The following is a 52,500-nucleotide window of genomic DNA, read 5'->3' on the forward strand; positions in this document are numbered from 1 at the left end:
TGTTTATGGAACTCTGTTTATTATTTACATTCTGGTTGGACTTATCCTTAATCAACTGCTTAAAGGTGAAAGCCCAGAGATATTCCTTGAAATTCCCCCATACCGAATTCCACACCTCAAAACTTTGCTTACAAAGACAGGAAATCGAGTTAAAAGCTTTTTGATTGAGGCAGTCCCTTTTGTGTTCCTCGGTATCCTCGTCATAAATCTTATGTACATATTTGGAATTATGAATGCTTTAATAGCTCTCCTGGCACCCGTATTGTCCAATCTATTCGGACTTCCAAATGATGCAATAGGAGCACTTATTATGGGCTTACTACGGAAGGATATTGCAACTGCAATGCTTGCACCTTTACATCTTGGGGTGAATCAGCTTGTTGTAGCATCAACAGTTCTTGCTGTGAGTTTCCCATGTATAGCAACCTTAGTAATTCTTATAAAAGAATTAAGAATCAAAGATACACTAAAAACACTTTCATTAATGCTTATAATGGCCCTTATTGTTGGAACAATTTTGCATTTAATATTGGGGTAAACAAATTTGAACATAACTAAAATTAAATGATTAAATATTACTATATTACTTAAGATCGTAAATCTTAAACGAAAGGTAAGATAGAAAATCTGAACAGATTAAAATCATTAATTGGCCAGGACATGGATAAAGATAATTAAATAATACAGTAACAAGTTATAATATAGGGGTTACAAATGAAAATTTTAAATTCCTTCAAAAATTCCTTCAAAAAAATGTTTACTCATGACTGCACAAGCTGCGGTATGTGCATGCAGAATTCAGTTAAAATAAAATGGGTAGCTAAAGAAGATGGGGAAAAACTAAAAAAGAGAGAAGATGATTGAATGGAAAGCTCCTTAAAACTTACAAAAAGTGTTGAGGATTATTTGGAAGTCATGTACAATCTATATAATGAAAAAAAAGTTATAAAAGTAAAGGATATTGCGTCTAATCTTAATGTTAAACCACCTAGTGTTGTTGAGGCTATTAAAAAACTTGCAGAACTTGATCTTGTTTCATATGAGAAGTACGGTGATATCACTTTAAATAAAAAAGGTTTGGAAATAGCAGAAGGCATAACCCATAAACACGACATATTAAAAAACTTTTTAAACATTCTTGGTGTTGATATGAGGACTGCAAATGACGATGCATGTGCAATGGAACATATACTGGATTCTGCAACTATAAACAAACTTAAAAAATTTGCCGAATTCACGGATGTGTACCCTCAAGCTGAAGATTTCCTGAATTCATTCCGATACTATGAAACACACGGCAAACTACCAGCAAAAGATGAGTAAAATCTCACATTTGAAAGATAGAAAAATTCTTAGTTATATGGGATTAAACTTATTTGAAGAAGTTTATAAAAGTTTAACCCTTTATTTTAAAGAATTGATACTTGTTTTAAAGAATTGATAAATCGGAGTATGTTTAGATTTATTTAAATATGATACCAGCTCAAGTATCTAATTAATAACAATCTAATAACAACTTCAAATTAAATTAGGACTTCAATGTTATTTTAATATCATTAATAATAAATGGGTGAGATTTGTGGGATTTTTAAACGGTTTTTTTAAAACGGATGTCGGACAACTTGAAAGGGACAAGAATGTTAAAGGACTTATAAAAGCCCTGAAAAATAAAGATAAAGATATAAGGTGGAATTCAGCAAGGGCACTTGGTAAAATAGGGGATAAAAAAGCTTTAAAACCATTGATCGAAGCTTTAAAAGATGATTACGTTAATGTACGCTGTAATGCAGCACGATCCATAGGGATGATAAATGATGATGAAGCTGTAGAACCCCTCATAAAAACCTTAAAAGACGAGAACTGGCATGTTAAAGCACGTGCAGCAGAATCCTTAGGTGAAATTGGAAGCGGAAAAGCTGTAGAACCTCTGATTGAAGTTTTAAAGGATAAAGAAATCCGTAAAGATGTTGCAATAGCTCTGGGTAAAATAGGTGACAAAAGGGCTTTAAAACCTTTAATTAAAGCTTTAAAAATCAATGATTTCACGTTTCAAAACGCCTCAATTGAAGCACTTGGAATGATAGGTGATGATGATGCGGTTGAGCCCCTAGTAAATGCACTCCAAGACGAAGATATGAGTGTCAGGAGGCATGCGGCAGCTGCTCTTGGCAAAATTGGCGATGAAAAAGCTTTAAAACCTCTTCTTGAAACTTTAAATGGTGAAAAATGGCACGTCAGATTGCAGATGGAAGAGGCAGTTAAGGATATCCAGAAAAAAACAATTGCCCATGAAATTGCCAGTTCAGATTGATTTTGCTTATTTTTAGATCCGTTACATGAACTTTCAAGTATTTAATTTTTTTTATTCTCAAACTACAATAAACTATTTAAGACTTTAAAACATAATAATATACTATAATAAGTCCACAAATACGAAAATAAACCCGCGTTAAGTTACATTATATAAATGCCTATGTAAATTGATTCAGTGGGAAGGTGGATAATTTGAAAATAAAACCCATCTCTTCTCATTTAATTCTTTTATTTACTATAATGGAGGGTTCATGAAAATGGGAGAATTAAAAGGAAAGGTTAAAGAGAAGGAAGGAGAAGCTAAAGGTAAAGCAAAAGAGTTGAAGGGAGAACTGAAAGGGAAAGCCAAGGAGAAAGAGGGAGAAATAAAAGGTAAAATTAAAGAATTAAAGAAAAAAACTGAGGATTAAAACATAACTTTTATATAATTTGTATTATGAATAATGTGATTGTTAAGCATTTGTTTTAACAGTTGAAAAAGGGGATTAATGTTCCATCCCATTTCATCATCGTTCAAACCAGAATTCAAGAATTTCTTCTTCATTCCCAGCATTACCCCAACTCCGATTATTCAATATTTACAAATCGTTTGTGTTAGAGAGTCTATGAAAAATTAAAAAGTTTCCACAGGATAAAGTTCTGATAAAAAATTTTCAATTGCTTCTCTGGCATTTTCAATTTCATTAATGCCCAGATGTCCAAGCTGAGACTTATATAAGAATAATTCTGAATTTTCTATAGACTTAGAAAGTGGAATGGCATCTACTTCTGGTGGGAAGAATTGATCCCCTTCAATCCCAATAATAAGGGCTTTTGCTTTGATTTTAGGTAACTCCTTTTGTACATCATAAAAAATAGAAGCCTCATTTCTCCACACCACATCGTTGGCATCCATTTTCCTGCCTTCCTGTCCCTGTTCTTCAAAAGCCCGGAACAGTTCATCGTTGTTTGCAAATTCTTTATGGTAATATCCCGGTGAAAAGGCAAATAAAAATTGGAGTTTATTGGCATTTTCAAGTGCATCATGAGGATTTTCTACGTATCTGCCCTGTTTATAATCAGGATCTTTTTGAATTAGGGAGTTCATCAATTTAGAGTTGGCCAGATTTCTGCCCTGTACTGCCGAACTCGTTACTATAGGAATTATGAAATCCATGAAATCAGGATAGTTTACTGCCCATTGCAGGCTCTGGAAACCGCCCATCGAAGTACCGACTACACCGTTTAAATGTTTGACTTTCAATTTTTCATTTAAAAGAAGATACTGTGCATTAACCATGTCACTTACTGTGTATTTTGGAAAATCAGCACCTAAACTGGAGTTTGAGGGTGAAGCTGATCCGCGAGATCCCAAAGATGTGGTGCAAATTATAAAGTATTTGTCTGTATCAATGGTCTTTCCAGGACCCATAATAGGTTTAAAACGTCTGACTGAAGAGTAATTGCCTGACCATCCGTGGATGAAAAGTATTCCATTTATGATGTTGCCTTCAGAATCAGTTTTAGCTTTTCCAAATGTTGCATATTCAAGCTTCAATTCTTCCAGAACTGCTCCTGATTCGAATTTGAAATTTTTGAGGGTGTAGTATGTTGGGTTTAACATAGAAAATCACTGTTTTAATCTAAATTTTTATAATGACTCATTAATAATTAAAATACTTAAAAATTATCTCTTATTTTGGTTATGATCTTTTTTTTTGTCTGATCTGATAATGTTTTAGCTGGACGTGGTCTCATATAACCAAAAAATGGATCTTCAAAGGTTAAATCTTCGAATTTCACTTTATGGTTGTAGCGGGGTATGAAGTGCCAGTGAAGATGGGGTTCTGGTGTATCTTGAAGATAAGATGCGTTCATCAGACAGCCCCAGTTAAACATGGTGGCATTGAATGCACTTTTTAAAGCATGCTCTAATTTTTTCACAATCTGGGCGAAATCGTCCCACTCCTCTTTTTCAAGGCTGGACAAATCCTCTAAATGTCTGTTTAATGCCACAACACAGGTTCCAAGTTGGCTCTGATTGGGGGCTAAAAAAATAATCCAGTGATCAGTTTTTAGAATGAAGTCCCCAAAATCTTGATCCTCCAAATATTTACAGTAACGACATTCCATGTTAATAGTATGTGGAGTGATATAAATAAGTTAACGTCATTTAACTCAACGCACTAAAGTCCCAATCAAACCCATTAGCCTTAAACTGGAGGCATACGGTCCATACAAGTATCCTGAGTATTTAATCAGAAACATTGAATTTAAGATGTATGAATTCAATAATATTTTTTTAGATAAAATGGATCTTGATAGAACTGACGATAAAACGGTGAGAAATTCTGCCCTGCTTGTGGTGGCCCTTGGATCCTTTCTAATACCATTTATGGGTTCCTCTCTAAACATTGCCCTTCCTCTTATTCAAAACGATCTTAACGTTAACATAATCCTGCTCAGCTGGATACCCACAGTATTTGTTTTAGCAAGCGCCGCATTTTTACTCACATTTGGAAGATTAGCCGATATACACGGTAAAAAAAAGATTTTCAGCTATGGTGTGGTTGTATACACTTTTGCTTCGTTAATGGCCGCTTTATCACCCTCTGGAGCGTTTTTAATTATATTCAGCTTCCTTCAGGGTATAGGATGTTCGCTGATGTTTGCCACGGGTGTGGCCCTCCTAAGTTCGGTCTATCCCTCAAATCGCAGGGGCGAAGCACTGGGAATTTACATAACTGCTGTATATCTTGGACTGTTTTTAGGACCTCTACTTGGAGGTTTTTTAGCCCAAAATCTAGGATGGAGAAGTATATTCCTATTTAACGTACCTTTTGGGTTATTTTTATTCAGTTTAATCACTTTAAGGCTCAAGGGTGAGTGGAAAGGTTCCGAATGTGAAAAATTTGACTTTAAGGGTTCTGCATTGTATACCTTATCCATAGTATTGTTCATGTACGGTTTTTCCACGTTACAAAGTGCTTTCGGGTGGATTATATTTCTTGCAGGTATCTTTGGTCTTTTTCTATTTATAAAGGAGGAAAGAGAGTCCCAATTCCCTATTTTGCGTCTGGAAATTTTCATGAGGAGGTCGTCATCATTTTCTGCCGTGGCATTGCTGCTGATGAACATTGCCACAACTGCCATGTGGGCTCTTTTAAGTCTTTACTTCCAGGATCTGCGGGCATTTGGACCTCAAATGACTGCTTTGATACTGTCAGTGCAACCGTTGATGGTGGCGCTTCTGTCCTCCCCTATCGGTCGTATGGCAGACCATGGGGATAACAGGGTTTTTTCAGCTTCAGGAATGGCAGTCACCACTCTTGGGCTGGTAATATTATCTTTAATTGGTCAAAATACAAATCTGCTGGTTATCATAGTGGGTCTGATCCTGGTTGGTGTGGGGTTAGCTGTCTTCTCTTCCCCAACCACGAATATTTTCATGGGCAGTGTGGGGCGCAAAAATTATGGCATGGCTTCAGCAACCCTTTCCACCATGATCTACACCGGCCAAACCCTCAGTTTGGGGATAATGCTTTTCATATTTACCAGTTATCTGGGAAATGTGCAGGTAACCGCTTCAAATTTTGCAACATTCCTTTTAAGTTTAAAAACAGCTTTTACAGTTTTTGCAGTCATTGGTGGGGTTGGAATAATTGTTTCAATATTAATGGGCAAGAAAGCAGGGAAAACAAGATCAGATGATTAAGGATAAACTGTTGTTGTTTTAAATAATTTATAATAATTTATTTCATGGTAAATAACATGTTACTCTAACTGTTCAATACAAAAAAATAAAAATATCATTCTGCTCATTCTGATTCACTTTGATTCAATTTAAAATCAATTTGCATTCACAATTTAAAAATTAATCTGGACTCAGTTTAAATCTGGACTCGTTTGCACTCAGTTTGCACTCAGTTTGCACTCAGTTTGCACTCAGTTTGCACTCAGTTTGCACTCAGTTTGCACTCAGTTTGCACTCAGTTTGCACTCAGTTTGCACTCAGTTTGCACTCAGTTTGCACTCAGTTTGCACTCAGTTTGCACTCAGTTTGCACTCAGTTTGCACTCAGTTTGCACTCAGTTTGCACTCAGTTACAGTTAACCTTCTTCACCCAGAATTTCTCTTACTTTGTACTCCACTTCATCTTTCATTCCATTCAAGACTTCCTCAAGAGGTTCGTCTTCCCACGGCTCTGATATACTGAAATATCTCTGGAAATAAAGATTATTGTCCTTGGGAGTTATTTTATAATCTTCCACTTCATTTATTAGCTCATGTTTAAACTTTGAAAATTCTTCAGGATTTAATTCAACTTCAATGCACAAATTCCATCCTTCAGTAACCTTTTCGAGATTTTTTATTTTTATATCCATTTCAAGCCATCCAATAAACCTTGAGATCCACAAAATAATCGTAAGTTCGTGAATTAGATCTTTTAAAGATCTCTTTAAGAACTAAATCCATCTATTTAAGAATTAAATCTCTAACATTTCAGTCCAGATTTTGCTTTTTTTCATAAATCCTATACAAATCATCCAAATTTTGATAGAATGAACGAAAGTATAAATCCTAAAACAGTTACCATGCCTGCAAGGTTGTGTGTTTCTGAAAAAGCTTCGGGAATCATCGTATCAACGAGCATTGCAAGGATTCCACCAGCTGCAAGGGCCAAAACAGCAGCTATAATACCCGGGCTGAAGTGGCTGAAAATTGTGTAACCTGCAAGGGATGATACTCCTGTGCATAGGGTTATAACCGTCCACAAAACAAATATAGGTACTGCTCTCCAGCCCATGGTTTTCATTCCCGTGGAACTTGAAAGACCTTCAGGTATGTTGGATAAGAATATTGCAACAACTGTTGCCGTACTCACGATTCCACCTTCGATCATTGTGAGACCTATGGCTATTGATTCAGGGATACCGTCCAGAACAGAACCCACCGCAATTGCAGGGCCGCTGCTTTCAAACCCATTTTCTGATAAGATGGCTTTGCCTGAGCGTTTACGGTGTTTTGCACCTTTACGTGCCAGGTAGACGTTTGCAAGTGTGAATATGGTTGCTCCAATAAGGAACCCTGCAACCACATGATATGCTCCACCAAGAGCGTAAGCCTCATCCAGAAGTTCAAATGAGATTGCAGACATTAAAACTCCTGCACCAAAGGCCATGATAGATGCAACGATGCGCTGAGGAATTTTAAAGAAATATCCAAAGATAGCTCCAACTAACAGGGCCGAACCTGCCAGCAGTCCCCACAGTCCTGACATTATCCAAGTTGCGATCATTATAAAACCTTATTTTAATTAAAGTTATTTTATAACATTATATGTGGTCGGGAAATTGTATAAACTTAATTATTTTAATTAACCAAATTCCAAATTGTATTTTTTATCAGGTCCCCGCATATCTTCCTTTTAGAAGGCCTTTAGAATATCTTTAGAATATCTTTAGGATATCATAGACAATTTATAAAATAATCTAAATTATTTTAAAATTATTACTATTAATTTCTACAGAAATCAACAAAATTATGGTGGATTCAGTTGCCATGGGGCTCATTACTATCATCTATTTCCATTTATCAACCATGTACTATTTACTTTAAGATTCAATTCATTAAAATATTAGATCAAAAATTTCCTTTCAAATAATTTTACTTAAAACAAATTTAATCAATGAATATATTTTTTTAAAAATATTCTTTTTCTAACCTACAGATTGTCAATAATTCTGAACTATTGATCAACTTTGAGTTTATATTAGTTTAAAACGCTCTTTTTTATTATTAATTTGGTTAATGGTATTATATGGGTGAATTATTTGTGTTAGTTCTGTTAAAATGACTTTATGAAATTTTTATCAGAAAAAAATCCAGATATCAAACGTACATATGAAATTATAAATGAAGGAATCTCTAAAAGGGCTGTTATTGTTATTATGGCATGTTGTAGTGTTTTATATGAAGGTAGGGCTAGAAGCAGGCTTGCAGATGGGGATCGAATGGTTATGATTAAGACTGATGGATCCTTTCTTGTGCACCAGGACCGGAATTTAGAGCCTGTGAACTGGCAGCCGCCTAAATCTCAGTGCAAAGCAAGTTTAAAAGAAGGTTTGCTCCATATTGAGGGTGCAAGAAGAAATCCTCCCGAAAGATTGGAGGTGGAAATTCACAGCACATACATGGCTTCATACTTCATTGGTGAAGACTCAAAAGACCTGGAACTGGCAGGTTATGAAGCAGATATGGTTGACATGGCTTTTGAAAGTCCAGAACTCATTGAAAAAGGGTTCAGACCTACAAGCAGAGAATATTCCACAGAAAACGGTTTTATCGATATCTTAGGGAAGGATCAGGATGGAAATTTAATGGTTCTGGAGTTTAAAAGTAGACGTGCAGGGATCAACGCTGTAAAACAGTTGAAAAGATATCTTGATTGTTTTGCAGACCACAAACAATTTGTAAGAGGACTTTTGGTAGCTCCATCTGTCACAGATGATGCATCGGATCTCCTGAAAGAATATAAACTGGAATTTAAAGAGTTGGAACCGCCTATGGAATTTGATGGGGATAAAAATCTTACATTAGATTTTTTCAACAACATTGAATGATCTTTTTTTATTTTTTTGTTATTGCAATTTATAGTTATTACTAATACCAAAAAAGCACAGATCATTATCTATGCTGGGGTATAATGGAAAACTTGTAGAATTACCTAAAAAAGGCTTTGCACTTATTGTAACAGATATACATGGTAACTTAGAAGATTTCAACAAATTCATGGGCATATGGGAAAAATTTGACGATAAAGATAACCATTTTATTCTTGCAGGTGATTTCATACATTCAATGGATGGTAAGGATGGTTCAATAGAAATTTTGGAGTCATTAAAGTCCAGATGGGAGAATTCACAGAACTTTCATCTGCTCCTTGGAAACCATGAGTGGGCAACGCTTGCAGGGGTTTCAGTTTACAAGGGTGGTTTTAACCAGACAATAAGTTTTGAATCTCTTCTGAGAGAAAAATTTAGGATGGATGGATGATAAAAATGGAAGAGTACGTTGAATTTTTTAAAAAATTACCTATTGCAGTTAGAACCCGAAACAAAGTTTTTATAAGTCATGCTGGACCGCCTCGTGGAATAAGAAGCATTGATGAAATTGTGCATATTACAGATGAGGGTTATACTGGAAACACAGATTGTCAGAGATACTGTGGAACCGATACGGGCCATCCTATACAGAACAGGACATAGAACATTTCTTAAAAGCTGTCAAGTGTAAAACTATGATTGTGGGTCACACCCCTGTCGATGGAGTTGAATTGATAGGTGAAAACCAGTTAATAGTTTCATCCAGTTACAGCAGTGGTAAAAAAGCTTATGTTGAATTGGATCTCCAAAAAGAAATTAAAAATGGCAAAGATATTCTTAAAATGGTCCGATACATATAATGACTGTTTTCACAGTTTATCTATTTTTTTTACATTTAATTTAAATTTTAAAATCAACTGAATTTTGAGGATATATCTTTAAATACATTATGTAATAAAGGGTGTTTGAGAATTAGGTGTCAAAGGTTGCTGCAGCTGTGAAACATTCGTAACAGTAACCATCTGTTCCTTCATCAATATCACAGAAGCACCTGCTACAGATAATGCATCTCCCTACTGCGGGTCTGCCACAAAAATCACATTTTTCACACATGAAATCACCTTAACGTAATCTTTTTTTTAATTGAAACATTGTATTATTAAATTAGTTAAAAACCTTTAAATTATTAATTTAGTTTAATTAATTCTAAAAAAATCTATTTATTAATCTAAATTTGAAAATTAAATCTTAAATCGTTTTAGAAATTTTTTTTTAATTGAAACGTTTTTGTAATTCAAGAGCCAACTTCTTATTTTTTTCCTCATCATGAAGCCAGATTTTAACATCTTTCCAGACATCATTGCACTTGTCTTCGGGGTTTTTACCAATTACTGCCCTTATTGCAAGGTCAACATCCTTTCTGTCTTCTTTTGACTCCGGATTTATCCCACTATCTCCTAAAAAACTTTTCATGTGCCGAATGTAACAGCTCATAACTTCCCCTTCTAATGGTTATAGATTCCTATTATGGGATCAGTCAATTGAACAGCTGCCCTCACCTTTATACTCTTCATCAGGGATACTGCTTCGTATTGCATCAACTATGCACGGTGCGTTCCAGCCTACAACTTCATCAGCGACATCTTCAATGTTTCCAGGAACATTTTCCATCCCCCACGGCCTGATAACAACGATTGGTTTTCCAAGTTCCTTTGCAGTTTTGATATAATCCTCAATAAGGTCCTTATTTTTAGAGTAAAGACCTGAGAGAATTATCACCACATCCACGGTTTCAATAATCTTTGTAGTTTCATCTTTGAAACTTTTACCAGTTACTGATTTGTTTTCCCATTCAAAATCATGGTAAGTTTCTAATTTATCAACAAAACGTGTATATTCTTTATTTTCCCCTTCACCATGGCTTATAAAGAGTTTATAAACCCTTTTATCAGGATTTAAATCCTTCAGAAGGTCTTTATCCATATCTATACTTCCTTTGACACGATTTAATCAATGAATTTAATCAATTGATATGTTCAGACGATTTCTTCCCCATTTTCATAAACATGGATGCACATTACAGGACAGACTTCTGCAGCATCCACACTGCAACTAGCATCTTCAATCTCAAGTTCTTCAACATCCTCCACATTTGCACCCTTTATATGGGAGAATCCATCATCAATTAATTCAAAAATTTCAGGGCATGTGTCTTCACAGGTTCCACAGGATGTGCACTTTTTTCTTTCAAGAACTATTTTAAACATTTAGATGCCTCCATTTTGTTCATTAAATTTAGTTGTAGCTTAAATTATTTATATTTAATACATTTTCCATTTAAAACAAATAACATTTTTAAAAACACAAAATAAAAAGTCAATGAACAGTATATCAACTAAATAAGTATCTTAAAAAGCATTTCTTAAAACTTGTTGAATAAGAAAAATGTACATCAACAATGAATGATCTTATTTGGAATTTAATGAAAAATTGGAGAGTTTAAATGAAAAACCATTTTAAACTTGCAGTATGCCAGATGAATGTGGTGGACAACAAAGATCTGAATTTGAATAAAGCTGTAAACATGATAGAATCTGCTGCTCGAAATAAAGCTGATATGGTTTTATTACCTGAAATGTTCAACTGTCCCTACGATAACAGTAAATTCGTTGAGTATGCAGAATCGAGGAAAAACAGCAGGACACTTAAAAGCATATCAAGTGCGGCTGAAAGAGCGGGCATCTACGTTATTGCAGGTTCAATTCCGGAACTTGAGAATGGGAAATTGTACAATTCCAGTTTCATATTCGGCAGAATGGGTAAGATAATTGGGGTTCACAGGAAGATGCACCTTTTTGATATTGATGTTTCTGGAGAAATAACATTTAAAGAATCTGAAACTCTAACGGCAGGAAATGAGATAACAGTGGTTGATACAGAGCTCTGCAAAATCGGTGTGGCAATATGTTATGACATAAGGTTTCCAGAGCTTTTAAGACTAATGGCAGATAAAGGTGCTGAATTAATAGCAGTCCCCGGTGCTTTTAATATGACAACAGGTCCAGCCCATTGGGAACCTTTGATGAAGGTCAGAGCAGCGGATAATCAGGTTTATGTTGCAGCTGCATCTCCTGCAAGGAATGAAAGTCTCTCATATGTGGCCTACGGCAATTCAATGATTGTTGATCCCTGGGGAGATATAATAAGCCGGGCTGATGCAGATGAAAAGATAATCTATGCAGATATAAATTTATCAAAGGTTGAAAGTGTTCGAAATGAACTTCCTCTCCTTAAAAACAGGCGTAAAGACATTTATGAAGTGTGTGAAAAATAGGGTAAGAAGTTGAATCTTAGTTTTAAATTTTATCCTAAGTTTAACTCTTAAAATAGAGTTAATTAAATCTTAAGATCTAACTTCTAAAATGAAATAAGGTTAATGAATGACTAAATCAACTATTTGATCTTCTTCAAAGCCTTATTTGCAGCCTTTTTAAATTCTTTATCCCCAGTTGCAGCTCTTCTGGCTTTTTTAATTGGATCAACAGCTTTTTCATCCCCAATATTTCCAAGGGCGTTGATTGCAGTAACCCTTACACCCCAATCCTCATCATTCAGTATATGAATAAGTGGATCCACAGCTTTTTTATCCTTTATTTCACCGAGAGCTTTAACTGCAGCCTTCCTGACACTCCAATTTTCGTCTTTTAATGCTTCTATGAGATGTTCAACCACGCTGTTATCTCCAATATCTTTAAGAGCAAATGCAGCATATTTTTGGACGTTGGCTTCATCTGATTTTAAAGCTTCAATAAGTGGTTCAACTGCAGGTTTCCCTATTTTAACTATGGATTTAGAGGCCTGGAATCTAACCTCTGGTTTTTTATCATTTAAAGCTCCAATTAACACGTCCAAGACTTTTTCGTCTTCAATGTTACCTAAGCTTTCTGCTGCTTCCTTTCTAACATCAGCATCTTCATCGTTTAATTTTTTGATAAGGGTTTCATAATCATTATCTACCATAATTTTCACCATTTAGTTTTATACCTATTTTTATACCATCTTTTGAAAAATATAATTTTTGAATGGTAAAAGTTCAAGTTAATTTATAATTAAGTTGTAGGTTAAATAATATTTTATACTACCTTAAAAAGAATTCCTTCAATATTACCTTAACATTTTACTCGAAATAGGTTAAGTAGTTTGAAAATTTAGTTTAATAAAGAGAGGCTAGCTCTAAAGATAGAGAGAGGCTAGCTCAAAATAGAAAGAGGAAAATCACACATGAAAGGCTACAACTTCAAAATTTCTTTAATTGCAGGCGTTTGTGTAGGTAGCATATTGCTCATGATCTTCAGGTTGCTTTCAATGCCCATAACAGGATTAATTCTTTCATTTGTTGTGGCAGGATTCGTTACATCCTTTCTGTTTTTACCTGAAGATAAATCAGATAGCAAGCGTAAAGGGAGCGCCGGTGCAGCAGCAGCTGTTATAATCGGTATTCTGGTTTCTGCGGTCTTCATACTTTACTACATGTTTTATTTGAAGGCAAATCTCATTCCATCAGCATCTTCAGACATTAATTCCGCTATTTACATAATTGCCATGTTGATTATAACTTATTTGGGCGGTTTTATACTTGGAAACATTGGTGGGGCCATAGGAGCAATTGTTGGAGATACAATAGACAAAATTTCCAAAAAATAAGTAAAAATAAGGTTGGATAAGAGGTATTTATCAAGCGGTTGAGCAGTAGATCAGTTTGAAATAATCCTTAAGTTTGAAGTAACCATAACGTCTACTCATAACTTTTCTTACCCTAATCCTTAAATAATCTTATTGAAATAGCGTTTCTTAATTGGAATAACTTATTTTACATGGAAACTATTTATTAATAGATTAAAATTCTTTTTCTCTGAATTGAAGCTGTCAGTCAGGGTCTGGCATGCAATACCATAGAATTTACCATTTTTTTCAAACCATACATCGTAATATATATGTGTTTCGTCCCCATAAAGGAATTCGTAAGCGGTAACTCCATCCACGGTGGTAACATTTTGGGATATGAACTGGTAACCCGGAGTTTTCTCGATGAGAGGGTAATTTTCATTCAGTTTATAAGCGTTCTCAAGTGTTATACCTGCAGTTAATGAGCTTCTTTTGCTTATGGTTACAGTTAACATTGTTGGATTGGCAATATCTGGAGCACTGTTATTATTTTGATTCATGGAGGAAGATGAAGTATTCTGGGAGATTGTATCATGACGGTTTATGGTCAGATTATCAGGTTCTGATAAAAACAAGGTTTCAACTGGGTTTTCGTAATCAGAAATAACCCAATTTTGGGGAAAATCAAATGATATTTCAGAATCATTGTAATGCTTCACATTCTCTCCGTAGGTTACATATTCTGGTGCCAAAACAACGTACGTTAAAATCGAAAGAACAGTAACAGCTATCAATATGGGAATCATAAGATGCTTTATTTTTAATTTTATCATTTTTAATTTCCTATTCTACAAAACTACTGGATTATGGAGATTTTAAAATTATTTTAATTGTATGATAGTTATGTATTTAAGTTAAATATTTGTAACTAAGTATAATATTTCTCATTATTTTTAACATTTTTTAACATTTTTTTGAAAACATTTGTTATGATGAATTTAGTTGATTGGCTTTATAACGAACTGAATTTTTATAAAAACATGAGACAGAAAATAACGTAAACAAACATTGAGATCCACATTAAAGAGAATTAAAAAATGAAAAACAACGAGATATATGGGGCAGAAATCGTTGATTTGGCTCTTGTTATCAGGAATAACTTGATTATATCTGATCTGCACCTTGGATACGAGGAAGCTTTAAATGCAGAGGGCATCATGGTTCCGAAATTCCAGTACCAGAAGATCATTGCAAGACTTGAAAAAATCATATCCCAAACAGACTGCAGCAGAGTGATAGTAACCGGTGATTTGAAGCACGAATTTGGAAAGATCACCCGACAGGAGTGGGGCGAAACTCTAAACTTCATAGAATTCCTTAAAAAACACTTTGAAGAAGTGGTACTGATCAAGGGCAATCACGACAACTTCACCAAATTCATAGCAAAAAAAACTGGTTTAGCAGTGTATGACAGTTTTTCAACCGGAGATTTTCTTTTACTGCACGGGGACAAGGTTCCAGTGAATGTTGAAAAAATCAGTGAAAACACGATTATAATAGGGCACGAACATCCATGTATTGGCATTAGAAGTGGGGAACGTCTTGAAAAAATAAAATGTTTCCTTAACGGAGGATTTAAGGGAAAAAATCTCGTGGTTATGCCGTCATTCAACTTCATAACCGAAGGATCGGATGTTTTACATGAAAAACCTCTCTCTCCTTTCTTAAAAAATAATATAATAAATGATTTTGAAGTTTTTGGGGTAGAAAACTTTGAAATATTATATTTTGGGAAAATAAAGGATATAATCCGGGTTAAAGAAAAGTTTTATTGATAGATGATTATTGATGGATAAATAAATCCACATAAATTAGAAATTTAAATTAAAATTAGAAATTAAGATGGAAATGATAGAAAAACAGAATAAAATCTACAAGGATAGTGAAATTTACAGTATTTTACACCCCTGGGTTAAAAAATGGTTTAAAAATAAATTTAAGACCTTTTCAGAGGCCCAACGATATGCTATAATGGACATACACTGTGGGGAAAATGTTCTGGTCTCGTCTCCCACAGGTTCCGGTAAAACCCTCACAGCTTTCTTATCCATTATAAGTGAGCTAACAAACCTTGCAGATAAAGGGGAACTTGAAGATAAGGTTTATTGTATTTACATTTCACCTTTAAAGGCATTGGACAATGATATTGAGAAAAACCTCGAAGAACCGCTTTTAGAGATTGAAAAAATCGCAGGCAGAGAACTTGGGGTTCGCAAAGCCGTGAGAACGGGTGATACTAATCAATATCAGCGCTCTAAAATGCTTAAGGTACCTCCGCACATACTCATAACCACCCCTGAAACATTATCAATTCTCCTTTGCGCTCCAAAGTTCAGGGAGAAACTTAAAGATGTTAAATACATTGTGGTTGATGAAATACATTCCCTGGCAGATAACAAAAGGGGGATTCACCTCAGCTTGACTCTGGAAAGGCTGCAAAACCTCGCAGGTCGCTTTACAAGGATAGGGTTAAGCGCAACGGTCCATCCCCTTGAGAAGGTTGCAAGTTTTCTTGTGGGATACGAGTACGGTGAGGTCCGAAACTGTAAAGTTGTGGATGTTAACTACATGAAACAGTTGGATATGAAGGTGTTGTGTCCTGTGGAAGATATAGTGGAATCTGATCCTGAAGATATAAACAAGGCACTTTACAACTTACTTCACGAACTTATAAGTGCCCATAAAACAACTTTGATATTCACAAACACCAGGAGCGGAACAGAAAGTGTAGTTTTTAACCTCAAAAAGAAATTTGAGGATAAATATAATGATGATAATATAATGGCCCATCATTCATCACTTTCAAAGGAGCTGCGTCTGGAAGCAGAGAACAAACTAAAAGAAGGAGAGCTAAAAGTTGTTGTATCATCAACATCCTTGGAGTTAGGAATAGATATAGGCTACATAGACCTTGTAATACTTGTAAGCTCTCCAAAATCTGTTTCAAGAGCACTTCAACGTATAGGAAGAAGCGGTCACAAGCTGCATGATAAAGCCAAGGGAAGGATACTGGTTGTGGAAAGAGACGACCTTGTGGAATGTTCTTTGATCCTAAAAAATGCTTTGGAAGGAAATATAGACGAAATACATATCCCTGAAAACTGTCTGGATGTGCTCTCCCAGCAAATCTATGGAATGGCCATAGAACATAAATGGGATATAAATGATGCTTATCGGCTCATTAAAGGGAGTTATCCCTACAGAAACCTCTCACAGAACGATTTTGTAAGTGTTTTAAGTTACCTTGCAGGTGAATATACGCGTTTAGAGGAGAGGTATGTTTATGCCAAAATATGGGTTGATTACGACACTAAAATGTTTGGAAAACGTGGGAAGCTGGCTAGAATGCTTTATTCAACAAACATAGGCACAATACCGGACAGATCCGCGGCCAGGGTCAAGTGCAACGGCCAGATTGTTGGACGTATCGAGGAAGACTTCATGGAAAAACTCAGAAAGGGCGATACATTCGTTCTTGGGGGGAAAATATATCGTTTTAATTATGCTAGGGGTATGATGGTTAACGTAACTCCATCATCGGGTCCACCAACTATTCCTTCATGGTTTTCGGAACAGTTGCCCCTATCATTTGACCTTGCAATGTCAATCCAGAATTTCAGGGCCATAATGGAAAACAAGTTTCTTCATGAAAAAACCAGAGAAGAAATAATTGAGTTCATCCACGAATATCTTTATGTGGATTACAACGCTGCAAACTCCATTTACAGCTACTTCCAGGAGCAGTACCTTTATGCTCAGATTCCAAGTGCCAGAAAACTCCTTATAGAATTTTATAAGGGTTACGGAGGTCGAAAATTCGTTGTTTTCCACACACTCTTTGGAAGGAGGGTTAACGATGCACTCTCAAGGGCTGTGGCCTATCTGCTTGCAAAGAAATACAAAAGGGATGTAATGATCTCAGTTTCAGACAATGGGTTTTACCTCAGTTCAGACGGTAAAATTGGAGGTTTTGAGGCATTTAAAGAGTTAAAATCGGATAATATTGAGGAAATTCTGGTCAAAGCCATTGATAAAACTGAAACTCTTGCAGGAAGGTTCAGGCACTGCGCAGGCAGATCCCTGATGATACTGCGCCGTTACAAAGGAAAGGAAAAAAGCGTCTCCAGACAGCAGGTTAAAGGTAAAATACTCCTGAAATTTGTTAAAGAACTTGATGAAAACTTTTCAATACTTAAAGAAGCTCGACGTGAAGTTATGGAAGATTTTATGGATGTAACAAATGCTAAAAAAGTTTTAGAAATTCTAGAAGAAGGTAGAATGGAAATAAAACAGATAAACACGACTATTCCATCACCTTTTGCATTCAACCTTGTTGCCCAGAGTTATTTGGACGTTTTAAAGTATGAAGAAAGGATAGAATTCATAAGAAGGATGCACCAGGCGATAATTAAGGAAATTGGTGGTTAAATGTTTGATATCTTTTCTTTATTTCTTTGACAGTAAATCCTTCATTCTTTGATACTAAATCATTTTACTTAAGGTTTTTAGTGAAATGCTTTTTTTTAAATATTTTTTTAACTAATGGAAATTTTTCAATTTCATCTACTAATTATATCACTTTATCAGTTAAATGAATAATTTTTTAATCAAACAATTCATTTTTGTTTAGATCGTTTTGTTAGAATGTTTTTAAACATAATTTTAGATTTTAGGAAGTTATCTGAACGATCTATTATATGATTTGATAATTAGTTTTACACTTGCAATTGATGTCCGTTATTTTTTGTAATGATCATCTATGATAAATAATGAAAATTTTCATAATTTTATCTGTATATTTCGTTCATTTATTCATTACCTTCGTTCATTCATTACATTCTTTTTTGGAATATGTTTACCACGTGTTATTTTAGCGGAAACTGTTGTTCTTTGTGGAATATTCTCATCATCTCATTACCTCCCTCTCGGAACTCGTAATCCACTTTAACTATTTCCACATCTGCTGTTTCTTTAAGGTCTGCCATGATCTGACTTACGAATGATGATTTTTCATTTTTATGTTTAACCAGAGGATATATCCTGACTTCATTGGATACCCTTAACATTTCTTCAATGGATTTAAGATGGAACTCGTAGTCTAATCGGTGATCGTATATAAAAAGGAGGTGTGAACATAAAGCAAGATTAAAACTGTGGTCATTAAATGGAATATGGGTTAAATCTGCTTTAACGTAGTTTTTACGGTTTATTTTGTAATCTTTACCGAATTCACGGCAAGCGATCATGCGCTGGTCTTGTAAATCTTTCAGATTCCTGAAAAAATCCCAAATGAAATGGTTATCAACATCGCTTAGAGCATTAACCAAAATTTTCAGGTGTTTTTGACATTTTTTCTGGAGAATATCAGCTTCTTGGTCGTATAGGATGTCCACAGCAGTTACATTACATCCCTCACCGTTCATATGGGCTGTAAATGAGCTTGCGCCGGCAGCACAGTCTAGTAATATTTTCTTATCTAAATCGTTTTTCTTTAAATTGAACATTTTCATATATTCTGCGTGGCTGCGACCTATGAATATGGGCCCATTTATTTTGAATTTGTTTTTCATTTTATCCTCCTTTTATTTGTTGTAAATTCATCGGTAGTTATACCTCATGTTCTGGAAAATATTTTCTTATTAAAATAATCATTTTTTGCGATGTTTTATTTACAAATATTCCTATTTAGTTAGGCATATGTATACATAAAACTTCCCAGATGCTCTCATACTTTTGTTTTATATATACATGCCTGTAGAACTTTAAAATAAGTAAAGGTGTGTTGTATGGATAAAAAAGATGAAAAAAAACTTAAAAAAGGTTTTGTAAGAGGGAATTATAGTGAAACGACAAGATAAGTTATAAACAAGCCCTAAAACAGTATTGTTGTCTTCTAAATAAAACGATTACTGAACTAATTTATGAAGCTGATGCTGAAGAGGAAGCTCATATCAGGCTTAAAAATAGAGAATATCCGGATTATATAATTCAATTCAAAGAACACAATAAGAACATATCTTTCAGCAGTTATTTCTCTTTATGATACAAATGACATATTTCCACCTAGAATAACTCTTCCTAAAGGAGATATTGGTCTTGAAAAGAATTATGGACACCTTTTAACGAAAAAAGAAATTAAAAAACTTATAGATGTTTCAAATTCAAGGGACACAGCAATAATTTACACAATGGCCCTTACAGGTATGAGTCAAAATGAGATTAAAAATTTAACAATAATAAAATTCTTAGAATCGGCCTCAGATGCAATTAAAAAGAGGATAAACAGTTTAGATGATTTATTTAATTATGAAGATGAACTAACCAAGGACACAATTATAACCCTTGAAATAACAAGACAGAAGATTAATTATCGTTATCATACATTCTTACCACCTGAAGCCACCAAAGCAATAATCACTTATCTTCATGAACGTTGTAGCCATCCTGATAAACGGATACATCCTCAAGGAGTTAATGGACCTTTATTTGTAGTGAATAAAGGTATGTACATTGGTAAAAAAATAACCAGATCTGCAATTAGTGGAATATATCAAACCAGAGGTGTAAAATCAGGATTTGAACATAGAGAAGGTTCTTACAGAGCTTGGAGAAGTCATGGGATGCGAAAATATTTCATGTCAACAATTATTAACAAAACACATAATCATGACCTTGCAAATTACCTTGTAGGACATACTATATCTGCAACTGAGAGAGCCTACTGGTTTGCAGATCCCAAGGAACTTAAAAAGGAATATCTAAAAGTTTTACCTTACCTTTCCCTGGATGGTGCAGAAGTTAAGGATGTTAAAACTGAAGAATTGAAAAAATATGAAACTGCTATGGATGAGTTTGAAGATATAAAACGAGAAATGGAAGATTATAAAGAGTTTGCACCATTAATAAAGGTTTTCATGGAAGATGAGGAGATTCAGAAGCGTGTTGAGGAACTTTTGAAGGATAAATAGAATATTTTTTTAGGATTATGGTGTGCAAAATTTGGTTATCAGTGAAACTGTTTATTTTGGGTTTATTTTTAATTAGAACTCCTATTTTTTTTTAAATTGGTTTTTGTCCATTATAATTATCCGTATTTTTAGAGTAGAATCGGAAGTTTTATATTTTGTAAATGTATTACTTTGATCTGGATATGAAATATGATATTATACGTTTAATCGTATAATTACAATATAAAATCAGTTAAAAACTGATGTTTTCACAAATCCTTTTTTAATTATCCTTCCTTTTGTGAATATTTGTGAATAATAATGGCGGTTTTTCCATTTTATACTATAATATTCTCATACCCAGAACGAGCATAAATAAGGTGAAAAAGACCAATGAAAAACCAACAAATACTTCTCAAAATTCCATTAATTCTCCTGGCTGTTGTGGTCCTATTCTCTTTTGGTGTTAACAGTGCAGCCGCAGCCAATACATCCACAATCTATGTTAATACCATAGGAAACAATAATTGGGACGGACAATCTGCAATATGGGACGGTACAAGCGGACCTAAACAGACCATAACCAATGCCACAGGTACTGTTGCAGAAAACGGAACAGTATACATAGCACAGGGAACCTATAAAGAATCTGGAATACACATCAACACCAACATGACCATTATAGGTGAAAGCCAGCAGAATACTATAATCAACGGAGTAAAAAGTGGAAACTCAATATTCCTCATTGCAAAGGGAGTTAATGTCACTATCAGCAATTTAACACTCACACAAGGCCAAAGCAATAATGGTGGTGGTGCAATTTACAACAATGGAACATTAACAGTAACCAACAGCACATTCACAGACAACAACTTACTCACTGGTTTTGGTGGAGCTATTTTCAATCAGGGTGGAACTTTAACGGTGACCAATAGTAGATTCAACAATAACACCGCACAGATTGGTGGAGCTATCTGCAGTAGGTATGGTAAGGTAACTCTTACAAGTAACATATTCAACAATAACATAGCGCAGTTTGGTGGTGGAGCCATCTGCAACTATGAATGTGACTTAACAGTGGCAAACAGTACATTCAACAACAACATCGCAGATTGGACTGGTGGAGCCATCATGAATTTTGGAAATTTAACGGTAACTAACAGTACATTCAACAACAACACTGCACAGACTGATTGTGGTGGAGCCATCTGCAACTATGACGCTAATTTAACAGTGACCAACAGCATACTCAACAACAACACAGCCCCAGTTGGTGGGGCTATTTACAATGGTGCCGATGATTCTTCTGGTGATTTTAGTTCTGTTGTTAATTTCAACTGGATTGTTGGAAATAGTCCGAACAACAGTGAAATCTACAGTACAAATGGAACAATAGACGCTACGCTTAACTGGTGGGGTTTAAATGTTGATCCATCAAGTTTCGTGGCAAGTAATGTTACTGTCACACCTTGGTTAGTTTTGAATGTCACAGTGGATCCTACTACCATATTGAATGGTGGTAATTCAACTGTAACTGTTGATTTATTACATACCAATAATGGAACAATTCAGGACCCTACAAATGGTCATGTGCCTGATGGTATACCAGTAAACTTCAGCACTTCTGTTGGAAGTCTTAACCCCGTATCAACTACTTTGATTAATGGACAAGCCACAACAACTTTCACAGCAAATGATACAGCACTTATAACAAGTACAATCGATAATCAAACGGTTTCATCCAGCATCATAGTAGATCAGGCACCAAGTAATGTCAATGTGATCAATGTGAATAATTTCGCTGGTCAGAATGTGACATTAACGGCCAACGTAACAGATTACTACGGTAATCCAATTAACGGTGGACAGATTAACTTCACAGTAGGCACAACCCCTGCAGGCACAGCAAACGTAAAAAACGGAATTGCTAACTTGAATTGGACTATTCCATCAACCTGGACTGTAGATTCTTACAGTATAACAGCTAATTTCGATGGAACTGGAACTAATTACGCAAATTCAACCAACACTGGAACCTTAACAGTAAACCCAACACCAACAACTGTTGTTGTAATCAATTTAATTAAGTTAGCTGGTCAAAATGTTACCTTAACAGCCAACGTAACAGATTACTATGGTAATCCTGTTAATGAAGGAAATGTTACATTCGTAGTTAATGGAACCAGTACAAACCCAGTAAACGTGACTAACGGTACTGCTACCTTGACCTGGTTGATTCCATCAACTTGGAGTGTAGGTGATTACAACATTACTGCAAATTACCTTGGAACTGGTAATTACACAGTTTCAAACAGCACAGGAACCTTAACAGTGACTCCAATACCTACAGTAACTGTAGTTGACCCTGCAAACAACGCTGTGAACATTGCAGTAAATAAGGTGATCAAAGTCACCTTCAACAAAGCTATCAAAAAAGGTAATGGTTGGATAGAGCTTACCACTAGTAATGGTACTGTTGTGCCAAGCACATTCTCTATAAGTGATAATGTATTGATTGTAACAAGTAACAGCACTTTAACTCACGGAGTTAAGTACAATGTGCTTATTCATACAGACAGTGTGACGGATCTAACTGGTGATATTGTGGCTGGTTATGTATCCCGTTTCACCACGAGCTCGGATGTTACGGCCCCTACTGTGAAAACAGTGAACCCTATAAACAACGCTGTGAACGTTGCGGGGAATAAGGTGATTAAAGTTACATTTAGTGAAGCCATCAAAGCAGGTAATGGTTGGATAGAGCTTGTAACTAGTAACGGCACGGTTGTACCAAGTACATGGTCTATCAGTGGTAATGTGTTGACTGTAAAGGCTAACAGCACTTTAACTCATGGCGTTAAATATATGGTACTTATCCATACGGGCAGTGTAACAGATTTGGCTGGTAACAATGTGAAAGGCCATGTATCTCGTTTCACTGTGGAAACTGTTGCACCTATTGTGAAAACAGTGAACCCTATAAACAACGCTGTGAACGTTGCTGGGGATAAGGTGATTAAAGTTACCTTTAGTGAAGCCATCACAGCAGGTACTGGTTGGATTGAACTTGTAACCAGTAATGGTACAGTGGTACCTGTTAAATGCTTTATCAATGGTAGTATGTTAACCATAACACCAAGCAATGCCTTGAATAAAGGAGTTAAATATATGGTACTTATCCATACAGGTAGTGTAACAGATTTGGCTGGTAACAACGTAAAAGGTTACGTGAGCCGTTTCACAGTTCAAAACTAAATTATTTCCCCTTTCTTATTTTTTTTTTAGAAGCATTTTTTTGAGTTTTTAATGTTCTGAGTATTTTGATAGAAAAAGTTGAAATAAATTTTCAAGAGATAAATTTTCACATTTGGCTGGAGAATGTGAGCATACAATTTTTATAAAAAATAGGGTTTATGGTTATTTTGGAGTGAGGAGGAAGGGAGGCCCCCCTCACAAGGAATATTTCGACATTAAATAACAAACAGATTATTGTAATATCTATTATATAAAAGTTATGTTAATCTGTACCTTAATCTCTCAAGACTTTTCGGGATCTGCCTATCTTTTTTAATAATTTATTTATATTAAATTAATAATATCTTATATGGGCGATATTATGTTAAATTCTATAGATAAAGTCAAAATAACTTTCCAGGAGATAGATCCTCACTTAAAAAAGGAGTTACACTTTGAAAAGGGTAAAAATAATGTAAAAACCATAAAGATAGATGGTGAAAATAGATTTATTGAAATTGAATATGAAGAAGATAATAAATGGGATGGAACATTAATTCCTTTTTCAACTGTTAAAACAATTAGTTATAAAACAAATAAAATAAAATCTCTTCTCCTTGGGAATATAGACCCTTTTTAGAACATAAATTTTTCTTTTAAATCTGAAACTTGTAAAATAAGTAAATTATGATCCTTTTCAACTAATTCAACATATTCTTGAAACGCATTGTCAAATGTAACTTCTTTATCTTGATGCTCTAGATTTTTTGTAATTTTAGTTATAGTAAAATCTAAATATTCCTCGAAAGATTCTTTATATTCCGAATCAGGGGCCACTTTATCAACTAAAAATCTTTTAAATAATGCCATTTCAACATCCACATCATCTATTGTTTTGTTTTCAACAATCTTAACTAACACTGTTCCCAGAGCGACATCATTTATTGTTTTGTTTTCAACTAATTTGACTACCTCTTTTACAATTTCTTCCATATCCTCCTCTGCATCCAATATGGTTCCCCCATTTATAATTAAGTTTTCTCAATAAATATGCATAAATTAATTACATCATATTAATATGTTTCTAGTGAGTAATATGGTTAAATTTTATAAACAAAGTCGAAATAACTTTTCTAGATTTAAAAAGAGGAGTTAAACTTATGAAAAAGGTAAAAAACATTAAACTAAAATCAAAAAAAATGCGTATTGGGATGACCTCTTTGAATAATTTATTTTATAAATTTAGTTTGAGTAATTGTCTTGTCCTCTGCTTGTTAAGTAACCTCCAAGAGCAGCTAAATATATGATAACGGGATATGCGACGAATCTTTCATTGCCCCCAATACCAAGATATGCGACGAATGGATTAGCAGTTCCAGAACCTAAGATAATTAATATTAAAACAAGTATAAATGACATTAAACCCATTACTAAGGATACTATAACCATAGGGATATTTAATTTTAGTCTGTAGCTGAATAGGGTTGCAAGGCTTCCAAAGAGGAATGTTATCAGGGCAAAGAGTAGATGTGTATTTCCAGTATACTGGGGGAATAATCCAACACCTATGGCTCCTGCTGAAGAAATAGCAAGACAAACTGAGAAAAGGCGGGAACCACCACTTTTAAGGATTAAATAAACCGCTGCAAGACTTAAAATTCCGAAAAGTATAACACTGATATTAAAGATGATGGCTGATGGTTCTACAAGAGGTATGGATCCTCCAAGTGTGCTCAATGTGTTTTTTGCAATGCTATAACCTGGAAACTGAGTTTCTGCCAGGTTAACTGCTAAAAGATACTGTAAAGAGCCTATGAATAATATAATTCCTGCAATTTTATAATATCCTTTTTCTTGTATGTTTTCATTTTGAACTTTCATGAACTCACCTTAAACCTATCCCTTAAATATTTAAAGAAATATTTTTTAGATAAAGAAGTTGTTTTGTTGAGGTCATCCCAAAAGCCTATCTGTTAAATGACCTTATATAAAGTTGTTATTTAACTGGTTTTATTTTAAAATTTGTCTCATAGTTTCAGAATCTGCAAAAAATAAGGGCAAATAAAGCTTTAAATTCAAAAATAAGTAAAATTATATATATTAAAATTAATCATTTTTTTTAAATAAATGAACCTTAAACTGGAAAAAGCAGTATTTATATTAAGTTTTGAGTGAGAAGGAAAGGAGGTCCCCTTCTCACAACACCAAAGTTTTTAGGTAACAAAATGCTTATCAATTATATTACTACTTATATAAATGTTATGTTACATTTAGTTAAATCTGGATAAAAAAAGTTATTTTTTATGGTAAAATTTAGCGTGAGAGAAAAAGAAATTCCCCAAAATCAACTTCCCCCACATATCAACCAATCTTCTCAAAAAAAATGGTCAATCCTAGTATATATACAAGAAACTATTTAAGTATTCAAATATTTCTTCGTTTCCTTATCAAAATCAGAAACATAATCCTGATCCTGTATCTTCCGATATTTCTCATACTCCCTAGATGCAAGCTTTTTTGCAATTTCTGCTGAAACTTTACCCGCATTATTCAATATAGATTTTAAAAATAAAATTTAAAAATAGGTTAAATGTAAGTTAATCCTTAAATTCATTCGGTTATGATTTGGCATCCATCAGCTTCAACTATAACAGTATGTTCAGCTTGAGCAACCCATGCATCGCTTTTTTCCTTGAGAACATGGTAAGGATAAACTGCCCTTGAATCTATAAGCTTTCTCATGGCTAACCTGTTCTTGTTACCGTTGAAACGTTCCATAAGCCACCTTCCTGCAAATTGAAGATTTCCATAATCTTCTTCAATGGTATCAAGGAGTTTTCTGGCTTGATGCATACGCAGCGGCCTGTCACGCAGAAATTTAAAGATGTAAGCATCTTTCATATCTCCCACACGACCCACACCATTGGTCACGAAGGGTTCTATTGCAAGAACGTCTCCCTCTTCGATTTTATGATCATTTTTTTCCCTGACATTGGGAACTGAAATTCCTGCGTGGAGTATCCACTGATCCATGCTGTGGCCTGCGAGGTCTGATACAGATTGCAACCCTTTATTGTTTATTGTTTCCTCAATTACTGTTCCAATTTTACCTATCTCCACACCATCCCTCACAGTACTTATGGCATTTCCAAGGGCTTCTTGAGCTGTTTCAATCATTTTAAAGTGCAGATCAACTTCTTCAGAGGTGCTATTTTCTAGGGAATCCCCTTCATCCATTCCAACCAGAACACTAATGGCCGAATCTGCAATATACCCATCTACATGGGCACCAAGGTCAATTTTAACAAGGTCACCTCTTTTAAATCGTGTTTCATCTCCTTCAGGTGATGTGTAATGGGCAGTGATCTCATTTATTGAAACATTGCATGGAAAAGCGATTCCCCCTCCAAGTTCTGTTATATTACCTTCAACAAACTTAACAAGGTCTAATACCTTCATATCTTCTTCTATGTAATCTACAGCCATTCCTCTAACTTTTGATACAATTTTTCCCGCTTTTTCATACTTTTCAATCATACAATCACCTATAAATTCCATTCTTAAAATTTAATAGTCTTAATTCAAATATCTTGTTTTGATTTTTATTTCATGCAAAGAAAATGCTAAAAATCAGCAATAATAGCATCTAAATTATAAAAATTAGTATTTCAAGTAACATTTCTATTACCCTCTTTTTGAACTATCCGGAAATTCCGGATAGTTGAAGTTTCACTTAATTCTTCACTCTCAAAGATATTTATCAAATGTTCATTAACTGTTCTAACGTTAACATTAAACAATTCTGCCATTGTTTTCTGTGTTAATTACAAAGTTTCATCTTTAAGAAGTACTTCAACAGTTGCAGCACCTTCATCACCAGTATAAAGGACGATTTCACTTTTTTTAATCTATTCATTATCAGAACTCATAATTACAACCCTACCACTTCATTTGTACATTGGAACAGTTTTAATTGTAGGGATAGTTAAAAAGTGAAATTTCACACTCACCATTCATTCTGTAATTGATCTGACTGTGAAGAAGTTCCTTCTACCTTTTTTGCTTGAGATAAGACTTGTCAGCACAGTGATGATGAATATACTCAGACAAAATATTCCTACCTGTGTAAAGAATCCATATGGTGCAGAGTAGCCAAAAATATTCACAAAAGGCATAGCAATTATTGGTGATAAAAATTGTCCGGAGTAGATCATCATGTTAAGTACGATGATGTATTTATCACGATCTTTATCCGGTGCTATGGATGGAACCCATGTGCTGCTTGCAGCTATTGTGATCCCCATTCCAAAACCGCAGAATGATGCTCCAATAATGAGAAATAGTGTACTAGATGCAATGGATATAATAAGGAATCCCAGGCTTTCAAAGAGGAAAAATGCCTCCAAAATATGTGCAGGTTTTATTTCAACACTTCGCCCGTAGAAAATTCCAGCGAATGTCTGGAGAATGTTCATGGCTGTAATTATGATTCCAGAAATGAAGGAAGATCCAACTGCAAGTACTTCAACGTAGAATGGCATCTGAACAGTCATAATGTAGAGAAATACCATTGAAAGAAATGGAAGAACAAAAATTAAGATGAGTTCTGATTTTGGAGGGGCTTGTTTATCAACTTCAACTGTGTCAGCATTCAGAAGGGCTGCTCGCTGTTGCATTGGATGAGCAGAGTCTTTTTCAACTGTAACTTTTTTTGTCCTTTTTTTCGTAACTTCCTTAATTTCAGGGATAAATAGAAATGCAAAGGGAAGAATAATGAGGGAAAACAGGTAAAGCATGAAAGGCAAACGCCATCCTATATCTGCAAGGTAACCTGAAGCAAATATGAATATCGCAGCACCTAAACTCATACTTGCCGATAAAAATCCCATAAATTCGCGCCTTTCATTGCCATGAAAATAGTCGGCTGCAAGCGTCATGGTACATACTGTAAGTACACCAACAGCCACAGCTAACACTACACGACTTACCATAATGGCCCAAATATTATCTAAATAAAGCCCCCCACTTCCACCTATTGCGTACAAAACCAATGAAACTAAAAATATCCTCCGTTTACCCACCTTACCAATTAAACCACCGATAAATGGTGACACTATGATTATACTCAACGCAACAATGGTCAAAATGAAAGGAGTTATCACTGCAATGGATGGAACTGCCGCAAAATATGCCTGTATTCTTGGAAGGTCAGGAGATATCAGGGCTCCTGCCATAATAGTCAGCATTCCAGAAAGCAGCAAAACTGTCTTTGTCATCTTAGGATTCTTTAAAAAAATATATGTTTGATTTTCAGCTTTATACGTGCTCATACTATTGTTTCCTTTAAATTTAATTAATTCTAAGCTAAGATATCTTCATAGTAACGTTTTTAGAACAATTACTGTGAAGAATTACTGTTATATATAGTTTCTTGAAAAAAAAGCAGATTATAGAAAAATTAGAACATTTGAATTTGAACAAACGATTAATTAATAGAAAACTGGTTTTAAAGGTTACATTAATTATTTAATTAAAATTAATAATGTTCTACCATTTATCTTGTAAAGAAAAATTCAATTAATAATTAAATAATTAATTAATAATTAATTAATAAATAAGTAAAAAATCAAGGGTATCCTGGAAGCCGTATATACCGTATATTTGTATATACAGTATATACCAAAATTCAGTGAGCTTCGATCTCAAGGTCAATTAATAATTCGTTTTTTCTAATTTTAATAATTCAACTTTTCTAATTTCAAGTAATCTAAAAGATAATATCTAAATGCTTAAAATTATACTGGAATACAAAGTTATATGTATATATGAAGACTTAATCCTATTTAAGTCTAAAAGCTTTTAATCTCTGCGAATTTTATTATAATAAAAAAATCTACTTTTTTTGAAGGTTTAATCGATTTTTGGATGCATTTTTTGAATTTAATTCGTTTGTCGTAGTTATATATCCTCAGACCTTGGTTGATCTAGCTAAAATAACCATTCAATGATTTTATTTTTTAGATTTGGTTCTATTTGGTGGTTTAATTGTAAAATTAGGCATGGATTGAGGTGATTGTATAAGGGTCATAATTACAAGGTTTAAGCATGCCCTTTTTCCTAAAATGGGCTCTAAACAGGTTTATTTTGGAAAAATAAACCACAATATTTATATATGATGTTCAAGTGAGAGTTTGTTGTCCAAAAAGGCGGTTGTTGTTATACAACAATCAGGATACGGAGGCGATAGGATTAAGGGAAAAATTAAGTATTCGTTGATATTGGCATTATGTGCTATGTTCAGTGTTCTGCCATTTTCAGTGGCTGCTGACTCAGCAAGCACAGTAAGTACCAATTCAACTCAAAATGTAGTCGGGACGAATAATACAGTTTCTGACTATGGTTTATCAATCGGAGATAGCGGAGATAAAGTAGTAGAACTACAAAAATGGCTTAAAAATCAGGGATACTACGTTGGAGCAATCGATGGAAGCTTTGGTCCTTACACTAAACTAGCTGTTGAATATTTCCAGACAGATTCAAACATAGTGGTGGACGGATGGGTTGCAGATCAGACAGTAGGTGCAATGAACGACCTTACAGGTACCACAACATTCACACTTTCCCAAAGCGGAAATGACTCAACCACAGACACAACCAGCGAAGCTACAACTAGCAAAGCTACAACCAGTAAAGCTACAACATGCAAAGCTACAACCAGCAAAGTAACAGCTAACGCTACAACCAGCAAAGCTACAACTTCAAAAGTTACAGCTACAACTACAACCAGCAAAGCTACAACTACAACCAGCAAAGCTACAACTTCAAAAGCTACAACTACAACTTCAAAAGCTACAACCACAAGTTCAAGCACTCTTTCTGAGATTCTTGCAAGTGGAGCAAAGTACGGCTACAGCCATTCAGCCAGCACAGCAGCTGCAATGGAAAAGATTGGAAGCGGTGACTGTTGGGCAATGAGTGACTACCTGTACGGCAAACTTTCAGCAGCAGGTATCTCATCAAGAATAGTTCAGTACAGCACAGCATACTCATCAAACCACAGGTCAGTTCAACTGTACCAGAATGGTGCATGGGTAGATGTTCCATACTCAAGCTACGGCTACAACATGTTGTTCAAGGCAACTTCAAGTAAGCCTGGAATGACAGTATTAGCAAGTTGTTAAATAGTAAACAAATATACAGCAGAAACATTTTGAAATTTAATATTTCATCAAATGTGAAAGCAATCAGGTGAGAAGAGTTTTTTAGGTACAACCTACTAACTCTTATATCCTTTTTTTTATTGAACTTCTATCGAAATTATCTTTTTTCATCGATCCTTTTTTTATTGAAATATTTATCATCCTTTATTTGAAATTAATCATTTATAATCCCATTTTTTTATACATAATAATTGAATCTATTTATCAAATTTATTTTAAAACGAATTTTTATTTTAAAACTAGATACTGCATTAAGAAAGCTTTATAAAATCTCTTTTCAAGATTTTTTTGTTTCATGATCTTAACTAACTGAACTAGTAATTAATTGAAGTAAAATGTAAACATTGTATAAAATATGGTACTTTTTTTGTAAATCTTATATCCTAATAAATTAAGATCATTAACTTAGAGGTTCTTCTGCATGTCTAAAAATAAATCTTTTTTACTGGATGTTGAAATTTCATCAGATTACGTTGGTGAAATACTGAATTTTATATCCAGAAACTACCTGCAAAGGCAGCCTGAAAACTTCAAAGACATCCATAAAACCAGAAACGGATTATTCTTTACAGTATTTGATAAGGAACTATGGAGTGTGGATGTTATGCTCAAGGCGTCCAATCCTATCGCTGTTGATATGCAGGTATCTCCAGACACACCTGACCATATTTTAGATGAGCTAAGAGAGGATCTTCTCCTTGTAGTTAAGATTTATGAGGAGAACATAAACAACTCCACTTTATACTTTGCATGGGTGGAAGGGGAGGATATTATCCCTGAAGAATTTCCTACCGCTCGAAAACGGCTTTCAATTAGAATGTTAACAAGTAACTTACTTTTATTGTACATTGTATTCTTTTTTGTTCTTATTGTTCTTTTCCTACTTTTTGGAGTATACGGGGTTTTTGGATTTATATTTATCCAGTTCTGCATAGTTTTACTGTCTGATAAAATATTCAAGCGAATAGGAAACTGGAAAATCACTGAAAAAAATCCTTACGTCCATATAGTGCAGTACAACCTTCCCAATGGGGAAATTGACCAGTTCAAAGAAAAATTTAATAAAGATGATATTTTGCAGATGAAAAAGGAGATATACAAGCGATCTCTGGCTGTAGGGAAAGAACCCACATGTGAGCTTGGTGAAGATGTGTTTGAAAGTTATGGGATGGTATGCAATCCACAGCACAGATCAAGTAAGGTTGTAAATGTTTACAAAATAGTTGAAACTGCAGTTGATAAATTTGGGCTACCAATGCCTCACATTGTCATCACCAACAACATGGTTCCCAATGCAGCGGCAACAGGTCCCAGCCCGAACAGAGGTGTGGTGATGATAACAACAGGTCTTCTGGTGCACCTTAAAGAAGATGAAATATTAAGTGTAATTGGCCATGAACTGGGCCATTTGCAGGGAAGAGATCCTCTGATACTATTTGCAATCGTATCAGGGGAATTTATTTTACGTTTAACAGTTTTACTCCCTATTGTACTCTTAGCGCCATTTTTATACATTATCGTGGTTATATGGTCAATATTTTTCGTTGCCAAGTTCTTTGAAGCCCGTGCTGACCTGGTATCTGCCATAAAAATAGGACATCCTGAAGTTCTTGCAGAAGCCCTCCGTAAGATAGGTTATCAACGTCTGGCCTATGAAAGAAAACCTTCAAGCAGAATTCCCAGCTGGTTAAGATGGGATACGCATCCTCCAATTTATTTCAGGATTGACAGGTTGGAAAAACTCAAAAAACCTGAAGATATCAAAAATCCGTTAATAACATCAATCAAAGATGTTTTTTCAGGTTTTAAAGCAGCTTTCGGACTTTGAACGTATTTGGGTAATAAAATTAGTTTATGGAATTGAAAAGAGGAAATTTATAAATATGACAAACTTGGATCTGATTAATAACTTTGGGGTGATAAAAATGAAAAAAACGCTTATTATCTATGAGAGTAAGTACGGGACTACAGAAAAGGTCAGCAAATATTTATCTCTGGTTTTGGGTCCTGCTTCCTATTGCAAAACCAGTGAATTTAGCGATCAATTTAAAGATTTTGACTTTATAATCATCGGATCCCCCATATATAAAAGAGAATTAAATCCAAGGGTATCAAAATTTGTTCAAGAAAACTTAAACTGGCTTAAAAACAGGCAAGTAGCCCTATTTTGCACGTGCTTAAATATTAAAGATGGAAACAAAAGTCTTGAAAAAATTGGAAACGAAATAGGAAATGTTTCAAATCTAAGGGCTCTTGGAGGAGTTTTAAAACTTGATGATCTAACCGATGAAGACTCTAAAGCTCTTGAAAAGTTCAGTGAAATGGTTGGATTTGATTTGAAAGATATGAATAAATTCAACCTGGATAATGTTATTGATTATGCCCTGGAACTCAAAAACATCAAGGATGAACTGATTGAAAAGATTCCTCAAACAAAACTTAAAGCTGAAATAGAAGAATTTTTATTCAGCCACAACACCTGCACCCTTTCTACATCTTATAAAGAGAGAGTAAGATCAACACCCATAGAATACAATTATCATGATGGGTCTATTTACTTGCTAAGCGAAGGCGGGGAAAAATTTGCCAATATCCTACTGAACAATAAGGTTTCCATGGCAATATATGAAGACTACACTGGAATGAACAATCTCGCAGGGATGCAGATAACAGGCCACGCTGCTATTACTCTTAAAGACGAAGATGAGTATGAAAAAGTACTTCAAATTAAGGGCCTGAACCCTGAATACATTAAAAAAATGCCTGTAAATTTGAATATAATAAAAGTAAAGATTGAAAAGATTGAATTCCTCTATTCAAAATTCAAGAACATGGGATATGAAGCACGGCAGATACTAAATCTAAATAACTAAAATATATCCTATCGCTTAATCATAGGCTCTCTTCCATTATATTTATGTTACTTTTAAAGCTGGGGTTTTAAACCACAGCTATTGTGTTCAGAGTGCACTGCTACTTGGATAAACAAGTACACTAAATTGATAAAACTTCACCCCCCCCAATTATCTTAATTCGATAATCATTTCCTTAACAAAGAACAATTTATATTATGGATCCCGAAGCACCATGGAAACAATTTAAGGGAAAAGAAACTCCTTCAACAGTCCAGTTAGATGATTCATTTTTTAAAATGGTTCCAAAAGGTTCTAAGGTTCTTGATTTTGCATGTGGGTGGGGGAGGATGGCTTTTAAGTTGCAGGAACATGGTTATGATGTTGTTGGTTTTGATATTAATTCAAATGCCGTAGAGAATGCTCGCAAACATTCAAAAAAATTCAATGAGTTATATAAAAACAGGGTAAGTTTTGATGTTGCAAATGCACGAGATCTGCCCTATCTTGAAGGTTCATTTGACGCATGTTTGATACAGGCTTTCATGACTGCACTGGTTGATGCAGAACACAGAAAAATGGTTTTAAATGAAGCTCGAAGGGTTTTAAAAAGGGGTGGACTTCTTTATCTGGCAGATTTCGGGCAAAGCTGGGACAATCCCATTTACAAAAAGAGGTACATTAATGATTTCCCTGAAACTGGGGAAATGGGAACTTTTATTGTAACAGAGGACGGCAGTCCAGAAAGCCCTGAAATTTTCAGAGCTCACCATTACACCAAAAAAGAGTTAATAGAACTTATCGAACCCAGATTTGAGATTGAAATGTTTAAAGAAACAGTTTTTACAACTTATCATGGAAATAAAACTAAGGGATTTATAATAATGGCCAGAAAAGGCTGATTAATTGAATATTTTATAATGAGAAGATTGTTTTTTTTTTATTGATTATTTTGAATAAATTTGTGAAGGATCATTTGAATACTAAACAAATATAGCTTAAAAATGAGATTAAGATAATATTAGGAGAAAATAAACTATGCAAAAGAAGGAAAAACTTCTCCAAACCATTAAAAGAATAGATGGACGGGGTTACAAGGCATATAATGATATTAAAGGAAGTTACGATTTTGGAGACTTCAAATTATACATTGACCATGTGCAGAGGGACCCATTCGCCAGCCCGTCACTTATCCTGGTGGAAGTTGAAGGTAACGATGCAGCGTTTCCAGCTGAATTTTTAAAAAGTTTCCATAGGATAGTGGCACTGGAAGATTATATATCCCGGGAATTTCATCATGCCATCGGCAAGTACGGTGAAGGAAGAAGTGGAAGCGGCCACAGCGGAGTTTTTCGCATTGACAGTGGTGCCCAGGAGATCCTGGAGAGAAGTTGCGTAAATATCAGCCCTCAAAAACTGGAAATCAGGTTTTCAATGGGATTACCTGCAAGGGGGCGAAGAGTTCTTGGTAAAGCAGCAGCCAGTATGTTCATGGAGATTCTCCCAAAAATTGTGGCTGATTCCTGTTTTTACAGAAGCTTAAATCCTGAGAAAGTTGCTAAAGAAGTGAAGACCTTTGAAGATGCCACTTATATAAGAAATCAACTGGCTGAATTGGGACTTGTTGCGTTTATAGCCAATGGATCAGTACTGCCCAGGGAAAGTGGAGTTTCAGACAGGCCAATGAAACATGCTGTTACATTCAAATCACCTGAATCTATGGAGGTAACCATTAAAACCCCAAATAAGGGTCCTGTTATGGGTATGGGTATTTTGGAGGGTGTAACGCTAATTGTGGGGGGAGGATATCATGGTAAATCCACCCTGCTTCATGCTGTGGAAAGAGGAGTTTACAACCATTTACCCGGTGACGGCAGAGAATTTGTGATAACACGTGATAGTGCAGTTAAAATAAGGGCAGAAGATGGCAGGAGAGTTGAAAAAGTAGATATTAACTCATTTATCCACAACCCTCCAATGGGCCCAGATACCCGCGAATTTTCCACGGAAAATGCTTCAGGCTCCACATCTCAGGCCGCCAATATCATTGAAGCCATGGAATCAGGGACAGAGCTTCTTCTTTTTGATGAGGACACTTCAGCAACCAACTTCATGATCAGAGATGAACGTATGCAGCGTTTGGTTGCCAAGGAAAAAGAACCCATAACTCCATTCATTGACAGGGTAAGGGAGCTTTATGAAGAACATGAAACATCCACCATAATTGTTATGGGAGGCTCAGGAGATTACTTTGAAGTTGCAGACACCATAATAATGATGGATAACTACAAGCCCCATAACGTCACTGAAAAAGCCAGAAAAGTGGCTGAAGACCTTCCAATAAACAGGATAAGGGAAGTTAATTCTGATTTTAAATTCGGCCACAGATCTCCTCAACCACAGAGCATAAAACCTTTCAAAGGAAGGAAGCTTAAACTGGACAGCCGTGGACTTTCAACAGCCCTTCTGGGCGGTGAAAACATTGATTTATCCCAGGTTGAGCAGCTCATTGATCCAAGCCAGACCCGCACCATAACCTACGCAATTTACTTTGCGTCCCAAAAACACATGGATGGAAAAAGATCCCTGATCGATGTACTTCAACTGGTTGAAAAAGACATTGAAAATAAAGGATTGGACGTATTAGCACTTAAAGGCCGAAAAAATCCTAATAATCTTGTTAAGCCTCGAATATTTGAGCTAGCTGCTGCCATAAACCGGCTGCGTAGTTTGGAGATGAAAAAAGTAGGATAATCAATAACTTTTTTATTTTAATCAATAATTTCTTTGGTTTATTTTTTTTAATTAATTATAAGAAAATAATAGAAAGGAGAGTTATAAACCCTCTCTTTCAATTGATGTCAATATCTTGGGGCGTTTTTAAATGGAAAATCACAGGGTTTAAGTAGTTTTCCTGTTTCACCAGTGGTTGTTCAACACTACGCTTGTGGGGTGTTTCTGCTCCTTGAGGAAATGCTGTTAATAACTCTTCTGGATTTTTGAGTGGAAATAGCCTTAAGTTACCTGCAATTTGTGTATTTATTCTTAACTCCTACTATTTCTCTTCCATTGCTTTTATATCTCTAGCTGCTTTTGCTATGGTGCATTTGTCGCTGTGTTCACTGCATTTAAAACATACATCTTCTTTTATTGCTTTTAAAGATTTTTCTATATCTTTTTCACTTACTTCTTTTCCGCTTACCCATTTTGGCATGTATATCACCAGAAATAACTATAGTAAATTACCATTATATACTTAATCGTCATCAAAATGTAGTAAATACATTTTAATAACGTCATTTTATACGTCTTTTTTAATAGATTTTAACAGGTTTAATAAGAAAAAATTCATAAAAAGTATATTCTTTAGTTATTAATGAAAATAAGAATTATCAATTGCAATATTTAAATTAAACAAAATAATAACGGGTTAAAACAGGATAAGGATAAACTAAGTTAAAACTTTAAAAAAATAGTAAAAAAAGGAGTAAAGTAAAAAGAAATAAAATTTTTAAAAAAGTGGAAAAACAAGATTAGTTAATCTTAATCTTCCACATCGATCATTTCTCCGTATTCTATCTCAAGTTGGCAGCCTTTAGGACCGCAGCAGAAATGCTGTAAATCGAATTGTACTAACACCTTTTCACCTCCACTCAGTTAAAAGGATATTTCCCTATAAATTGTACATTTTGTAAACTGTAGCTTTCTGAAACTCTGAATAATTTTGAACTAGGTTAAATTATTGTTATTCCTTTAGTGCCTCGTTAGTGGTCCTCAACGTATCATGAACTACACTGTAAAGTTTACATATAACCATTGTTATAATATCTATATATACTTGATCGTCATTAAAATATACTAAACTACACTTTTATACACAAAAGTAACCTTTTAAGTTGTGATAGAAACCTTTATTATAAGTTTTGATATAAATGTTTGTAATGAAACCTGAAAATAAAATTCACGATCAAGAAATTTTGGATATAAAAGAAAAGTTAGAGCTAATGCATAGTGACATAAAGCGAATGATGGAAAATTCCAATCAGGAATATCTAAATTTAATGATGGCCAACTTAAAGAAGGATTTTTTAAACTGTATAACAGGGTATGTCTCAGAGGATGTTGAATCATGCCTTGAAAGGGGTATGGTGGAAAAATGCTCAATGAGGGACACGTGTAAATCCAAATTCACAGATTTGCTGCAGTCAAACACAACTCTCATGACGCATGATGCTGTTCCTGAAGGAGATATAACTGAAGTTAAAGATACATTAAATAAAATGAGAGAGGGAGCTCCATTTGAAAAGTGTGAGGCATGTTTTTCTGAAGTTTACGACATCTTTGATAAACAGATGAAGTTCATGCGTTCACTTCACGTTCACAGCACAAACGATGAGAAGAAAAAGGATATTTCCAAGATTTCCGATGAAATTATGGTTAAGGAAGTTCTTGAACCATTATCCAATAAGCAGAGAATTCAAATTTTAAAATCGATGGCTTCGCAAACAAAGACTTTTTCTTCTCTTTCTGAAATAACAGGGCTCAAAGGTGGAAACCTGTTGTTCCACATCCAAAAACTTCTTGATACTAATATGATCCTCCAACGCCATGAACGGGGGGATTATATGATCACTGAGAAGGGATATAAACTTTTAATGTTACTTACAGAAGTAAATGAACTTTTAGGAGATATTAACCCCTTAACATTAACACAATAAAAAAATTATTTCATATAAAAATTCAGTAGGAAATTCATTCAATAAAGGAAATTCATTCAAATAATTGTTTCATAAATCCATAAAACCCTGCAATAAATATTATTCCATATTATTTCTTGATATTGGCCACCACAGTACACGGGGCGCTGTCTATTTCTTTTATCTGCCATGGTAAAACGATCACGTCATTTAGTTGATCTTCTCTGGAGATTATATCCAGATTCATATCTTCAATTAGAAGTAAAGGTTCGCCTAAATTTTTTTCTTCTTTAAATGCTGCTATATGGGATGTTTTTCCTAATTCTTCCTGTTGGTAGCCGGTAATGGAAACGCAGTCTATACCAAGACATTGAATACTTTTGAAGTTCTCCCTTATCCAGGGAATAACTTCTGGCGCTATTCCAGGATTATATGTTAGGTAAGTGTCAGGGTCATTTTTTCTGTATTTTCCGAAGCCTGTGCGGAAAAACAAACAGTCCACATCTTTCAGTTCAGCTTCAGACAAGTCTTCAATTTTTATAAGCTCTTCTTTGCCTTTAGGACAGTCCAGAATTAGGGGATTGTTGAATGTAAGCTCTTGAATGCTGTAATCAGATATTTTTCTGCCGGTTGGAATAAAGTGACGTGGAGCATCTATGTGGGTTCCGCAGTGATTTCCAACGGTGATAATGTATGTGTTGTACTCATCCCCCTTAGAAATCTGGTCGTTAGGGGTTATCGTTGGTTTGATTGTCCCTATATAAAAAGGGGTATTTTTATCAATAGTATAAGAAAGCAAAACGGATCTCATGTTATCACCATCTTTAATTCTATTTTTATTTATTTTTTAGTTATATGATCATTTTAATTAATCAGTTTAAAATAATTATTATACGGATATCAACTAGTCATGAATAAGAATAAGGATCAAAAAAACTTGATCCGTTGTGTAAAAAGTTAAATATTCTATTTAAATAAATTTTTAAATAACCTATTTTTTATCTATAAATGGGCCTAAAGTTAATACGCAACCTGCAGGGAATGTAAACATTTATATGGTTGAAATAAGTTACTGTATTAGTGTTCACATCTTTGTCAATTAGGATTGCATAAGTTGTAGAACGTCTGTGATTTTGATTGTATTGAAAATTATCTTGCTCCGGTAGTGTAGTCCGGCCAATCATTTTGGCCTCTCGAGCCAAAGACTCGGGTTCGAATCCCGGCCGGAGCATCTTTTTATATCTATTTTATCCTTTAATGTTTCTTGTTTTCCACATATTTGTTTAAAATATTATTATTTTTAACAACTTAAACTAATGACAATTTTTTTATTAGTAAATCAGTTTTATGTTGGATAGTCTTATGTTGTAACTCTTCAATCAGTTTTATTACTTTTATATGGTGGCAATGTCAAAGAGAAAGCTTTATATAGAAATATAACAATCGTTATATTGTGGAGTTATTATAACGATCGTTATATTAAGGTCGATGTTCCTTGAAAAATTGATATCTCTTTAGATATTGAGAAATCAGATTTGCAGAGAATATAGAATCATCCACAAAATATGCAGTCCATGCTTCGCCATGAGAAACCATTCTTAATTGGATTTTGGATTAAGTCCAATTTCCTTTTAAGAAAATATATTACATCTTCAGAGGTGTTAAAAAATGTGTAACTGTGAATAAAAAGTTTAAAGTCCAAATCGGAGGAAGTTTCAATCGAAGAATATAGGAATAAATCCTTGAGAGGTGCTCGAGATGTGTTGTAATTAAAAATTGAAATAGAAAGAAACTATGGACATTCTAGGTTTCATATCCGGGGCTTTAATCTCTAATTAATCAACCACAAATTTAAGCCCGGGAATGGAACTGAAAATAAACTTAAACTGAATATTTCCTAGAAAATTGAGTAATTCCATATGAAATTGAGTAATTTCCAAACAATTTAATTCAAAAAGCAGAATATCACTGCTTTTTAATCATTTTAATTTCTTAACTGGAGATATGTTTATCCTTGGCAATCTCTGTTGCACGATATCCTTTAGTTTCTAAATAATGAGTTATAAAGAAGCATAAGTGATTTTAGCATGATCACAAACCCAAGAATGTTTTTCTGCTCTTAAAAAGTTACCTAAAAACTTATCTTCGGTTAAGAACATATTAAACATAAATAATGATCTAAGTATTTAAGTTTCATATATCTGGTGGTGTTCGATGACTGAAATAAAAATTGAAGTTAAGGGTGAAACATGCCCTGTACCATTAATTGAAACCCGAAAAGCACTAAATAAAGCAGAAAAAGGGGATATAATAGAGATCATAGGAACTCACCCTGCTTCCAAGAAAGAAATACCCATGGCAGTTGAAGCGTTGGGCATGGAATTGGTAGATGTCAAAGAAGAAGATGGGGTGTGGCGGATTAAGATCCGCAAGTAAAGGATACGAACTTAAAATGGAGGATAAAAAATGGCTGATGAAACTAATAAACTTGATAAAGCCACCATTATAGTTCACAGTGGAGATATGGATAAAATATACAGTGCTCTTATCGTAGCTAACGGTGCACTTTCAATGGGAATGGAAGCATCGTTGTATTTCACTTTTTGGGGTTTGGAACGCCTTAAAAAAGGTGGGCTTGAGAAGGGGTCCTTATCCAAGATGCACATGCTGGGCATTGGCAAATCCATGATAAATAGTAGGATGAAAAAAGCAAATGTTGCATCCTTAGAAAAGCTCATACAAGATTTCAAAGAACTTGGAGGCAAGATCATAGCCTGCGAAATGACCATGGAAATTATGGGAGTCAAAAAAGAGGAACTCAGAGATGATCTCATAGATGAGTACGGTGCAGTGGGTACTTACATACACGAAGCTCGAGAATCAAAAATAACTTTGTTTATATAAATTGTGAGTTGTACGAGTTTTATTCATATAAAATTTAGCAGGCATGTTGTGGACTGAATTTAGATATAAATTTAGCAGGTGTTTAATAGGCTGAATTTAGAGGGGTGATAAGATGCAGGATAAAAAATATATTTATCTGGATAATGCTTCAGTGACGCGACTGGACGAAAGGGTTTTAGAAGAAATGAAACCATATTTCTTTGACACCTATGCAATACCCACTTCAGAAACAGGATACTCTATGGGTATTGAGGCAAGTGAAGCTCTTGATAAAAGCAGGGAGACAATTGCCAATGCATTGGGAGCTGAGAAAGAAGAATTAATTTTCACCTCAAGCAGCACAGAATCAAGCAACATGGCTTTAAAAGGAGTTGCAATGGCTTTGGGTGACAAAAAAGGTAAACATATAATTGTATCTAAAATTGAAGACTTCCCAGTTTTGAACAGTGCAAAAACTCTGGAAAACCAGGGTTTTAAAGTAACCTACCTTGACGTTGATGAAGACGGCCTGGTTGATGTGGAAAACCTCAAAGAATCCATCACCGATGAGACTATTCTGGTCTCAATACAGCATGCAAACCAGGAAATCGGTACAATACAAGATATTGAAGCCATTGGCCACGTTTGTCATGAAAAAAATGTAATTTTTCACACAGATGCTACCCATACATTCACCAGAGTCCCCATAGATGTTAAAAAATTGCCAGTTGATTTGATTTCAATTTCAGCCCACACAATCCACGGTCCCAGTAGCATAGGTGCTATTTACATCCGTAAAGGAACTCCAATTAAAAAATGGGTTGACGGAGGATTTCAGGAATTTAACAAACGTGCAGGGATTGAAAATATCCCTGGGGCGGTTGGGTTTGCCAAAGCAGTTGAACTGGTAACTCCTGAAGAAAACAAAAAGATTCAAGAGATGCGTGATCATGTTATCAGTAGAATCATGTCTGAAATACCTCAGACAACTTTAAATGGTCATCCAAAAAGAAGAATTCCTCAAAATGCAAATATCACCTTTGAATTTGTGGAGGGAGAGTCAATAACCTTGCATCTGGATATGAGAGGATTTGCAGTGAGCACAGGATCTGCATGTTTTCATCGTTCCCTTAAAGCCAGTCATGTTATTTTAGGGATAGGTGGGGATCCTGAAAGGGCTCACGGTTCAGTTCGACTTACAATGAGTCGTTACAACACAATGGAAGATATTGATGCTGTGGCAGATGCCCTTGTAGAGGTGGTTGGAAAGTTAAGGGCAATAAGTTCACTGGGCAAATAAAATTGAATTTTGCTCATTAAAGAGTTTACTGGCATTTTTAGACTTAAATAATTTTTAAGTTATTATTTTGAATTGATTTAAAGATTTTGAATAAGGAGACTAGATAATTCCTATATAAAATGCAATTAAGCCGATAATAAAACTAAAAATTGCCGTTAAATGTGTGGATTGTTTCTTTTCATTTCTTACTTTTGTTGAAGTATATATTAAGAGAATAGACAATATCCATAATATTGAAGCTCCTACAATGAAAAATAATTGCATATGTTCCTGCCTCCTGATTTAAACATTTATATTTTTATATTAAATTCTGTTAATTTATTTTAGTTACTTGTTCCCATTTGTTAAATTATGGTTTTAAGTATTTCTTTATCTTTTCAAGCAAATTTTATCTTTCAATCTTTCAAACGAACTTCAAAATTCAGCCATTCACATCTACTTAATTATTTGAAAGTCAGTATATAAAAAAAGCTGATTTTGTAATATATAATAGTGCAATAAGGTCTGAATTTGGTTTAATTCTGGAAAAACTATTTCTTTATTCAAAATCTACAATTAATTACTTGCAGTTAAACACAGATGTTAGTTTAAACTTGTAGAATAAATCGATTAAGAAATAATATTATAAGATGGGAAATTTCACTACTATTCACATAATGGAAGGATTAATAGTTTTTCTCTTCTTTCCCTGTTCATAATATTCTGATTTTCTTTTGTTTGTACTGTTTGTGTTTCTTGTAACTGTCTTATTAAAATTAGGTGAATACATTATTTTTCATAGAGCATCAATTTTAAATTTGGTATCGAAAGCTGCTATTTTTGGAAATAACGGTCTATTTTACCATAAACAAAAAAAAGCTCCAATATTATTTAAATCACATTTATACGATTAAAAATCATTTATATCCTCTTTTACTTACTTAAAATCCATATTCACGTATAAAGAAACTTTACTTGTTTTAGTTTAGTAATACGACCTTTATCATATCTACATAAAAACATTAAATAGGCTTTTTTTGATTAAATAAGGTTTAAGATAAGCTATTTTACTAAAAGATGGAATAGATAAGTTTTATACCAAAGTGGTGAATTTAAAAACTTCATAGAGGGCCTTAAATTCAAAACACGACTTTATGACGGTCTTTTTTTGAAAAAAAAATAAAAACATTTATATGCAAAGTTAATGTTACCATCTTATAGTGTCTAAGGTTCTATGGCTTTAATTCATAGGACAAAAAGACATGGAGGCGGTATAATTAAGTGGAAATTATTTATGGCAATGTTTCTCTTGTGTGGGGTGGCATTACTTAATTTAAGTGATGCAGCAGCCTCAAATGTAAATTCCACCAATTCTAGTGCTCCTCATGTGACAGCAGTAGATCCATCCAACAACGCAGTGAATGTTCAAGTGAACAAGGTGATCAACGTCACCTTCAATGAATCAATAAAAAAAGGCAGTAATTGGATAGAACTTCAAAACAGTAACGGAACACTGGTACCTATCAGTACTTCTATCAGCGGTAACGTGTTAACTATAACACCAAACAACAATTTAACTAACGGAATTAAATACACAGTACTTATACACACAGGCAGTGTAACGGATTTAGCTGGTAACAATGTAGCTGGTTATGTAACCCGTTTCACAACTGACGGTACTGCACCCACTGTAAAAAGTTCAGATCCATCCAACAAAGCTGTTGATGTTCTTCTAAACAAGGTGATTAAGGTCACCTTCAGCGAGGCAATAAAAACAGGCAGTAATTGGATAGAACTCCAAGACAGTAACGGAACAATCGTACCTATCAAAACTTCTATCAGCGGTAACGTGTTAACAGTAACACCACTCAGCAATCTAAGTGAAGAAACTAACTATGTTCTGCTCATACATACAGGCAGTGTAACGGATTTAGCTGGTAACAATGCAGGGGGTTATGTGACCCGGTTCAGAACTGACACTCCTTTTAATCAAGCAGCATTCAATCAGATTATGAGGACAGCTTCAAAATTTGGATATTGCAGTGGAATCAGTACAGCTTCAGGTATTGCAAAATGTTGTCGCGGTGACTGTTGGGCTATGAGTGCTTATTTGTTCCAGCGTTTATCTGCAGCAAATATTACCTGTAGGATAGAACAGTACTCTACATCCTCTTCATCGAGACACAGATCTGTCCAATATTTGTTGAATGGTTCATGGGTAAATGTTCCATATGCAACATGGGGATTTAATTGGAATTTCAGAAACACAGCCAACATTAAATATGGATGTACTATAGCTCAATCTTAAAGGAACGTACTATAGTTCAATCCAAAAATGTTTGGAGTAAATGAATAATATGAAAGCAAGTCAACAGTTAAAGCAAACTGTTGATTAAACCTTTTTTATTTTTTTGTTAGAATTTGATCTATTCAAGATGGTCTATTTTTGCACAGCTATTTCTTGCAGGGATAATCAATTTGTTTTAGATTGGTTATTATCATCTTATTATATTCCAAATTAACTTCGAAATATTTAATTTAACCATTACTTGAATATAATCTACTCATAATCATAACTGTTATACTTGGGCTTTGATTATGGTTCGGTTTCATATCTGGTTATGGTGCTGGTTTTAATGTCGATTGTTGCCCAGTTAGTGTCGATTGCTTTGCCCAATTATGTACAAATAAATCTGTGATTTTTCATCTACTTTAACTGGTTTCCATCCTCCCAATGTCCAGTAATACGAAACAATCCGAGTTCCGGGCTTAACCTCTTTTAATAATTTTTGTTTCAACCGTTGATTCGTTCCTCGCCATAAAAACAGGGTCACTACAGTTGCAGGACTCAGGTTCTGGTGGAAAAAATTGCCCCAAACAATTTTCACATGTTTTCGAAGACTGAATACTGATACTGCCATCATGGACCAGAGCACACGTAATGGGTCTATTTCTATTCCCACAGCTCTTGCATGGTACATTTTGGCTGCCGTTTGTACAATCCTGCCATCGCCAGACCCTAGATCATAGACAATATCTTCTGAACTGACATCAGCAATATCCAGCATCTTCTTCACGACTTCTTTAGAAGCAGGCTGCCAACCTGCGCCTACAATAAATGTCCATAGTACCCATGTTGCCGATAAAACAAGTACTATGAATATAATTAAGAAAATTGTGGATATGGCTAGCACATTTGAAGCTCCTTTTTTTTACTGTTTTAAATTATGCCAATTCATGAATATATTTTTGTTATTAAGAAGTTATCATGCTTTTAAATTAAAAATTATTTTTTATATTTTTTTTGTTAATATGTTCATTGTATTTCGTATTTTTAATATGGATCAAGTGTCATATTATAAAGTTAATAAAGAATTTAAAAAATTCAAAATAAGATTGTAATAAAAATTCAAGAATCTAAAAGACTCTCTAAAATATGTTTCATTTGATTGGTAGGTTGCATCTGGTTGGTAAAATCGATTCGGTGGGGTCATGTTTTTGGTGGAAAATTTGAATTCACCACCCAATCAACAGGTCTGACACCTATTTTTCCATATTCCGTTTCAGTATTTAGGGTTTAGAAATCCCTGAAAAACTTAAATAAACCAAAATGAGAGGTGAATAAATGTACAGGAAAATACTTTTACCCACCGATGGATCAGAAAATGCAAAACGGGCTGGAAAACATGCTATATGGATTGCAGATGTCAGTAAAGCAGATATTGTTGTTTTAAATGTGGTGGAACCATATTATCCGAGGATGCCGACTATGCCCAATTTCAGGGAAAACCTTTACAATGAATTAAGGGAAGAAGGCCGTAGAGCTGTTGAAAAATTTAAAAAAGATTTAGAAGATAATCAATGTAAAGGAGTATGTGAAAATATCAATCTAACCACTGAAATCAAGGAAGGAAAACCATATCTTGAGATACTTAGGACCATTGATGAAGAGGGTATTGATCTGGTGGTTATGGGAGCATCTGGAAGGCACGGTCTGGACAGATTCATGCTGGGAAGCGTTACAGAAAGAGTGGTAAGAGAATCTAAATCTCCTGTTTTGGTTGTACCATAAATTCTTCCAAGAATTTCTTTTAAAAAGAAGATTTAATAAAAAGAAGATTTAATTTAAGGTTTTTTAATTCCCCCAAAAGCTGAAGGATTACATCGAGTTTCAATTGACTGCATAAAATATATGAATAGATCGTATCTGGTTTAATGAGATTTAATTAACTGGAGATCTTTGTGAAGGCTCAAAATATATAATTTAAAATATACAAGAGATATAAAAAACTATTATTTGGAAAAGTTAAAGTAAAATAATAAATGTATGTTTTAGTGGCAGGTGAATTTATGTCAAGTGTGAGCCGGAGGGAAAGAGAAAGGGAACAGAGGCGAAATGATATCACTGTCGCAGCTGAGAAACTATTCTTTTCCAAGGGTTATGATGGTGTTTCCATGAATGATATTGCCAAAGAAGCAGAGCTTAGTAAAGCAACTCTTTATCTTTACTTTGATAATAAAGAAGCACTGTTTTTTTCCATTGTCCTGCGTGGAACCATAATTTTAAATGAAATTATTAAACAGGAAATTAGTAAATTTGAAAAGGGTATTGAAAAACTTGGTGCATTATTAGATGCATACTTTGAGTTTGCTCAAAATTATCCTGACTATCTTAAGATCTACAACTATTTCCAGTCCGGAAAATTTGATTTAAAAAATATATTAACAAATGACTATATGAAAAAAATTATTAGCCAATCAAATGGAGTTGTTAATATTCCCTTTGATTTTTCCAATTCAGATATTTCATATTCAAATGAGGTTATGAAACTACAAAATGAAATGTTTTTAACGGTCTATGAATCGGTAGAAATAGGAATGGCTGATGGAACAATATGTTCTGATGTTGATCCAACAGAAATTGCAGTTTTAGTAATCTTGATCACTGAGAATATTCTTAATATGCGCCCAGATCTTAAAAATGCACTTGAGAAACAAAGTATTCATCAAAAGAAATTTGTAGTTGATACAATTGATTTGTTGAATCAAATGCTGGGAAATATCAAAAAATCTCAATGATCAGAGAATAATCCGAATTTATCAAGATCTTGATATTTTAACCAAGTCAAGTTGATATAAGTGTATTGAACCAACTTTCTAATTTTTTCCTATTTTTTTTCATGTGGAATTTGGATTTGTTTTCAAAAGTTCCACATTCTAAAATGTTTGATTTTAAAGATAGTTGAAACAAAAACTATATAAAGAATTAAACATCAGTTATAAAATGACTGATGGTAATATTATTACTAAAGGTCATTAAAATTTCACAACTTGAATAAAGGAGGAATGAAATGCGATCTGTAGAAATAAATAGGGATATGGATGCCAAAAAGAAGCTAATAATGACTTTATATTGGATAAACCGAAAAACAGCAACGATTGAGGGATGTGCTCCATTTTTAATTCGAAGGATCAAAACAGAAGAAAACACTCTATTGGCAGAGGAAGGAAAATTTTTAAAATTTTCTGAGAATGTTTTAGGGGATGTGTTGACGAATATGGAGGACTTAAAATTGGTCGAGTTCGATATTAATTTTGGTAAAGAAGATATAAGAGCATCTATCTATGAAAACACCCTCTCTGTATCTTTATCAAGAACAAAGGAACTGGAGGATGAAATAATTGAAAAACTAAAACAAGAATCAGAAAGAAAATACCCTCATGTGTGTTCAAAATTTCACAAGCGTTTGGGAATCTATAATAAATATTAGTTTTTATATTGACTTTTGATGGATTTATCGATGCACTGGATTATATATACAGTGAATAAGTGTTAACTTCACCTTTTTACTTTACTAAATGTATATGAAAAATTATATATACTACAAACTAACGGTTATTAAATAACCATTGGTCATAATATAACCATGGGTTTAGTATGGTAAATATCTGGAAAGAAATGGTTTCTGGAAAGAATGGTTAAGAATATATATTTGTTCAAAACCAGGCATATTACTTTAAAAAGTGTTGAAATTTATTAATCAATCGAGAAGATTTAAATGGAAGGATTAAAACAGAAAAAACTAAATTTAGAGGATAATCTCTATAAAAATCGGCGCATAATTCTATTTATAGTTTTTATAGGCATATTCATGTCGAGTTTGGATGCTTACATGGTAAGCATAGCTCTCCCTAACATCACAACATCACTCAACGTTAACATCACTCAATCCCAATGGGTGATAACCGGATACCTCCTTGTAATGACCGGCTTATTCATACCCCTTGGAAAGGCCTCGGAATACACTGGAAAGACAAAAATGTTCATTGCAGGATTTTCCCTTTTTACCGTAAGCTCCCTTGCATGTGGAATTGCGACGAATCTTGACCAACTGACAATATTCCGTCTTATCCAAGCTGCAGGGGCTTCAATGGTGCTTGGAGTTGGGGGTGCGATTATATTTCTGGTAGCATTGCCTGAAGAACGGGGAAGGGTAATGGGATACTTGGGGGCAGTTACATCTATAGCTGCACTTTTAGGTCCAGTAATTGGGGGTTTGATTACAGAATTATTGGGATGGCATTATATGTTCTTAATAAATGTTCCAATTGGTATTCTGCTCTTTATATTTGCTTTAAAATACCTTAAAATTCCTGAAGTAACTTCTGAAAGATTTGAAATGGACTGGATAGGAGCTTTAAGTTTAATAGTTTTTGTAACCTCCTTTTTGATGTTCTGCAGCGAACTTCAAAGTGGAATTAAGATAACTTCTCAATTAGCGATCTATGGTGTTCTGGGTTTACTTTCACTTTTGGCATTCATATTAAAGGAATCAAAATATGAAAAACCATTGTTGGATCTATCCATATTCAAAAATAAACTGTTCACACTTGCAATCCTGAGCATGATGCTATTCAACATGGCCATAGCTGTTGCAAATTTCCTTGGACCATTCTACTTCCAGGGAGTTATGGGTTACAACCCCTCACAAGTAGGTCTATTGTTTTTGATGGTACCGTTAATTATGGTGGTTGCATCTCCACTTGGAGGATGGATCTATGATAAACACCACCAAAAATACGCAGCTGCATCTGGAGTGATTTTAGCAGCATTTGCATTCTTTTTAATGGCTTATGCATTCTCAAAAATGAACATAATTCTTATTATGCTGTCATTTGCTTTGTGGGGTGTTGGAAGAGGATTGTACAATGGACCTAACGGTACCGAGACAATGAGTGCTCTTCCCCCTCAAAGGACTGCAACCGCATCAACTGTAATGTTCACAACAGGAAGCCTTGCAATGGCCATTGGAATTTCACTTGCAACTGTGGCTTTAACCCTGCAACTGAGTATGGCCGGTTACAATGGAGCTGTACTTGCAGCAGGACATGCACTGCTTTCAAGCTCAATCAGTGCCATTATACTGGTTGCAGGTTTTGTGTGTGTGGTATCATCCATTGTGGCGGTATTAAGAAACATTTGAATTGTTACAATTTGGAATAAATATTATTATTCAAATTTAATTAAATTATTAAAAACATGAATAATGAAATAAGAGGTGTGTTAAATGGACATTGAAATTTTTCCCCACAGATATTTGAGTGCGGACACAACTGAGAAGTTATTGAGGGATCTTGAGGAAATTGAAGGTGTAAAAAGAATGGTTTTACAGGGACAGAGACTTCCTCCCGCAGAAAGTGGACATCCAGATCGTAGAATCATAACAATCAAAGGTGAAGAAATTGATTTGCAAGTTAAAACAGGCAGGGTTTTAATGGAAATTGAAAGTGAAGAGATTATAAGTAGCATAAAACATGTATGTAAGGATAATTTGCCATTTGGTTTCAATATCCATGTTGGAACTTTCATAAGGAAACAAAAAACGGTTACAGATAAGTTGAAGTACGGAGAAAATCTAGATGAACTGCCAGAGAACATGATTGGTTTAACTGACCAGAATGCACTGCTCAAAGAACGAGCAACCATAATTAAGAGAAAAAATTAATTTGAGTTGGTTACGTTCATTGGAATTAGTAAGGTCTGTTTGATAAATCAAAGAGGATTAGTTAACAATTAAGAAATATTGCTTTAATTAATCCTAAATCATTTTTTTATTTAATTTAGTAACTTTTAATGTCGGTTTAAGTTATAGTTTTGTTTAAAGTTATAAAATAAGAATAAAAACCTTTTAAACAATCAGTAAATACTAAAACAGATATCATGGCTGTTCTTTTATTAATATGTTGGATTGGTAACATACATTTGCTGTGGCATTTTTTGCCGGGAATCTAAAAGTAAATGGGATGTTGCTGACAGCTGTGTTTCATACTATGAAGATGCAGGGGCTGAGTGTTTTGAAGTTAAAAATTTACAACAGCTATCTGATCTTATAAGTGAAATTTAACATGTTAAATTGTTTTTTTGTTTTATAAATAATACCATTTAAAACCAACCACACCATTTAATAATAGTGTAATCAATAAGTCTAATTTTAAAATATTTTAAAAAATTTAAGAAGTAATAAACGTTTTAAAGTAATGAATATGAATTTAAGACATTATACAATCCTTCAAGTGCTTAAAATTTAAGCATACCCAAAAATGGGTGTTCAAGTTAAATACAGGTTTAAACATGTTTAAAAAGATAGTCATTATCATAGCATTCTTATTTGCAATTGCGCTTGCCTACAGTTATTTTATTGAACCATACATGATTGAAACCAAGGAAATTACGATTCAGTCGGATCAGATTCCTGCGGAGTTCAACGGTAAAACAATAGTATTTATAACTGACATTCACTGCAGCCAGTTTTTCAGTGCCGAAAGAGTTGGAAGTCTTGTAAATCAGGTGAATGCATTGAATCCTGACATGGTTCTGCTTGGAGGGGACTATGTGACCGATGATACGGCATACATTCAACCATGTTTCTCTCAGCTTTCTAAACTCAAGGCCCCCCTTGGAGTTTACGGCGTTCTTGGAAACAACGACCCGTACAATGCAACTATAGCTGCAATGGAAAATGCAGGGATCACTTACATAGGTAACAAAGGGCTTTGGATTGAAGAGAACGGTCAAAGAATTCGTTTAGGTGGTGTTGGAGATCTTGACACGGATATTCCGTACCAGGGACCTACCATAGGTGCTGTAAATTCAAGTGATTTTGTTATAATGGTTTCACACAAACCTGACTATTTCCCACTTCTAAATAAAAAGCTGGTGGATCTCATGTTTGCAGGCCACACTCACGGAGGACAGGTCACATTTTTCGGACTTTGGGCACCATTTACAGGTTCAAAGTATGGGCAGAAGTATCTCACAGGGGTAAAAGAATCAGGTAACAGTACAATGATAGTAAGTAACGGAATAGGAACTGTAAAGGTGCCTTTAAGGTTTTTTGCAAGGCCTCAGATCATTGTGGTGAAGTTAGAAAGAACGAGTTAGTGGCTGAATTAGGAGATATTACGAATTGGATTGTTAAATCAAGAGATGAATCAAGGGATATTCAAATTGTGGATATTTCAATTGTGATTAGATAGTTTACTTCTAATTAACCTAATTCCACATTAATTATTCCTTGACACTCCGTTCTTTGATACATTTCCGTTCTTTGATATACTCCTATTTTTTCCCAATTTTTTCTTCTAATTCTTTCTTATTCTCCAGTATAACCTTTTCAAGGGGATTAATTTCTAAAGCCTTATCATAATAGTCAAGGGCTTCACGATATCTTCCAAGTTTATTGAGAATCATGCCTTTATTATTTAA

54 protein-coding genes and 1 tRNA gene (2 of these 55 only partly in view) are annotated in these 52,500 nt (G+C 34.4%); 35 read left to right on the forward strand and 20 right to left on the reverse strand.

The genetic code is table 11. The features are described 5' to 3' along the window. The 5 genes from MSWAN_RS03775 to MSWAN_RS03790 all read left to right on the forward strand — a co-directional run. On the forward strand, positions 1 to 538 hold the end of the coding sequence (locus MSWAN_RS03775; protein WP_013825284.1) for a ferrous iron transporter B. It extends 1,181 nt beyond the left edge of the window; only the last 538 of its 1,719 coding nucleotides appear in the window; the start codon falls outside the window, past its left edge; it ends in the stop codon at positions 536 to 538. Between the two features lie 176 nt (positions 539 to 714). Continuing rightward, complete coding sequence (locus tag MSWAN_RS12710; RefSeq protein WP_013825285.1) at positions 715 to 864, forward strand: hypothetical protein; 150 nt, start codon at positions 715 to 717, stop codon at positions 862 to 864. Next, positions 865 to 1,323, forward strand: coding sequence for a metal-dependent transcriptional regulator (locus tag MSWAN_RS03780; protein ID WP_013825286.1), 459 nt, complete (start codon positions 865 to 867; stop codon positions 1,321 to 1,323). Between the two features lie 256 nt (positions 1,324 to 1,579). Then, a complete protein-coding gene (locus MSWAN_RS03785) occupies positions 1,580 to 2,311 on the forward strand; it encodes a HEAT repeat domain-containing protein (protein WP_013825287.1) in 732 nt (243 codons plus the stop codon). A gap of 253 nt (positions 2,312 to 2,564) precedes the next feature. Then, entirely contained in the window at positions 2,565 to 2,723 is a 159-nt protein-coding gene (locus MSWAN_RS03790) for an LEA domain-containing protein (protein ID WP_144011543.1), read from the forward strand. A gap of 203 nt (positions 2,724 to 2,926) precedes the next feature. On the opposite strand, the gene MSWAN_RS03795 is transcribed toward MSWAN_RS03790, so the two are convergent. Further along, a complete protein-coding gene (locus MSWAN_RS03795) occupies positions 2,927 to 3,916 on the reverse strand; it encodes an alpha/beta fold hydrolase (RefSeq protein ID WP_013825290.1) in 990 nt (329 codons plus the stop codon). 56 nt (positions 3,917 to 3,972) lie between these two features. Further along, positions 3,973 to 4,425: an HIT family protein gene (locus tag MSWAN_RS03800; protein ID WP_013825291.1), complete on the reverse strand. Its 453-nt coding sequence runs from the start codon at positions 4,423 to 4,425 to the stop codon at positions 3,973 to 3,975. Between the two features lie 178 nt (positions 4,426 to 4,603). On the opposite strand from MSWAN_RS03800, the gene MSWAN_RS03805 reads away from it, so the two are divergent. After that, positions 4,604 to 6,007 carry an MFS transporter gene (locus MSWAN_RS03805; protein ID WP_048188251.1) on the forward strand — a complete coding sequence of 468 codons (1,404 nt, stop codon included), beginning with the start codon at positions 4,604 to 4,606 and terminating at the stop codon, positions 6,005 to 6,007. 394 nt (positions 6,008 to 6,401) lie between these two features. On the opposite strand, the gene MSWAN_RS03810 is transcribed toward MSWAN_RS03805, so the two are convergent. Then, a complete protein-coding gene (locus MSWAN_RS03810) occupies positions 6,402 to 6,677 on the reverse strand; it encodes a hypothetical protein (RefSeq protein ID WP_013825293.1) in 276 nt (91 codons plus the stop codon). A 158-nt stretch (positions 6,678 to 6,835) separates the two neighbouring features. Next, positions 6,836 to 7,591: a ZIP family metal transporter gene (locus tag MSWAN_RS03815; RefSeq protein WP_013825294.1), complete on the reverse strand. Its 756-nt coding sequence runs from the start codon at positions 7,589 to 7,591 to the stop codon at positions 6,836 to 6,838. A gap of 562 nt (positions 7,592 to 8,153) precedes the next feature. Between MSWAN_RS03815 and nucS the strand changes: the two genes are divergently transcribed. The 4 genes from nucS (at position 8,154) to MSWAN_RS13035 (ending at position 9,757) form a co-directional block, all read left to right on the forward strand. Next, the gene (gene nucS / locus MSWAN_RS03820) at positions 8,154 to 8,915 is read left to right on the forward strand and encodes an endonuclease NucS (RefSeq protein WP_013825295.1); all 762 of its coding nucleotides are present in this window, start codon (positions 8,154 to 8,156) and stop codon (positions 8,913 to 8,915) included. Positions 8,916 to 8,985: 70 nt separating this feature from the next. Further along, positions 8,986 to 9,348 (forward strand): metallophosphoesterase, encoded by a 363-nt coding sequence (locus MSWAN_RS13025; RefSeq protein ID WP_048187882.1) that lies wholly within the window; start codon positions 8,986 to 8,988, stop codon positions 9,346 to 9,348. Further along, positions 9,345 to 9,560: a hypothetical protein gene (locus MSWAN_RS13030; RefSeq protein ID WP_048187883.1), complete on the forward strand. Its 216-nt coding sequence runs from the start codon at positions 9,345 to 9,347 to the stop codon at positions 9,558 to 9,560. The genes MSWAN_RS13025 and MSWAN_RS13030 overlap by 4 nt, the downstream gene beginning before the upstream one ends. Next, positions 9,506 to 9,757, forward strand: coding sequence for a hypothetical protein (locus MSWAN_RS13035; RefSeq protein ID WP_227716988.1), 252 nt, complete (start codon positions 9,506 to 9,508; stop codon positions 9,755 to 9,757). Before MSWAN_RS13030 ends, MSWAN_RS13035 begins: the two co-directional genes overlap by 55 nt. Before the next feature lie 112 nt (positions 9,758 to 9,869). Here MSWAN_RS13035 and MSWAN_RS12715 read toward each other — a convergent pair whose 3' ends face one another. The 4 genes from MSWAN_RS12715 to MSWAN_RS03845 all read right to left on the reverse strand — a co-directional run bounded on the left by MSWAN_RS12715 (position 9,870) and on the right by MSWAN_RS03845 (position 11,164). Beyond that, a complete protein-coding gene (locus tag MSWAN_RS12715; protein WP_013825296.1) occupies positions 9,870 to 10,010 on the reverse strand; it encodes a hypothetical protein in 141 nt (46 codons plus the stop codon). Positions 10,011 to 10,169: 159 nt separating this feature from the next. Next, positions 10,170 to 10,391 (reverse strand): hypothetical protein, encoded by a 222-nt coding sequence (locus MSWAN_RS03835; protein WP_013825297.1) that lies wholly within the window; start codon positions 10,389 to 10,391, stop codon positions 10,170 to 10,172. A gap of 39 nt (positions 10,392 to 10,430) precedes the next feature. Next, entirely contained in the window at positions 10,431 to 10,880 is a 450-nt protein-coding gene (locus MSWAN_RS03840) for a TIR domain-containing protein (protein ID WP_013825298.1), read from the reverse strand. 53 nt (positions 10,881 to 10,933) lie between these two features. Beyond that, a complete protein-coding gene (locus MSWAN_RS03845; RefSeq protein WP_013825299.1) occupies positions 10,934 to 11,164 on the reverse strand; it encodes a ferredoxin in 231 nt (76 codons plus the stop codon). A gap of 236 nt (positions 11,165 to 11,400) precedes the next feature. Between MSWAN_RS03845 and MSWAN_RS03850 the strand changes: the two genes are divergently transcribed. Continuing rightward, complete coding sequence (locus tag MSWAN_RS03850; RefSeq protein WP_013825300.1) at positions 11,401 to 12,231, forward strand: carbon-nitrogen hydrolase family protein; 831 nt, start codon at positions 11,401 to 11,403, stop codon at positions 12,229 to 12,231. Positions 12,232 to 12,350: 119 nt separating this feature from the next. Here the strand turns inward: MSWAN_RS03850 and MSWAN_RS03855 are convergent, their stop codons facing one another. Continuing rightward, a complete protein-coding gene (locus MSWAN_RS03855) occupies positions 12,351 to 12,917 on the reverse strand; it encodes a HEAT repeat domain-containing protein (protein WP_048187885.1) in 567 nt (188 codons plus the stop codon). Positions 12,918 to 13,178: 261 nt separating this feature from the next. Between MSWAN_RS03855 and MSWAN_RS03860 the strand changes: the two genes are divergently transcribed. Continuing rightward, entirely contained in the window at positions 13,179 to 13,601 is a 423-nt protein-coding gene (locus tag MSWAN_RS03860) for a DUF5518 domain-containing protein (RefSeq protein ID WP_013825302.1), read from the forward strand. A gap of 161 nt (positions 13,602 to 13,762) precedes the next feature. On the opposite strand, the gene MSWAN_RS12210 is transcribed toward MSWAN_RS03860, so the two are convergent. Then, positions 13,763 to 14,395, reverse strand: coding sequence for a PsbP-related protein (locus tag MSWAN_RS12210; RefSeq protein ID WP_013825303.1), 633 nt, complete (start codon positions 14,393 to 14,395; stop codon positions 13,763 to 13,765). A gap of 264 nt (positions 14,396 to 14,659) precedes the next feature. Here MSWAN_RS12210 and MSWAN_RS03870 point away from each other — a divergent pair, with 264 nt between their 5' ends. Both MSWAN_RS03870 and MSWAN_RS03875 read left to right on the forward strand, forming a co-directional pair. Continuing rightward, entirely contained in the window at positions 14,660 to 15,397 is a 738-nt protein-coding gene (locus tag MSWAN_RS03870; protein ID WP_013825304.1) for a metallophosphoesterase, read from the forward strand. A gap of 73 nt (positions 15,398 to 15,470) precedes the next feature. Then, entirely contained in the window at positions 15,471 to 18,050 is a 2,580-nt protein-coding gene (locus tag MSWAN_RS03875) for an ATP-dependent helicase (protein WP_048188256.1), read from the forward strand. Positions 18,051 to 18,487: 437 nt separating this feature from the next. On the opposite strand, the gene MSWAN_RS03880 is transcribed toward MSWAN_RS03875, so the two are convergent. Continuing rightward, complete coding sequence (locus tag MSWAN_RS03880) at positions 18,488 to 19,192, reverse strand: methyltransferase domain-containing protein (RefSeq protein ID WP_013825306.1); 705 nt, start codon at positions 19,190 to 19,192, stop codon at positions 18,488 to 18,490. 519 nt (positions 19,193 to 19,711) lie between these two features. Between MSWAN_RS03880 and MSWAN_RS03885 the strand changes: the two genes are divergently transcribed. From MSWAN_RS03885 to MSWAN_RS03895, 3 genes are all read left to right on the forward strand, one after another. After that, positions 19,712 to 20,590: a tyrosine-type recombinase/integrase gene (locus MSWAN_RS03885; protein ID WP_265101180.1), complete on the forward strand. Its 879-nt coding sequence runs from the start codon at positions 19,712 to 19,714 to the stop codon at positions 20,588 to 20,590. Between the two features lie 372 nt (positions 20,591 to 20,962). Next, positions 20,963 to 23,824, forward strand: a complete 2,862-nt coding sequence (locus tag MSWAN_RS03890) for an Ig-like domain-containing protein (RefSeq protein WP_013825307.1) — start codon at positions 20,963 to 20,965, stop codon at positions 23,822 to 23,824. A 361-nt stretch (positions 23,825 to 24,185) separates the two neighbouring features. Then, complete coding sequence (locus MSWAN_RS03895) at positions 24,186 to 24,443, forward strand: hypothetical protein (protein WP_048187890.1); 258 nt, start codon at positions 24,186 to 24,188, stop codon at positions 24,441 to 24,443. Here the strand turns inward: MSWAN_RS03895 and MSWAN_RS03900 are convergent. The 4 genes from MSWAN_RS03900 to MSWAN_RS12215 all read right to left on the reverse strand — a co-directional run bounded on the left by MSWAN_RS03900 (position 24,440) and on the right by MSWAN_RS12215 (position 29,079). Then, the gene (locus tag MSWAN_RS03900) at positions 24,440 to 24,814 is read right to left on the reverse strand and encodes a hypothetical protein (protein WP_013825309.1); all 375 of its coding nucleotides are present in this window, start codon (positions 24,812 to 24,814) and stop codon (positions 24,440 to 24,442) included. The genes MSWAN_RS03895 and MSWAN_RS03900 overlap by 4 nt on opposite strands. Before the next feature lie 231 nt (positions 24,815 to 25,045). Further along, positions 25,046 to 25,684 (reverse strand): DUF998 domain-containing protein, encoded by a 639-nt coding sequence (locus tag MSWAN_RS03905; protein ID WP_013825310.1) that lies wholly within the window; start codon positions 25,682 to 25,684, stop codon positions 25,046 to 25,048. A 729-nt stretch (positions 25,685 to 26,413) separates the two neighbouring features. After that, positions 26,414 to 27,340, reverse strand: coding sequence for a type II methionyl aminopeptidase (gene map, locus MSWAN_RS03910; RefSeq protein WP_048187892.1), 927 nt, complete (start codon positions 27,338 to 27,340; stop codon positions 26,414 to 26,416). A gap of 476 nt (positions 27,341 to 27,816) precedes the next feature. Further along, a complete protein-coding gene (locus MSWAN_RS12215) occupies positions 27,817 to 29,079 on the reverse strand; it encodes an MFS transporter (RefSeq protein WP_161597485.1) in 1,263 nt (420 codons plus the stop codon). Between the two features lie 918 nt (positions 29,080 to 29,997). Here MSWAN_RS12215 and MSWAN_RS12225 point away from each other — a divergent pair. The 5 genes from MSWAN_RS12225 (at position 29,998) to MSWAN_RS03945 (ending at position 36,629) form a co-directional block, all read left to right on the forward strand. Then, the gene (locus MSWAN_RS12225; RefSeq protein WP_013825313.1) at positions 29,998 to 30,984 is read left to right on the forward strand and encodes a peptidoglycan-binding domain-containing protein; all 987 of its coding nucleotides are present in this window, start codon (positions 29,998 to 30,000) and stop codon (positions 30,982 to 30,984) included. A 460-nt stretch (positions 30,985 to 31,444) separates the two neighbouring features. Further along, a complete protein-coding gene (locus tag MSWAN_RS03930; protein ID WP_013825314.1) occupies positions 31,445 to 32,851 on the forward strand; it encodes a M48 family metallopeptidase in 1,407 nt (468 codons plus the stop codon). Positions 32,852 to 32,948: 97 nt separating this feature from the next. Further along, a complete protein-coding gene (locus MSWAN_RS03935) occupies positions 32,949 to 33,896 on the forward strand; it encodes a flavodoxin domain-containing protein (RefSeq protein WP_048188261.1) in 948 nt (315 codons plus the stop codon). Between the two features lie 197 nt (positions 33,897 to 34,093). Then, positions 34,094 to 34,777 (forward strand): class I SAM-dependent methyltransferase, encoded by a 684-nt coding sequence (locus MSWAN_RS03940; RefSeq protein WP_013825316.1) that lies wholly within the window; start codon positions 34,094 to 34,096, stop codon positions 34,775 to 34,777. 136 nt (positions 34,778 to 34,913) lie between these two features. Then, positions 34,914 to 36,629: an ABC-ATPase domain-containing protein gene (locus MSWAN_RS03945; protein ID WP_013825317.1), complete on the forward strand. Its 1,716-nt coding sequence runs from the start codon at positions 34,914 to 34,916 to the stop codon at positions 36,627 to 36,629. Positions 36,630 to 36,726: 97 nt separating this feature from the next. Here MSWAN_RS03945 and MSWAN_RS13185 read toward each other — a convergent pair whose 3' ends face one another. Then, on the reverse strand, positions 36,727 to 36,918 hold the full coding sequence (locus MSWAN_RS13185; RefSeq protein ID WP_394295800.1) for an MTH865 family protein: 192 nt from the start codon (positions 36,916 to 36,918) through the stop codon (positions 36,727 to 36,729). A 12-nt stretch (positions 36,919 to 36,930) separates the two neighbouring features. Then, a complete protein-coding gene (locus MSWAN_RS12720; RefSeq protein WP_013825318.1) occupies positions 36,931 to 37,089 on the reverse strand; it encodes a hypothetical protein in 159 nt (52 codons plus the stop codon). Between the two features lie 727 nt (positions 37,090 to 37,816). Here MSWAN_RS12720 and MSWAN_RS03950 point away from each other — a divergent pair. Further along, positions 37,817 to 38,593, forward strand: coding sequence for a winged helix-turn-helix domain-containing protein (locus tag MSWAN_RS03950; RefSeq protein ID WP_048188262.1), 777 nt, complete (start codon positions 37,817 to 37,819; stop codon positions 38,591 to 38,593). A 109-nt stretch (positions 38,594 to 38,702) separates the two neighbouring features. Here the strand turns inward: MSWAN_RS03950 and MSWAN_RS03955 are convergent, their stop codons facing one another. Then, positions 38,703 to 39,383, reverse strand: coding sequence for a cyclase family protein (locus tag MSWAN_RS03955; RefSeq protein ID WP_013825320.1), 681 nt, complete (start codon positions 39,381 to 39,383; stop codon positions 38,703 to 38,705). Between the two features lie 345 nt (positions 39,384 to 39,728). Here MSWAN_RS03955 and MSWAN_RS03960 point away from each other — a divergent pair. The 5 genes from MSWAN_RS03960 to MSWAN_RS03980 all read left to right on the forward strand — a co-directional run bounded on the left by MSWAN_RS03960 (position 39,729) and on the right by MSWAN_RS03980 (position 45,042). Continuing rightward, positions 39,729 to 39,803: transfer RNA gene (locus MSWAN_RS03960), tRNA-Glu, on the forward strand. Between the two features lie 983 nt (positions 39,804 to 40,786). After that, positions 40,787 to 41,008, forward strand: a complete 222-nt coding sequence (locus MSWAN_RS03965) for a sulfurtransferase TusA family protein (protein ID WP_013825321.1) — start codon at positions 40,787 to 40,789, stop codon at positions 41,006 to 41,008. A gap of 30 nt (positions 41,009 to 41,038) precedes the next feature. Beyond that, positions 41,039 to 41,476 carry a DsrE/DsrF/DrsH-like family protein gene (locus MSWAN_RS03970; RefSeq protein ID WP_013825322.1) on the forward strand — a complete coding sequence of 146 codons (438 nt, stop codon included), beginning with the start codon at positions 41,039 to 41,041 and terminating at the stop codon, positions 41,474 to 41,476. Positions 41,477 to 41,588: 112 nt separating this feature from the next. Further along, positions 41,589 to 42,755: a cysteine desulfurase family protein gene (locus MSWAN_RS03975; RefSeq protein ID WP_013825323.1), complete on the forward strand. Its 1,167-nt coding sequence runs from the start codon at positions 41,589 to 41,591 to the stop codon at positions 42,753 to 42,755. A gap of 1,273 nt (positions 42,756 to 44,028) precedes the next feature. Next, entirely contained in the window at positions 44,029 to 45,042 is a 1,014-nt protein-coding gene (locus tag MSWAN_RS03980; protein WP_013825325.1) for an Ig-like domain-containing protein, read from the forward strand. 346 nt (positions 45,043 to 45,388) lie between these two features. Here the strand turns inward: MSWAN_RS03980 and MSWAN_RS03985 are convergent, their stop codons facing one another. Further along, complete coding sequence (locus MSWAN_RS03985; RefSeq protein ID WP_013825326.1) at positions 45,389 to 45,928, reverse strand: methyltransferase; 540 nt, start codon at positions 45,926 to 45,928, stop codon at positions 45,389 to 45,391. 431 nt (positions 45,929 to 46,359) lie between these two features. Between MSWAN_RS03985 and MSWAN_RS03990 the strand changes: the two genes are divergently transcribed. The 7 genes from MSWAN_RS03990 to MSWAN_RS04015 all read left to right on the forward strand — a co-directional run bounded on the left by MSWAN_RS03990 (position 46,360) and on the right by MSWAN_RS04015 (position 52,176). Then, positions 46,360 to 46,806: a universal stress protein gene (locus MSWAN_RS03990; protein WP_013825327.1), complete on the forward strand. Its 447-nt coding sequence runs from the start codon at positions 46,360 to 46,362 to the stop codon at positions 46,804 to 46,806. 263 nt (positions 46,807 to 47,069) lie between these two features. Next, a complete protein-coding gene (locus MSWAN_RS03995; protein ID WP_227716989.1) occupies positions 47,070 to 47,813 on the forward strand; it encodes a TetR/AcrR family transcriptional regulator in 744 nt (247 codons plus the stop codon). A gap of 272 nt (positions 47,814 to 48,085) precedes the next feature. Further along, positions 48,086 to 48,505 (forward strand): hypothetical protein, encoded by a 420-nt coding sequence (locus MSWAN_RS04000; RefSeq protein WP_013825329.1) that lies wholly within the window; start codon positions 48,086 to 48,088, stop codon positions 48,503 to 48,505. Positions 48,506 to 48,793: 288 nt separating this feature from the next. Further along, the gene (locus tag MSWAN_RS04005) at positions 48,794 to 50,218 is read left to right on the forward strand and encodes a DHA2 family efflux MFS transporter permease subunit (RefSeq protein WP_013825330.1); all 1,425 of its coding nucleotides are present in this window, start codon (positions 48,794 to 48,796) and stop codon (positions 50,216 to 50,218) included. An 84-nt stretch (positions 50,219 to 50,302) separates the two neighbouring features. Further along, positions 50,303 to 50,740, forward strand: a complete 438-nt coding sequence (gene mcrD, locus MSWAN_RS04010; protein WP_013825331.1) for a methyl-coenzyme M reductase operon protein D — start codon at positions 50,303 to 50,305, stop codon at positions 50,738 to 50,740. 243 nt (positions 50,741 to 50,983) lie between these two features. Next, the gene (locus MSWAN_RS12595; protein ID WP_193770646.1) at positions 50,984 to 51,139 is read left to right on the forward strand and encodes a hypothetical protein; all 156 of its coding nucleotides are present in this window, start codon (positions 50,984 to 50,986) and stop codon (positions 51,137 to 51,139) included. 227 nt (positions 51,140 to 51,366) lie between these two features. Further along, a complete protein-coding gene (locus MSWAN_RS04015; protein WP_013825332.1) occupies positions 51,367 to 52,176 on the forward strand; it encodes a metallophosphoesterase in 810 nt (269 codons plus the stop codon). 177 nt (positions 52,177 to 52,353) lie between these two features. Here MSWAN_RS04015 and MSWAN_RS04020 read toward each other — a convergent pair whose 3' ends face one another. Next, positions 52,354 to 52,500: the 3' portion of a tetratricopeptide repeat protein gene (locus MSWAN_RS04020; protein ID WP_013825333.1), read on the reverse strand. 345 nt of this gene lie beyond the right edge of the window; 147 of the gene's 492 nt are visible here — the last part of the coding sequence; its start codon lies off the right edge, out of view; its stop codon occupies positions 52,354 to 52,356.

The organism is Methanobacterium paludis, from assembly GCF_000214725.1.
In the GTDB taxonomy this organism is placed as follows: domain Archaea; phylum Methanobacteriota; class Methanobacteria; order Methanobacteriales; family Methanobacteriaceae; genus Methanobacterium_C; species Methanobacterium_C paludis.

Bases quoted from the DNA above. Each gene is read 5' to 3' on its own strand.
- MSWAN_RS12710 (WP_013825285.1), top strand. From the start codon at position 715: ATGAAAATTTTAAATTCCTTCAAAAATTCCTTCAAAAAAATGTTTACT.
- MSWAN_RS03780 (WP_013825286.1), top strand. From the start codon at position 865: ATGGAAAGCTCCTTAAAACTTACAAAAAGTGTTGAGGATTATTTGGAA.
- MSWAN_RS03790 (WP_144011543.1), top strand. From the start codon at position 2,565: ATGAAAATGGGAGAATTAAAAGGAAAGGTTAAAGAGAAGGAAGGAGAA.
- MSWAN_RS03795 (WP_013825290.1), bottom strand. From the start codon at position 3,916: ATGTTAAACCCAACATACTACACCCTCAAAAATTTCAAATTCGAATCA.
- MSWAN_RS03800 (WP_013825291.1), bottom strand. From the start codon at position 4,425: ATGGAATGTCGTTACTGTAAATATTTGGAGGATCAAGATTTTGGGGAC.
- MSWAN_RS03805 (WP_048188251.1), top strand. From the start codon at position 4,604: ATGGATCTTGATAGAACTGACGATAAAACGGTGAGAAATTCTGCCCTG.
- MSWAN_RS03810 (WP_013825293.1), bottom strand. From the start codon at position 6,677: ATGGATATAAAAATAAAAAATCTCGAAAAGGTTACTGAAGGATGGAAT.
- MSWAN_RS03815 (WP_013825294.1), bottom strand. From the start codon at position 7,591: ATGATCGCAACTTGGATAATGTCAGGACTGTGGGGACTGCTGGCAGGT.
- nucS (WP_013825295.1), top strand. From the start codon at position 8,154: ATGAAATTTTTATCAGAAAAAAATCCAGATATCAAACGTACATATGAA.
- MSWAN_RS13025 (WP_048187882.1), top strand. From the start codon at position 8,986: ATGCTGGGGTATAATGGAAAACTTGTAGAATTACCTAAAAAAGGCTTT.
- MSWAN_RS13030 (WP_048187883.1), top strand. From the start codon at position 9,345: ATGATAAAAATGGAAGAGTACGTTGAATTTTTTAAAAAATTACCTATT.
- MSWAN_RS12715 (WP_013825296.1), bottom strand. From the start codon at position 10,010: ATGTGTGAAAAATGTGATTTTTGTGGCAGACCCGCAGTAGGGAGATGC.
- MSWAN_RS03835 (WP_013825297.1), bottom strand. From the start codon at position 10,391: ATGAGCTGTTACATTCGGCACATGAAAAGTTTTTTAGGAGATAGTGGG.
- MSWAN_RS03840 (WP_013825298.1), bottom strand. From the start codon at position 10,880: ATGGATAAAGACCTTCTGAAGGATTTAAATCCTGATAAAAGGGTTTAT.
- MSWAN_RS03845 (WP_013825299.1), bottom strand. From the start codon at position 11,164: ATGTTTAAAATAGTTCTTGAAAGAAAAAAGTGCACATCCTGTGGAACC.
- MSWAN_RS03850 (WP_013825300.1), top strand. From the start codon at position 11,401: ATGAAAAACCATTTTAAACTTGCAGTATGCCAGATGAATGTGGTGGAC.
- MSWAN_RS03855 (WP_048187885.1), bottom strand. From the start codon at position 12,917: ATGGTAGATAATGATTATGAAACCCTTATCAAAAAATTAAACGATGAA.
- MSWAN_RS03860 (WP_013825302.1), top strand. From the start codon at position 13,179: ATGAAAGGCTACAACTTCAAAATTTCTTTAATTGCAGGCGTTTGTGTA.
- MSWAN_RS12210 (WP_013825303.1), bottom strand. From the start codon at position 14,395: ATGATAAAATTAAAAATAAAGCATCTTATGATTCCCATATTGATAGCT.
- MSWAN_RS03870 (WP_013825304.1), top strand. From the start codon at position 14,660: ATGAAAAACAACGAGATATATGGGGCAGAAATCGTTGATTTGGCTCTT.
- MSWAN_RS03875 (WP_048188256.1), top strand. From the start codon at position 15,471: ATGATAGAAAAACAGAATAAAATCTACAAGGATAGTGAAATTTACAGT.
- MSWAN_RS03880 (WP_013825306.1), bottom strand. From the start codon at position 19,192: ATGAAAAACAAATTCAAAATAAATGGGCCCATATTCATAGGTCGCAGC.
- MSWAN_RS03890 (WP_013825307.1), top strand. From the start codon at position 20,963: ATGAAAAACCAACAAATACTTCTCAAAATTCCATTAATTCTCCTGGCT.
- MSWAN_RS03895 (WP_048187890.1), top strand. From the start codon at position 24,186: ATGTTAAATTCTATAGATAAAGTCAAAATAACTTTCCAGGAGATAGAT.
- MSWAN_RS03905 (WP_013825310.1), bottom strand. From the start codon at position 25,684: ATGAAAGTTCAAAATGAAAACATACAAGAAAAAGGATATTATAAAATT.
- map (WP_048187892.1), bottom strand. From the start codon at position 27,340: ATGATTGAAAAGTATGAAAAAGCGGGAAAAATTGTATCAAAAGTTAGA.
- MSWAN_RS12215 (WP_161597485.1), bottom strand. From the start codon at position 29,079: ATGACAAAGACAGTTTTGCTGCTTTCTGGAATGCTGACTATTATGGCA.
- MSWAN_RS03930 (WP_013825314.1), top strand. From the start codon at position 31,445: ATGTCTAAAAATAAATCTTTTTTACTGGATGTTGAAATTTCATCAGAT.
- MSWAN_RS03935 (WP_048188261.1), top strand. From the start codon at position 32,949: ATGAAAAAAACGCTTATTATCTATGAGAGTAAGTACGGGACTACAGAA.
- MSWAN_RS03940 (WP_013825316.1), top strand. From the start codon at position 34,094: ATGGATCCCGAAGCACCATGGAAACAATTTAAGGGAAAAGAAACTCCT.
- MSWAN_RS03945 (WP_013825317.1), top strand. From the start codon at position 34,914: ATGCAAAAGAAGGAAAAACTTCTCCAAACCATTAAAAGAATAGATGGA.
- MSWAN_RS12720 (WP_013825318.1), bottom strand. From the start codon at position 37,089: ATGCCAAAATGGGTAAGCGGAAAAGAAGTAAGTGAAAAAGATATAGAA.
- MSWAN_RS03950 (WP_048188262.1), top strand. From the start codon at position 37,817: ATGAAACCTGAAAATAAAATTCACGATCAAGAAATTTTGGATATAAAA.
- MSWAN_RS03955 (WP_013825320.1), bottom strand. From the start codon at position 39,383: ATGAGATCCGTTTTGCTTTCTTATACTATTGATAAAAATACCCCTTTT.
- MSWAN_RS03965 (WP_013825321.1), top strand. From the start codon at position 40,787: ATGACTGAAATAAAAATTGAAGTTAAGGGTGAAACATGCCCTGTACCA.
- MSWAN_RS03970 (WP_013825322.1), top strand. From the start codon at position 41,039: ATGGCTGATGAAACTAATAAACTTGATAAAGCCACCATTATAGTTCAC.
- MSWAN_RS03975 (WP_013825323.1), top strand. From the start codon at position 41,589: ATGCAGGATAAAAAATATATTTATCTGGATAATGCTTCAGTGACGCGA.
- MSWAN_RS03980 (WP_013825325.1), top strand. From the start codon at position 44,029: ATGGCAATGTTTCTCTTGTGTGGGGTGGCATTACTTAATTTAAGTGAT.
- MSWAN_RS03990 (WP_013825327.1), top strand. From the start codon at position 46,360: ATGTACAGGAAAATACTTTTACCCACCGATGGATCAGAAAATGCAAAA.
- MSWAN_RS04000 (WP_013825329.1), top strand. From the start codon at position 48,086: ATGCGATCTGTAGAAATAAATAGGGATATGGATGCCAAAAAGAAGCTA.
- MSWAN_RS04005 (WP_013825330.1), top strand. From the start codon at position 48,794: ATGGAAGGATTAAAACAGAAAAAACTAAATTTAGAGGATAATCTCTAT.
- mcrD (WP_013825331.1), top strand. From the start codon at position 50,303: ATGGACATTGAAATTTTTCCCCACAGATATTTGAGTGCGGACACAACT.
- MSWAN_RS04015 (WP_013825332.1), top strand. From the start codon at position 51,367: ATGTTTAAAAAGATAGTCATTATCATAGCATTCTTATTTGCAATTGCG.